At 63.7% G+C, this 54,026-nt stretch carries 61 protein-coding genes (1 of these 61 running past the window's edge); 23 read left to right on the forward strand and 38 right to left on the reverse strand.

What is annotated here, in order from left to right:
* Window positions 1-132: integrase core domain-containing protein (locus EN852_RS30475; protein WP_135879538.1), on the forward strand; the 132-nt coding region annotated here is incomplete at its 5' end.
* On the opposite strand, the gene EN852_RS30480 is transcribed toward EN852_RS30475, so the two are convergent.
* From EN852_RS30480 to EN852_RS30510, 7 genes are all read right to left on the reverse strand, one after another.
* Window positions 129-740: a LysE family translocator gene (locus EN852_RS30480; protein ID WP_127879603.1), complete on the reverse strand. Its 612-nt coding sequence runs from the start codon at window positions 738-740 to the stop codon at window positions 129-131. The two genes, EN852_RS30475 and EN852_RS30480, sit on opposite strands and share 4 nt — an antisense overlap.
* Before the next feature lie 270 nt (window positions 741-1,010).
* Window positions 1,011-1,391: a YkgJ family cysteine cluster protein gene (locus EN852_RS30485; RefSeq protein WP_127879729.1), complete on the reverse strand. Its 381-nt coding sequence runs from the start codon at window positions 1,389-1,391 to the stop codon at window positions 1,011-1,013.
* A gap of 208 nt (window positions 1,392-1,599) precedes the next feature.
* Entirely contained in the window at window positions 1,600-2,355 is a 756-nt protein-coding gene (locus EN852_RS30490; protein ID WP_127879605.1) for an SDR family NAD(P)-dependent oxidoreductase, read from the reverse strand.
* Window positions 2,356-2,564: 209 nt separating this feature from the next.
* Window positions 2,565-2,894, reverse strand: coding sequence for a YciI family protein (locus EN852_RS42605; RefSeq protein WP_246694458.1), 330 nt, complete (start codon window positions 2,892-2,894; stop codon window positions 2,565-2,567).
* Between the two features lie 94 nt (window positions 2,895-2,988).
* Window positions 2,989-3,642, reverse strand: coding sequence for a glutathione S-transferase family protein (locus EN852_RS30500; protein WP_127879609.1), 654 nt, complete (start codon window positions 3,640-3,642; stop codon window positions 2,989-2,991).
* Window positions 3,643-3,660: 18 nt separating this feature from the next.
* On the reverse strand, window positions 3,661-5,064 hold the full coding sequence (locus EN852_RS30505; protein ID WP_127865500.1) for a patatin-like phospholipase family protein: 1,404 nt from the start codon (window positions 5,062-5,064) through the stop codon (window positions 3,661-3,663).
* 162 nt (window positions 5,065-5,226) lie between these two features.
* Window positions 5,227-6,375, reverse strand: coding sequence for a metallophosphoesterase (locus EN852_RS30510; protein WP_127879611.1), 1,149 nt, complete (start codon window positions 6,373-6,375; stop codon window positions 5,227-5,229).
* Window positions 6,376-6,511: 136 nt separating this feature from the next.
* On the opposite strand from EN852_RS30510, the gene EN852_RS30515 reads away from it, so the two are divergent.
* A complete protein-coding gene (locus tag EN852_RS30515; RefSeq protein ID WP_127879613.1) occupies window positions 6,512-7,105 on the forward strand; it encodes a hypothetical protein in 594 nt (197 codons plus the stop codon).
* Between the two features lie 67 nt (window positions 7,106-7,172).
* Here the strand turns inward: EN852_RS30515 and EN852_RS30520 are convergent, their stop codons facing one another.
* The 3 genes from EN852_RS30520 to choX all read right to left on the reverse strand — a co-directional run bounded on the left by EN852_RS30520 (window position 7,173) and on the right by choX (window position 9,617).
* A complete protein-coding gene (locus tag EN852_RS30520) occupies window positions 7,173-7,661 on the reverse strand; it encodes a sulfocyanin-like copper-binding protein (protein WP_245519610.1) in 489 nt (162 codons plus the stop codon).
* Between the two features lie 175 nt (window positions 7,662-7,836).
* Window positions 7,837-8,682 (reverse strand): alpha/beta hydrolase, encoded by an 846-nt coding sequence (locus EN852_RS30525; RefSeq protein ID WP_189401227.1) that lies wholly within the window; start codon window positions 8,680-8,682, stop codon window positions 7,837-7,839.
* Window positions 8,679-9,617 carry a choline ABC transporter substrate-binding protein gene (choX, locus tag EN852_RS30530; protein ID WP_127865401.1) on the reverse strand — a complete coding sequence of 313 codons (939 nt, stop codon included), beginning with the start codon at window positions 9,615-9,617 and terminating at the stop codon, window positions 8,679-8,681. Before choX ends, EN852_RS30525 begins: the two co-directional genes overlap by 4 nt.
* Window positions 9,618-9,700: 83 nt before the next feature.
* Between choX and betI the strand changes: the two genes are divergently transcribed.
* Window positions 9,701-10,351 (forward strand): transcriptional regulator BetI, encoded by a 651-nt coding sequence (gene betI / locus EN852_RS30535; protein WP_127879615.1) that lies wholly within the window; start codon window positions 9,701-9,703, stop codon window positions 10,349-10,351.
* A 39-nt stretch (window positions 10,352-10,390) separates the two neighbouring features.
* Here betI and EN852_RS30540 read toward each other — a convergent pair whose 3' ends face one another.
* Window positions 10,391-11,368, reverse strand: coding sequence for a LysR family transcriptional regulator (locus tag EN852_RS30540; protein ID WP_127879617.1), 978 nt, complete (start codon window positions 11,366-11,368; stop codon window positions 10,391-10,393).
* 89 nt (window positions 11,369-11,457) lie between these two features.
* Between EN852_RS30540 and EN852_RS30545 the strand changes: the two genes are divergently transcribed.
* From EN852_RS30545 to EN852_RS30560, 4 genes are all read left to right on the forward strand, one after another.
* Complete coding sequence (locus EN852_RS30545; protein ID WP_348632078.1) at window positions 11,458-11,931, forward strand: cupin domain-containing protein; 474 nt, start codon at window positions 11,458-11,460, stop codon at window positions 11,929-11,931.
* A gap of 106 nt (window positions 11,932-12,037) precedes the next feature.
* Window positions 12,038-13,435: a class II fumarate hydratase gene (gene fumC, locus EN852_RS30550; RefSeq protein WP_127879619.1), complete on the forward strand. Its 1,398-nt coding sequence runs from the start codon at window positions 12,038-12,040 to the stop codon at window positions 13,433-13,435.
* Window positions 13,436-13,847: 412 nt separating this feature from the next.
* Window positions 13,848-14,270, forward strand: a complete 423-nt coding sequence (locus tag EN852_RS30555) for a DoxX family protein (protein WP_127865396.1) — start codon at window positions 13,848-13,850, stop codon at window positions 14,268-14,270.
* A gap of 125 nt (window positions 14,271-14,395) precedes the next feature.
* A complete protein-coding gene (locus EN852_RS30560) occupies window positions 14,396-14,815 on the forward strand; it encodes a DoxX family protein (RefSeq protein WP_127879621.1) in 420 nt (139 codons plus the stop codon).
* Between the two features lie 11 nt (window positions 14,816-14,826).
* On the opposite strand, the gene EN852_RS30565 is transcribed toward EN852_RS30560, so the two are convergent.
* From EN852_RS30565 to EN852_RS30575, 3 genes are all read right to left on the reverse strand, one after another.
* The gene (locus EN852_RS30565; RefSeq protein WP_127879623.1) at window positions 14,827-15,891 is read right to left on the reverse strand and encodes a serine hydrolase; all 1,065 of its coding nucleotides are present in this window, start codon (window positions 15,889-15,891) and stop codon (window positions 14,827-14,829) included.
* Window positions 15,892-15,954: 63 nt separating this feature from the next.
* Window positions 15,955-17,490 (reverse strand): exopolyphosphatase, encoded by a 1,536-nt coding sequence (ppx, locus tag EN852_RS30570; RefSeq protein WP_127879625.1) that lies wholly within the window; start codon window positions 17,488-17,490, stop codon window positions 15,955-15,957.
* Complete coding sequence (locus tag EN852_RS30575) at window positions 17,487-19,682, reverse strand: RNA degradosome polyphosphate kinase (RefSeq protein ID WP_127879627.1); 2,196 nt, start codon at window positions 19,680-19,682, stop codon at window positions 17,487-17,489. The genes ppx and EN852_RS30575 overlap by 4 nt, the downstream gene beginning before the upstream one ends.
* A 250-nt stretch (window positions 19,683-19,932) precedes the next feature.
* Between EN852_RS30575 and EN852_RS30580 the strand changes: the two genes are divergently transcribed.
* Complete coding sequence (locus EN852_RS30580; RefSeq protein WP_027169907.1) at window positions 19,933-20,178, forward strand: zinc-finger domain-containing protein; 246 nt, start codon at window positions 19,933-19,935, stop codon at window positions 20,176-20,178.
* A gap of 15 nt (window positions 20,179-20,193) precedes the next feature.
* The gene (locus tag EN852_RS30585; protein WP_127879629.1) at window positions 20,194-21,438 is read left to right on the forward strand and encodes an FAD-dependent monooxygenase; all 1,245 of its coding nucleotides are present in this window, start codon (window positions 20,194-20,196) and stop codon (window positions 21,436-21,438) included.
* Window positions 21,439-21,502: 64 nt separating this feature from the next.
* On the opposite strand, the gene EN852_RS30590 is transcribed toward EN852_RS30585, so the two are convergent.
* The 5 genes from EN852_RS30590 to EN852_RS30610 all read right to left on the reverse strand — a co-directional run bounded on the left by EN852_RS30590 (window position 21,503) and on the right by EN852_RS30610 (window position 26,692).
* The gene (locus tag EN852_RS30590; protein ID WP_127879631.1) at window positions 21,503-22,168 is read right to left on the reverse strand and encodes a TIGR02117 family protein; all 666 of its coding nucleotides are present in this window, start codon (window positions 22,166-22,168) and stop codon (window positions 21,503-21,505) included.
* A gap of 205 nt (window positions 22,169-22,373) precedes the next feature.
* Entirely contained in the window at window positions 22,374-23,177 is an 804-nt protein-coding gene (locus tag EN852_RS30595; RefSeq protein WP_095819976.1) for an amino acid ABC transporter ATP-binding protein, read from the reverse strand.
* A 74-nt stretch (window positions 23,178-23,251) separates the two neighbouring features.
* Window positions 23,252-24,409, reverse strand: coding sequence for an amino acid ABC transporter permease (locus EN852_RS30600; RefSeq protein WP_127879633.1), 1,158 nt, complete (start codon window positions 24,407-24,409; stop codon window positions 23,252-23,254).
* A 4-nt stretch (window positions 24,410-24,413) separates the two neighbouring features.
* The gene (locus tag EN852_RS30605) at window positions 24,414-25,601 is read right to left on the reverse strand and encodes an amino acid ABC transporter permease (protein WP_127879635.1); all 1,188 of its coding nucleotides are present in this window, start codon (window positions 25,599-25,601) and stop codon (window positions 24,414-24,416) included.
* Between the two features lie 62 nt (window positions 25,602-25,663).
* Window positions 25,664-26,692 carry an amino acid ABC transporter substrate-binding protein gene (locus EN852_RS30610; RefSeq protein ID WP_112130339.1) on the reverse strand — a complete coding sequence of 343 codons (1,029 nt, stop codon included), beginning with the start codon at window positions 26,690-26,692 and terminating at the stop codon, window positions 25,664-25,666.
* 465 nt (window positions 26,693-27,157) lie between these two features.
* On the opposite strand from EN852_RS30610, the gene EN852_RS30615 reads away from it, so the two are divergent.
* The 4 genes from EN852_RS30615 to EN852_RS30630 all read left to right on the forward strand — a co-directional run bounded on the left by EN852_RS30615 (window position 27,158) and on the right by EN852_RS30630 (window position 30,085).
* Window positions 27,158-28,330 (forward strand): cystathionine beta-lyase, encoded by a 1,173-nt coding sequence (locus tag EN852_RS30615; RefSeq protein WP_127879637.1) that lies wholly within the window; start codon window positions 27,158-27,160, stop codon window positions 28,328-28,330.
* Window positions 28,331-28,479: 149 nt separating this feature from the next.
* The gene (locus EN852_RS30620; RefSeq protein ID WP_127879639.1) at window positions 28,480-29,163 is read left to right on the forward strand and encodes an RNA polymerase sigma factor; all 684 of its coding nucleotides are present in this window, start codon (window positions 28,480-28,482) and stop codon (window positions 29,161-29,163) included.
* 92 nt (window positions 29,164-29,255) lie between these two features.
* Window positions 29,256-29,780: a DUF4142 domain-containing protein gene (locus EN852_RS30625; protein WP_127879641.1), complete on the forward strand. Its 525-nt coding sequence runs from the start codon at window positions 29,256-29,258 to the stop codon at window positions 29,778-29,780.
* The gene (locus EN852_RS30630; protein ID WP_127879643.1) at window positions 29,777-30,085 is read left to right on the forward strand and encodes a cupredoxin family copper-binding protein; all 309 of its coding nucleotides are present in this window, start codon (window positions 29,777-29,779) and stop codon (window positions 30,083-30,085) included. Before EN852_RS30625 ends, EN852_RS30630 begins: the two co-directional genes overlap by 4 nt.
* 145 nt (window positions 30,086-30,230) lie before the next feature.
* Here EN852_RS30630 and EN852_RS30635 read toward each other — a convergent pair whose 3' ends face one another.
* The gene (locus EN852_RS30635) at window positions 30,231-30,848 is read right to left on the reverse strand and encodes an ABATE domain-containing protein (RefSeq protein ID WP_127879645.1); all 618 of its coding nucleotides are present in this window, start codon (window positions 30,846-30,848) and stop codon (window positions 30,231-30,233) included.
* A 159-nt stretch (window positions 30,849-31,007) separates the two neighbouring features.
* On the opposite strand from EN852_RS30635, the gene EN852_RS30640 reads away from it, so the two are divergent.
* The 4 genes from EN852_RS30640 to EN852_RS30655 all read left to right on the forward strand — a co-directional run bounded on the left by EN852_RS30640 (window position 31,008) and on the right by EN852_RS30655 (window position 34,273).
* Window positions 31,008-31,691 (forward strand): alpha/beta hydrolase, encoded by a 684-nt coding sequence (locus EN852_RS30640; RefSeq protein ID WP_127879647.1) that lies wholly within the window; start codon window positions 31,008-31,010, stop codon window positions 31,689-31,691.
* 57 nt (window positions 31,692-31,748) lie between these two features.
* The gene (locus EN852_RS30645) at window positions 31,749-32,591 is read left to right on the forward strand and encodes an alpha/beta hydrolase (protein WP_127879649.1); all 843 of its coding nucleotides are present in this window, start codon (window positions 31,749-31,751) and stop codon (window positions 32,589-32,591) included.
* Between the two features lie 104 nt (window positions 32,592-32,695).
* Window positions 32,696-32,974 carry a hypothetical protein gene (locus tag EN852_RS30650; protein WP_127879660.1) on the forward strand — a complete coding sequence of 93 codons (279 nt, stop codon included), beginning with the start codon at window positions 32,696-32,698 and terminating at the stop codon, window positions 32,972-32,974.
* Window positions 32,975-33,187: 213 nt separating this feature from the next.
* Window positions 33,188-34,273 carry an HPP family protein gene (locus EN852_RS30655; RefSeq protein WP_127879662.1) on the forward strand — a complete coding sequence of 362 codons (1,086 nt, stop codon included), beginning with the start codon at window positions 33,188-33,190 and terminating at the stop codon, window positions 34,271-34,273.
* 22 nt (window positions 34,274-34,295) lie between these two features.
* On the opposite strand, the gene EN852_RS30660 is transcribed toward EN852_RS30655, so the two are convergent.
* Window positions 34,296-35,153, reverse strand: a complete 858-nt coding sequence (locus EN852_RS30660; RefSeq protein ID WP_127879663.1) for a crotonase/enoyl-CoA hydratase family protein — start codon at window positions 35,151-35,153, stop codon at window positions 34,296-34,298.
* Window positions 35,154-35,235: 82 nt separating this feature from the next.
* On the opposite strand from EN852_RS30660, the gene EN852_RS30665 reads away from it, so the two are divergent.
* Window positions 35,236-35,826 carry a TetR/AcrR family transcriptional regulator gene (locus EN852_RS30665; RefSeq protein WP_127879665.1) on the forward strand — a complete coding sequence of 197 codons (591 nt, stop codon included), beginning with the start codon at window positions 35,236-35,238 and terminating at the stop codon, window positions 35,824-35,826.
* 293 nt (window positions 35,827-36,119) lie between these two features.
* On the opposite strand, the gene EN852_RS30670 is transcribed toward EN852_RS30665, so the two are convergent.
* From EN852_RS30670 to EN852_RS30690, 5 genes are all read right to left on the reverse strand, one after another.
* Window positions 36,120-37,106: a substrate-binding domain-containing protein gene (locus tag EN852_RS30670; protein WP_127227287.1), complete on the reverse strand. Its 987-nt coding sequence runs from the start codon at window positions 37,104-37,106 to the stop codon at window positions 36,120-36,122.
* Between the two features lie 73 nt (window positions 37,107-37,179).
* Window positions 37,180-38,241, reverse strand: a complete 1,062-nt coding sequence (locus EN852_RS30675) for an ABC transporter permease (protein WP_127865379.1) — start codon at window positions 38,239-38,241, stop codon at window positions 37,180-37,182.
* The gene (locus tag EN852_RS30680) at window positions 38,241-39,758 is read right to left on the reverse strand and encodes a sugar ABC transporter ATP-binding protein (RefSeq protein ID WP_127879667.1); all 1,518 of its coding nucleotides are present in this window, start codon (window positions 39,756-39,758) and stop codon (window positions 38,241-38,243) included. The genes EN852_RS30675 and EN852_RS30680 overlap by 1 nt, the downstream gene beginning before the upstream one ends.
* Window positions 39,755-40,768, reverse strand: coding sequence for a LacI family DNA-binding transcriptional regulator (locus tag EN852_RS30685; RefSeq protein WP_112130349.1), 1,014 nt, complete (start codon window positions 40,766-40,768; stop codon window positions 39,755-39,757). Before EN852_RS30685 ends, EN852_RS30680 begins: the two co-directional genes overlap by 4 nt.
* Before the next feature lie 160 nt (window positions 40,769-40,928).
* A complete protein-coding gene (locus tag EN852_RS30690; protein WP_127877130.1) occupies window positions 40,929-42,155 on the reverse strand; it encodes an anion transporter in 1,227 nt (408 codons plus the stop codon).
* Window positions 42,156-42,790: 635 nt separating this feature from the next.
* Between EN852_RS30690 and EN852_RS30695 the strand changes: the two genes are divergently transcribed.
* Window positions 42,791-44,650 carry a CHASE3 domain-containing protein gene (locus EN852_RS30695; protein ID WP_246694459.1) on the forward strand — a complete coding sequence of 620 codons (1,860 nt, stop codon included), beginning with the start codon at window positions 42,791-42,793 and terminating at the stop codon, window positions 44,648-44,650.
* Window positions 44,651-44,679: 29 nt separating this feature from the next.
* Here EN852_RS30695 and EN852_RS30700 read toward each other — a convergent pair whose 3' ends face one another.
* Complete coding sequence (locus EN852_RS30700; protein WP_082048942.1) at window positions 44,680-44,844, reverse strand: DUF3309 family protein; 165 nt, start codon at window positions 44,842-44,844, stop codon at window positions 44,680-44,682.
* Between the two features lie 219 nt (window positions 44,845-45,063).
* Between EN852_RS30700 and EN852_RS30705 the strand changes: the two genes are divergently transcribed.
* The 3 genes from EN852_RS30705 to EN852_RS30715 all read left to right on the forward strand — a co-directional run bounded on the left by EN852_RS30705 (window position 45,064) and on the right by EN852_RS30715 (window position 47,010).
* Window positions 45,064-45,372 (forward strand): hypothetical protein, encoded by a 309-nt coding sequence (locus tag EN852_RS30705; protein WP_127879733.1) that lies wholly within the window; start codon window positions 45,064-45,066, stop codon window positions 45,370-45,372.
* Between the two features lie 114 nt (window positions 45,373-45,486).
* Window positions 45,487-45,966, forward strand: a complete 480-nt coding sequence (locus EN852_RS30710) for a GFA family protein (RefSeq protein WP_127879669.1) — start codon at window positions 45,487-45,489, stop codon at window positions 45,964-45,966.
* Between the two features lie 534 nt (window positions 45,967-46,500).
* Window positions 46,501-47,010, forward strand: a complete 510-nt coding sequence (locus tag EN852_RS30715) for a PAS domain-containing protein (protein WP_127879671.1) — start codon at window positions 46,501-46,503, stop codon at window positions 47,008-47,010.
* Window positions 47,011-47,036: 26 nt separating this feature from the next.
* Here the strand turns inward: EN852_RS30715 and EN852_RS30720 are convergent, their stop codons facing one another.
* A complete protein-coding gene (locus tag EN852_RS30720) occupies window positions 47,037-47,297 on the reverse strand; it encodes a hypothetical protein (RefSeq protein ID WP_127865373.1) in 261 nt (86 codons plus the stop codon).
* 169 nt (window positions 47,298-47,466) lie between these two features.
* On the opposite strand from EN852_RS30720, the gene EN852_RS30725 reads away from it, so the two are divergent.
* Window positions 47,467-47,661, forward strand: a complete 195-nt coding sequence (locus tag EN852_RS30725) for a hypothetical protein (RefSeq protein ID WP_127865372.1) — start codon at window positions 47,467-47,469, stop codon at window positions 47,659-47,661.
* A 214-nt stretch (window positions 47,662-47,875) separates the two neighbouring features.
* On the opposite strand, the gene msrA is transcribed toward EN852_RS30725, so the two are convergent.
* From msrA to EN852_RS30775, 10 genes are all read right to left on the reverse strand, one after another.
* Window positions 47,876-48,400 carry a peptide-methionine (S)-S-oxide reductase MsrA gene (gene msrA, locus EN852_RS30730; protein WP_127865371.1) on the reverse strand — a complete coding sequence of 175 codons (525 nt, stop codon included), beginning with the start codon at window positions 48,398-48,400 and terminating at the stop codon, window positions 47,876-47,878.
* A gap of 97 nt (window positions 48,401-48,497) precedes the next feature.
* The gene (locus tag EN852_RS30735; RefSeq protein ID WP_127879673.1) at window positions 48,498-48,821 is read right to left on the reverse strand and encodes a hypothetical protein; all 324 of its coding nucleotides are present in this window, start codon (window positions 48,819-48,821) and stop codon (window positions 48,498-48,500) included.
* Window positions 48,821-49,015: a hypothetical protein gene (locus EN852_RS30740; protein WP_127879675.1), complete on the reverse strand. Its 195-nt coding sequence runs from the start codon at window positions 49,013-49,015 to the stop codon at window positions 48,821-48,823. Before EN852_RS30740 ends, EN852_RS30735 begins: the two co-directional genes overlap by 1 nt.
* Window positions 49,000-49,239 (reverse strand): ABC transporter permease, encoded by a 240-nt coding sequence (locus tag EN852_RS30745; protein WP_127865368.1) that lies wholly within the window; start codon window positions 49,237-49,239, stop codon window positions 49,000-49,002. The genes EN852_RS30740 and EN852_RS30745 overlap by 16 nt, the downstream gene beginning before the upstream one ends.
* A gap of 109 nt (window positions 49,240-49,348) precedes the next feature.
* Window positions 49,349-49,552, reverse strand: a complete 204-nt coding sequence (locus EN852_RS30750) for a hypothetical protein (protein WP_127877128.1) — start codon at window positions 49,550-49,552, stop codon at window positions 49,349-49,351.
* A complete protein-coding gene (locus tag EN852_RS30755) occupies window positions 49,549-50,301 on the reverse strand; it encodes a glycosyl hydrolase 108 family protein (RefSeq protein ID WP_127879677.1) in 753 nt (250 codons plus the stop codon). Before EN852_RS30755 ends, EN852_RS30750 begins: the two co-directional genes overlap by 4 nt.
* Window positions 50,302-50,532: 231 nt before the next feature.
* Window positions 50,533-51,045, reverse strand: a complete 513-nt coding sequence (locus EN852_RS30760; protein ID WP_135879557.1) for a GNAT family N-acetyltransferase — start codon at window positions 51,043-51,045, stop codon at window positions 50,533-50,535.
* Window positions 51,046-51,063: 18 nt separating this feature from the next.
* Window positions 51,064-51,888 carry a hypothetical protein gene (locus tag EN852_RS30765; protein WP_127865365.1) on the reverse strand — a complete coding sequence of 275 codons (825 nt, stop codon included), beginning with the start codon at window positions 51,886-51,888 and terminating at the stop codon, window positions 51,064-51,066.
* Window positions 51,885-53,789, reverse strand: coding sequence for a hypothetical protein (locus EN852_RS30770; RefSeq protein WP_127879681.1), 1,905 nt, complete (start codon window positions 53,787-53,789; stop codon window positions 51,885-51,887). The genes EN852_RS30765 and EN852_RS30770 overlap by 4 nt, the downstream gene beginning before the upstream one ends.
* Window positions 53,726-54,026, reverse strand: the 3' portion of a protein-coding gene (locus tag EN852_RS30775; RefSeq protein WP_246694460.1) for a terminase family protein. Its footprint extends 68 nt past the window's final position; only the last 301 of its 369 coding nucleotides appear in the window; its start codon lies beyond the right edge, outside the window — the gene reads right to left on this strand; its stop codon occupies window positions 53,726-53,728. Before EN852_RS30775 ends, EN852_RS30770 begins: the two co-directional genes overlap by 64 nt.

The following is a 54,026-nucleotide window of genomic DNA, read 5'->3' on the forward strand; positions in this document are numbered from 1 at the left end:
GAGCGCACTGCGGAGCTGCCGCGATGGCTTCACCGCTACAATTGGCATAGGCCACACGGCAGCTTAAAATCAAAACCACCTATCAGCCGCCTCGGACTGACCAAGGACAACCTATTGAGGCTCCACAGCTAGCGATCGGCGAGCGCCAGCTTGGCGCCAAGCATGACGAAGGCGGCGGCAAAGCTGCGGCGCATCCAGGTCAGCACCTTAGGCCGCGTCACGATATGGCTGCGCACCGAGGCCGCGAACACGCCGTAGACGGCAAAGACGACCAAGGTCATCAGCATGAAGACGCCGGAGAGCTCCAGCATCCTGGCGAAAGCATGCGGCTCGGTGGCGCTGACGAATTGCGGCAGGAAGGCGAAGAAGAAGATCGACAGTTTCGGGTTCAGCACGTTGATCAGGATGCCGGTGGTGATGGTCCTGGCGGTCGATCGCGGCGCGGCGTCCTCGTCGATGCTCAACCCACCCTTCTCCTTCAGCGTGTTCCAGGCCATGTAGAGAAGGTAGGCGACGCCGAGATATTTCAGCGTCTCGAAGGCAACGGCGCTGGTGTGCAGCACCGCGGCGAGGCCGGTGATGGCGGCCGCCATATGCGGGATGATGCCCAGCGTGCAGGCGAAGGCGGCGATGACCGAGGCACGCGCGCCGCGCGAGAGGCCGGCGCTCAGCGTGTAGAGGACGCCGGTGCCGGGCGAAGCCACGATGATCAGCGACGTCAACAAGAATTCGATGCTCATGGATTTCCTCCGCGGCCCTGCCTGGCGGGGGAAGGTACCGGGAGGCGTGGGGTGAGGCAAGCGGATGGAGAGCGTGATCTCCCCCCTTGTGGGGGAGATGGCCAGCAGGCCAGAGGGGGGGGCGCGAAGGAATGCGACCTCTCAGTTTCTTCTTTGAAATCTACTTGGACGTCCGACCGAAGCTCGCCTGAGGCGCCGGCGGGACAGCGCCCCCCTCTGCCCTGCCGGGCTTTCGTCCTTCGCAAAGCCAAGCAATTGGCTTCGCGTCCGCTACGCGGACCAGTCCTCAACCCCCACAAGGGGAGAGATTGGCAGTTCGAACCCATGCGCCGCCCTTGCCATCAGGCAGTCGTCGCCGCCGGGCATGCAGGCGCGGCAGACATCCGGGCGGAGATCGTAGATGCCGCAGGCCGTATGTTTGCCCACCTCACCGGTGAGCGCAGAGCACCGCGCACCCTCGCAGCGCATGCCGGACAGGTCGGCCGACACAAATTTCTCCGGGATGCGATCGAGCTGCGCGTCCTCCTCGGTCGAGAAGCGCGGCCAGTCGGCCGAATAGGCGCAGCAGGCGCCGCAGCTTTGGCAGTCGAAGGCGACGCTTTGCGAAAGCGATACGGTGATGGCGGGGTCGGGCGGCAAGGCAAACCTCATGCGTGCCTCGTCTTGTCGCAGGATTGCGGCGTTCGTCCATCCTTCAACGCAATTTTTTCCGACATCATGATTTTTTTCGTTTTGCCGGCAACTCTTTCGCCGGCTGCCGGTTTTAACCTTGCTGTCAGCAATTCGAGAGCAATCGAGAAAGGTTGACGGCAAAAAGACGCCTCCCGCGTGTAAAAGCGCGAGAGGCGTTTTTCGCTGTTCAGCGTTCCTGATCGGTTGGACGGATGAGTATCTCGTTGACATTGACCCTTGGCGGCTGGCTGACGGCATAGAAAATGGCGTTCGCAATATCGTCGGCGGTCAGCGCTTCCATCGTGGCGAGACGGTGTTCGAGCCCGGCCTTGAATTCCGCGTTGGTGATGTGATCGCCGAGTTCGGTTCGCACCAGGCCCGGCTCGATGACGGTGACGCGCACTTTGTCGGCATAGACCTCCCGGCGCAGCGATTCCGAAAAAGCCACCACCCCGAACTTGGTCGCCGCGTAACCGGTAGCGCCCGGGTTAGCCACGCGGCCGGCCACCGAGGAGACGTTGACGATATGGCCCTTCGAAGCCTTGAGATGCGGCAGCGCCGCCTTGGTGGTCGCCATCAGTCCGATCAGGTTGAGCTCGATCATCTGCCGCCAGTCGTCGAGATCGGCTTCAGCCGCGGGGGCGAGCAGCATGACGCCGGCATTGTTGACGAGGATGTCGAGCCGCCCCCATTGGGAGACGACCTTGTCGACCATCGCGACAATGTCGCTGGCCTTGGCAATATCGGCTTCAATGGCGAGAGCGACGTCGCCCGCCTTCTCGATGCGGGCAACCAGTGCTTCGAGGCGATCGGCGCGACGGGCGGCGACCGCAACTTTCGCCCCGGCCGCGGCAAGAGCTGCGGCAGTCGCCTCGCCGATGCCCGACGAGGCGCCGGTGACAAGCGCGACCTTGCCCGTGAGTATTGAGTTTGCGGATGTCATGGGAAATCTCCAGATGCCCGGCCCGCTCCTTCACATAGGCCGCTCGGCCAAAGCGTGAAGGCCCGCCATCGGACAAGTTGACGCGATTTGGGGGCCGTCCCGGCTTCAGTCCAGTCCGCAGGCCAGGACTCCTTGGCGGCTTCGATTGCGATGAAATGCCGAACAGGAAAGGCTGACGTAGAAATGCGAGAGCGGCGCTCCCGCGAGCCCTACATGATCACGCTCAACATCGGCAGGATTTCATAGCGGAAGCCGCGGCCCGAACGCGCGACCGGATCGCCGTCGGTCACCGCCCTCGCCTCCTCTTCGCTGCCGGCACGCAGGATAAGCAGCCCCCAAGGGCCGGCCGGATCGGCGACCGGGCCTGCCATGATCATGCTGCCTTCGCGCAGCTTCTCGCGCAGATAGTCGGCATGCTGGCCCATCAACGCCCTTTCCTCTTCCGTCATGGTGAAGGCAAAATCCGGCCTCGGCGGGATCAAACGGCAATGAAAGATCTTCGACGCCATGGCTTCACGCGGGGCTTCACTGCTGGCCATCGCTCCTTCTCCGAAAGCTATTGCCGCCGGCCGCCCACCGGGCGGATCCGCTGCACAAATCCCACGAAACGTTACACCTTCTTCCGGAATAGCTCTATTCGTCCGGCCCTGGCTCAGGCCAGGGCTCCTTGGCGGCTTCGGCATACCAGTGGAGCATCGCTGGCGTTGCCAGCACCGCGTCGACATAGGCGCGAGTGACGGGCGCCAGCTCGCCGCCATAGGTGTCGAAGCGCGTGACCACCGGCGCATACATGGCGTCGGCCGCGGTGAAATGGCCGAACAGGAACGGGCCGCCTTGGCCACACAGTTCGCGGCACTGGCGCCAGATCGCCTCGATCCTCGCCCGCTGCGCCTCGCCCTCGGCATCGAGCGGCTTGTGCGATTTCGGCCGGCGCAGGTTCATCGGCCAGCCGTAGCGAACCTCGCGGAAGCCTGAATGCATCTCGGTCGCCACCGAGCGCGCAAGAGCGCGGGCGCCGATATCCTGCGGCCACAGTTTCTTCTCAGGGTAGAGGTCAGCAAGATATTCAAGGATGGCAAGCGTTTCCCAGACGATCCTGCCATTATGATTCAACACCGGCACAAGCCCGGTCGGCGACACCTTGGCAAGGTTGGCCGCGGTCTCCGGCGTGCGCAGGCGCACGAAGCCCTCCTCGAAGGGAATCTCCAAGTGCCGCATGGCCACCCAGGGCCGCAGCGACCATGAGGAAAAGCATTTGTTGCCGATATAGAGGGTGAATTCCGCCAAGACTGTCTCCTGATGATGTCAATTCGCTGCGGCCATCGTGATCGCCGGCGGCCTGATGCCGGCGCGAGCCTGGATCGCGGCGACCGCCGCGCTTATGTCGGGATTGGCCTCGAGCGCCTTGCGGCCAGCTCCGATCAGGAGGTCGACCTGATCCACCGGCAGGTGAAGCCTGGTCGGAATGTCGTTCAGCTTCGCCTCCGTCGCAGGATCGGCATCGGCGAAAGAGAGGTGCTGGACGACGAGGTGGACATCGCGGCAGTTCCAGCCGCCCGCCGAACCGCGATAGGCGGAAACGGTGGAGCCTGGAAGGCCGCAGCGAAAGCGTACCAGCTCGCCTTTCCATTGCGAGACGGCGAGCCTCAACGCATCGAATTCATCGCGCACCGAAGCGGCGAGCGTGGTGCTTGTGGTAAGGTCAAACAGTTCGCTCGCCTTCGGTCCGTGCAGCTCCTTTACCCAGGCCTTGTTTGAGCCGCTGCCGGCATCGACGACGATGAAGATCAGCGTGTTCAGGCGCACGGCTTCGGACGGCGACAGCGGTCCGTAAGGAGTGCCCGCGGCCGAGCGTTCGAGCGTGAAGCCGGTGACGCCGATATTGTCGGTCAGGCCGCCGTCGAGCAGCTTCACATAGTCGTGCGGGCCGGCGTTCTGGTAGGCGTCGAGCGCCCCGGCATAGGCCTTGAGCCGCAGCGAGGCGTTGCGGTCGGCGAGCGCGTGGCTCAGCCACCCGGGCCGGTGGTAGCCGCAATCGGGGCTGGTCGCCGCGACCACGATTGGCGCGAAGACGACTGGAAAGGCGGCCGACGCCGCAACCCCATCGGCCAGTCTCACCTTGTCGAGATCACTGCACAGCGCCGCAAAGGTGTCGTAGGTGAAAAGGAAGGGCGTGCGGTTGTAGATGTCGGAAGCGTTGATCCAGACGATCGGGCCGTTTGGCCTGTGCAGCGCCTTGAAGGTCGCGCCGTCGAAGAGATGGTCGTTCAGCCATTTGGCGAAGCCGCTGCGATCGTTGACGCCGCCATAATAGGCGCGCACGAGATTGACCGGCGAGACCGCTTCCCTGAGGTCGGCTTCCGCGTTCTGGATCAGGAAGCGCTCGCGAAAATCCTGGTAACCGCCCCTGCCCTTGTAACCGAAATAGGCGGCGGCAATGGCGCCGCCTGAGGCGCCGGAAATCATTCGGATGTCGTCGACCAATGTGCGACGTTTCGGCCGCTCGTCGATGACGACATCGTCCAGCGCTCGCAGCACGCCATAGGAAAAGGCCGCGGCCCTGGCGCCGCCACCGGAGAACGCCAGTCCAACGACAGTCGACCCATCATCGGCAGGATCGGGAATGTAGGTGGGCGACGAGTGGCCGGCTTCCTTGGTCAGCGTGTTGATCGGCCCGACATCGTCGGCGACGCAGCCGGCAACGGCCATCAAAACTGCGACAAAGGCCACACGAAGACGCAAACCCGGCTCCCCAGGGCTGCCCTCTCCCGCAGCCGCGGCGAACCCTAACCGGATTGCCTTGCCCGATGCAACCTCGCCGCGAAAGCACCTTGATGACAGGACCACCAAGACCGCCGCGAGGCAGCCATTTCATGTCTGGAATTGCCTGGCCAAGGCGTTGGTGAAGACGATCTCGCCATGGTCGCCGGCCGCCTCGCCCAGCACCACGTCCATGTTGTCGGCCGTGACCCTGGCCAGCGCGAAGCCGCCCAAATAGGCGGCCTTCGGCTTGACGAGGTCGAGCCCGTCGCGCTGGTAGATCATCGGCACTTCATGCTGATGGCCATGGAACACGGCAATCACATTGTAGCCCTTGATCGCGGCCAGCAACGCCTGGCGGTCGGCCTCGCCCCACCAGTGCGGGCGGCCTGAACCATCGTCATCATAGGTGCGCTTCACCGGATCCCAGCGCTCGGTCGAGAAGGTGTCCCAACCATAATGCTGGAAGATGACCACAGGTCGGCCATCGCCGGAATAGGTGGCAAGGTCCTGTTTCAGCCAGGGCAGGCTGCTCGGCACACCGTGGCCGGTGTCCCCGGCGAAGCGGTGCGTCTGGACGAGATGCAGGCCGCCCCAGTCCCAGGAATAGCAATCGGTATCGACGTCGTATTCGGTTGCCGGCACCGGCGGCTTGAAGAACACACCCGGGCGATGGTTGACCTCGACATAATCTCGCAATTCGCGGCGATACCAATCGACATGCGGCGGCGAGCCGTTCTGGTCGAGATCGTGATTGCCGAGCCCGACATAAACCGGGATGTGGACGCGGTCCGGCCCAACGCCTTCCTGGTAGCGCTGGGAGAACTGCAGAAGCTGCGTGCCCTCGCTGGGCTCGGTGACCTGGCCGCCGCCATCGTCGGTGATGTCGCCGCCGGTGGCGAGTCCAAGCGGCGTGCCGATGCGGGTACCGGCCGAATGCAGGCCGGTCGCAACGCCGTTGATCTCGGCCGGCCACTTCTTGTCGGCAATCGCGTTCAGGGCCGCGACATTGCGCAGAAGGGCTGCATCGGTCTTGCCCTCCTGAAGGCAGTTCGGGCTGAGGCCGCTCGCCATGCGGCAGGCATGGATATCGGCGATGAAGAGGAACGTGGCGTCGATCGGCTGGATGCGCTTTCCGGTCTGGCCGAAGGCCACGCGAGGAAGAGCGCAGGCGGCGGCGAGGACTCCCGTCCGGGTGATGAGGAGACGGCGTGAGATGGTTGCTGGCGAGGGACGTTTCATCGTCACCCGATTAAACATTCTCGCCCCGCCTCGTCCAGTTCAATACCCGGCCCGCGCCTGGAGACTTTTCACGCCAAGGCATGAAAAGCTCCTGGGTCGACAGCGCGGCGGCGGTCTGTCATTGCTTCGGTACATGCACCCAGGGGAGGAAGGCATGAAGATCCTTACAACCGGCATGGTGTTCGCCATGCTCACCTTCGCCGGCGCCGCGCAGGCCTCGGACTGCGTCGACGCAAAGTCCGCCAAGGCCGGCTTCATGCTCGAAAAGGCCGGCATAAGCAGCGAGTTCCGGCCGGCACCCGGCGGCATGGTCGCGGTCGCCAACAAGTATCAATCGGATTCGCCGCAGACACAGTATCTTTATGCCGGGCTGATCGAGGTGTTCCGCGACAGCGACACCGGGCGGCTGTCGATGATCCCGCTCGGCGACTTGAAGAAGCTGTTCCCGCTGAAGGCGGGCGCGAAGAGCAAAACCGAATTCGTGCGGCTGTCTCCGAAAAAGGCGCCGCAGGGCACCGAGACGCTGGCGCTCACCGTCAAAGGCAAGGACACCTACAGGCTCGGCGACTGCAAATACAATGTGCTTGTGGTCGGCGAAACGATCACCGGCGACACGGGCAACGTCATCGATACCTTCACCGCGCTCTATTCGCCGGACCTGCAGGCGGTGCTGGCGCGGCGGTATGATGAAGGGACGAGCGCGCAGAGCGAGGTGGGTTTCGAGAGGATCAAGCCGCTGGCGCAGTGAGGCGCTTTCGGCCGACTGCAAACTGCCAGCCGGCCGGGCATCAGCCGCGTCGCGACGCCGACCGCTGCTATGGCTGAACGGTGAACTCCGTCCACATGCCGGTCGCGAAATGACCGGGGACGTTGCAGATGAGCACGTATTTGCCGGGTTTCAGGTTCACGGTAAGCGTGCCCGAAGCGCCAGGGTCGAGTTCGGAAACCTCTCCCTTGTCACCTGACTTGTCTTCGTCAACCCTGTTCTCGTCGGAAATATAGGGAAGCGGGTCCTTGGGATTTGCCAGATACATCACGATCATTTCGTGGATGGTATCCTTGGAACTGTTCTTCACCTTGAAGGTGACGTTGCCGGCCTTCACCGTCGCGGGCTTGGCCGTTATCCCCATGGTTGCCTTCGACATATCCGCGCCCGACATTCCGTAGGCGAAACCTGTGGTCATGGGCACGTTCGCCCCTTTGTCCCACAGCGAAACCTGAACCGTGGCGGCGGCTTGAGCGGCACCAGCCGTCGCAACAGTCGCGGCAAGCCCTACCAACGCATTCCTGACAAGCTTTTTCACAGCAAAACTCCTCCGGCAGACACCGGTGGAACCGACACCGGCAACCGACCGCTCCCTGCCATGGACCTAGCCGAACGGTGCCTGCATGGTTGCACCGCCGGCCGCACCCGACCTTGCGCTGGATCAAACCGATATGCTGAATAACATGGACAGTCGGCGAATGACTTGGACCCGACTACCGGATGTGGTCGTTCCCGAAGGCTTGGCCGATGATTGCAGCCACGAATGCCGGGTCTTCCCAGTGCGGATTGTGGCCGCAATCCCGCGCCCAGACCAGACGCGATCCGATGATTGCCTGGGCCAGCGCCTGCTGGTGCGCTTCGCCGAAGAGCGGATCACGTCCGCCGGCGATGATCAGCGTCGGGACACGCAGGGCCCGCGCCGCCGCGGTCAGATCGGTGCGACGGACTTCTTCGAGAATGGCGCGCCAGCGCGCCGCCGGAATCGCGGAGGCGTCTTTCGCAAGACCGGCGAGAAAAGCCCGCGGCACGTCCGGCTGGCAGGCATGCCACCAGTCATAGAACGGATCCGACGGCGAGATCGGGTCGCGCAACGCCGCCACGCCGTCGATCAGTTGGTGATGCGATCCGAACTCGGGCTTCAGTGTGCTGGCCAGGATCACCAGCCCACCGATCAATTCCGGATATTGCGCGGCCAGCACGATCGACACCATGCCGCCCAGCGAGTGCCCGACGACGACCGGCCGGTCGAGCCGCAGGCGCCGGATCAGGCCGGCAATGTCCTCGGCGAAATCGACGACACTGCACCCCTCGCCCGCATTCGAGGCGCCGTGGCCGCGCAGATCCGGTATGATCAGCCGGCGCCCGGAAAGATGCGGCGCAAGCAGCGAAAAACTGCGGCTGGTGTCGGTGAAGCCATGCACCAGGACAAGTGGCGGCTCCGAACCGGCGACCTCGACATAGGCGAGGTCAAGGCCGCCGACATCGACGATCCGCTTGCGCCCAGACCATTCGGCCTGCTCGATCCCTTGCTCCTCTGGCTCCGACAGCGCCTGCCTCACAGTCCGAGCTTTTCCTTGACCGCGGCGAGGCCGGGCTTGCCGTCGAAAGTGGTGACGCCGGCGAGCCAGGCGTCGAGGCGATCCTTGTGCAAGGTGATCGACTTCAGTGCGCCCTCCTCCGGCTTCATACCGTCATTGATGAGATAGCCCATGCCGACATTTTCCATGTCGATGTCGAAGGCGAGGTTCTTCAGGAATTGCGCCACGTTCGGACATTCCTGCAGGAAACCCTTGCGCACCTGCGTCGTGACGGTGGCGGCGCCGAAATTCGGACCGAAGAACTTATCGCCGCCGGTCAGGTACTTGAAGTCGTACATCGTATTCATCGGATGCGGCGCCCAGCCCTGGAAGACGATGAACTGCTTCTCCTTGATCTCGTAGCCGACCTCCGAGAGCATGCCGGCTTCGCTCGATTCCACCACCTGCCAGCCGTTGAGGCCGAATTGCGGATCGGCGATGGCGTCCATCATCAGCTGGTTGGAGCCCGGCTCGATGCCGTACATCTTCTTGCCGAACTTGTCGGCGAATTTGTGCAGGTCGGACAGGTCCTTGACGCCGGCGTCCCAGACATAGGTCGGCACGGCGAAAGTGTATTTGGCACCGACCAGATTGACCCGCACATTCTCGATCGAGCCGTCCTTCTTGTAGGGCTCGTAATAGGTGACCATGGCCGGATCCCAGTAGCCGAGGAACAGGTCGAGATCCTTGTTCTTCATGCCTTCGTAGATGACGTTGATGCCGAGCACCTCGCTCTGCGGCTCGTAGCCGAGGGCCTGGAGCAGGACCTTGGCCACGCCCGTGGTGAAGGCCAGATCGTTCCAGCCGGGCTCGGCCATGCGGACCGTTTTGCAGCTCTCGGCCTCTGCGGCCCGGGCCGCCTGGGAAGCCATCATTAGGGCCGCGAGACAGACTCCATTCGCAAGCACGCGCAACATTCCGGTTCTCCTCATTTTCGATTGTTTGACCTACTGGTCATTTTATTGTCCCATTGGTCAATCATTGATCTGAACGGGCGAAGATGTCAACATGGATTCGCCATGCATGGATCGGTCCAGTGAAACTGACGCGTCTCAGCGACATACGCCGCAAGGAGTTGCGGCAGGCGGCGTTCGCCGTTCTGGAACGCGAAGGCATCGCCGGCGCGACGCTGGAAAAGGTCGCGGCCCAGGCCGGGGCTTCGAAGGGCATCGTGCTGCATTATTTCCGCAACAAGCAGGAGTTGTTCGAGCATGCCATGCGCGAGGCGAACGCCGTGCTCTGTCACGCCGTCGTCGCCCGGCTTCAGCGGGCGCGGACGCCCATGGAACGGCTCGACGCCGTGGTCGAGGGCAATTTCGAGGAGCACCTGTTCCTGCCGCCGCTCTGCCATGCCTGGCTGTCGCTCTGCGCCGAGGTGCCGCGCGACGAGAAGCTGGCGCGCATCCAGAAGGTCATCCACGCGCGTATGCGCTCGAACCTGTTGTCCGGCCTGCGCGGCCTGACGTCGCCCGAACTGGCCGACGAGATCGTGCTTGGCGTCACCGCCTTGATCGACGGGCTGTGGCTCAGGCTTGGCCTGCGGCCGGGCAGCGTCACGCGCGAGCAGGCAGTGCGCCAGGTCAAGGACTTCGTCGCGGGGCGGCTGGCGCTACGCCAGCCCGCGCCCGTTGGGCTGGCCTCGGCGGGATAAAGTTCGTACCGAGCGACAGGCCGCCGGGTGGATGTCGGGCTATATGGCGGGGTGAGATTGACCGCTCAATGGGCCGTCCCAGTCCCTGAACCCGAGCTTTGCCACCTCGTCGAGGATTTGCCCGCGGATCCAGCGATGCGGCGGCTCGTCATCGCGGCGGGCGTGCCAGTACATCCTGACCGCCGGCGACGGTATCGGGATCGGCGCCCGATAGATGCGGAGCGGCAAGGATTTTGCCGTCGCGACCGCGAACTGCGTCGGAACGGCGGCCAGATAGGGACCGCCCGCCACAGCCAGGGCGACGGCCTGGCAATGCGGCAAGGCGAGCGTGGCGCGGCGTGCCCTTCCCATCCTGGCCAGCGCGTCATCGGTGAAGCCCGACATCGAACCGTCGATCGAGCGCAATGCGTGCGGCAGCGCGCAAAAGAGGTCGAGCGGCACCTCTTCGCCCTCGCCGATGCCCGCTTGCCTGAGCGCCTCATTGTCCTTCGCCGCGATGATGGCGAAGGGCGAGCCGAACAGCGCCACGTTTGAAACCCATTCCGCGACCTCCAGCGGACGCTCGAGCGCCACGTCAATCTGATCCTCCTGAAGCAATTTCGAGACGTCACCGATGGCGCTGTCAAGAAAGCGGAACGACACGCCCGGCGCGATCGCCGCGATGCGCGCGGCAAAAGGCGGCATCAGCAGCATGGAAAAGAAATCCGCGCCCATGAAGGTGAAGGTCCGCTCCAGCCTGGCGGGATCAAAATCGGTCGCCGGCTGAAAGGCGCGCTCGATCTCACGCAGTGCCGCGCGCACCGGCTCGGCCAGGCTTTCGGCTCGCGGCGTCGGCACCATGTCGTTGCCGCGACGGACAAACAGCTGGTCGTTGAGCGCGTGGCGCAAGCGGTTGAGCGCGGCGCTCACGGCCGGCTGGCTGAGGCCGATCTGCTCGCCGGCGCGCGTCACGCTCTTCTCGCGCAGAAGCGCGTCGAGCACCCGCACCAGATTGAGGTCGAGCGCGTTCAAATTCATCGCATCAATCCGCCCCATCCGATCATTCGATTTCCATCGCAGGCTCGTCCTTGCTTAGGTCACCGTCGAAAAGGAGAGCAATGATGACAATGATCAACACCACCATCGCAGGCAAGGAACTCCTCTGGTTCAACAACACGCTCGTCGCCATCCAGGTTTCGTCGGCCGACGGCGAGGATGGCATCTGTGTCATCGAACACCGCCAGCCCTACGGTGATTCCGCGCCGCTGCACGTGCACCGTAATGAGGACGAGGTGTTTCATATCCTTGAAGGGCGGATACGTTTCGTCGTCGACGGCCGCGAGCGGATCGCCGGCGCGGGCGAGACGGTGCTCGCGCCGAAAGGCCTGCCGCACACCTACAGGGTCGAGTCTCCAGAAGGCGCGCATACGCTCACGGTCACCTGCGGCTCTGATTTCGAGACGATGGTGCGCAAGGCCAGCCGCCCCGCCGAACGGCCGGACCTGCCGCCGTTGGCGGCGCCGACGCCGCAGATGATCGAGATGCTGACCAGGCTGTGCGCGGAGAACGGTATCGACATTGTCGGGCCGCCGCTGGGGTGAGCCTTCCCTTCAACCGATTTGCATCTTCCTCGCCCGCAATCTCCGCTTGATGCCGTTTGTGCAACGCGATACGCCCTTGCCCAAATCGACAGACCGGAGACTTGCCGTGAGCGCTGAAAAGACCAGAACCGAAACCGATACGTTCGGTCCCATCGAGGTGGCGGCCGACCGCTATTGGGGCGCGCAAGCGCAGCGCTCTCTGGGCAATTTCAAGATCGGCTGGGAAAAGCAGCCAGCTTCGATCGTGCGCGCGCTCGGCATCGTCAAGCGCGCCGCGGCCGAGGTGAACATGGAGATGAAGCGGCTCGATCCGGCAATCGGCAAGGCGATCGTCGAGGCCGCGCAGGAAGTCATCGACGGCAAGCTCAACGAGCATTTCCCGCTGGTGGTGTGGCAGACCGGCTCCGGCACGCAGTCCAACATGAACGCCAACGAGGTGATCTCCAACCGGGCGATCGAGATGCTCGGCGGGGTGATGGGTTCGAAGAAGCCGGTTCATCCCAATGACCATGTCAACATGAGCCAGTCGTCCAACGACACCTATCCGACGGCCATGCACATCGCCTGCGCCGAGCGGGTCGTGCATCATCTCATCCCCGCCCTGCACCATCTGCACAAGGCGCTCGACGCCAAGGCGCGGGCCTTCAACCACATCATCAAGATCGGCCGCACGCACACGCAGGACGCCACGCCGCTGACGCTTGGCCAGGAATTCTCCGGCTATGCCGCGCAGGTCGTCTCGTCGATCAAGCGCATCCAGCAGACGCTGCCCGGCCTGCAGGAGCTGGCGCAGGGCGGCACCGCCGTCGGCACAGGCCTCAACGCGCCGATCGGCTTCGCGGAGAAAGTCGCGGACCGCATCGCTTCAATCACCGGCATTGCCTTCGTCACCGCGCCGAACAAGTTCGAGGCGCTGGCGGCGCATGATTCGATGGTGTTCTCGCATGGGGCGATCAACGCGGCCGCCGCGGCGCTGTTCAAGATCGCCAACGACATCCGCCTGCTCGGCTCCGGCCCGCGTTCGGGCCTTGGCGAGCTGTCGCTGCCGGAAAACGAGCCCGGCTCCTCGATCATGCCGGGCAAGGTCAACCCGACCCAGTGCGAGGCGCTGACGCAGGTCTGCGTGCAGGTGTTCGGCAACAATGCGGCGCTCACCTTCGCCGGCAGCCAGGGGCATTTCGAGCTCAATGTCTACAATCCGCTGATGGCCTATAACTTCCTGCAGTCGGTGCAGTTGCTGGCAGACGCCTCCGTCTCCTTCACCGACAATTGCGTGGTGGGCGTCGAGGCGCGCGAAGACAACATCAAGGCCGCGCTCGAGCGTTCGCTGATGCTGGTGACGGCGTTGGCGCCGACCATCGGCTACGACAACGCCGCGAAGATCGCCAAGACGGCGCATAAGAACGGCACGACCTTGCGCGAGGAGGCCTTGGCCACCGGGCTGGTCAGCGAAGCTGACTATGATCGGCTGGTGCGGCCGGAGGACATGACGCATCCGGGGTAAAAGGGCCCGACTCTCGCGAGGTCGTCATTCCAGGGCGAAGCAGGAGCGAAGCTCCGTCGCGGAGACCCTGGAATCCATGCCGTTACTTCGGGCGTGGAGCACAGCGGAGCAAAACCTGCACCGCAGCGGCTGTTTTGACGTCGCGGCATGGATCCTCGGGTCTGCGCCGCGTCGCTTCGCTCCTTGCTTCGCCCGTGGATGACGAAGGGACGAGCGTTTCGACAACTTTCCGAGGCGTTTTGCGGCAGCAGAATTTACCGGGATAGCCCAATCCCACGACACGATTTTCGCGCGCGACCGCCAATCCCGAAAACATATATCCTGTGAACAATGTGTCGCCATATAGGCGTCTTTTGGTGAACAGTCTCCATCGTCTATCTGACTGGGCATCCAACCCATTCGGAGAACCGCCATGTCCATCAACTCTTCCGTCGCCGGCAACGGCACCGCATCCAACAGCTCCACCACGATCCTGCTCGGCCGCATCCTGCTTGCGGTCATCTTCCTGCTTTCCGGCTTCGGCAAGCTTACCGCCATTTCCGGCACCGCCGCCTATTTCGGCGCGCTTGGCCTGCCGGTGCCGACCGTGACCGCCGTTGTCGTCGGTCTGATCGAACTGCTCGGCGGCCTTGCCATCCTCCTCGGCTTCCAGACCCGAATCGCCGCCTGGGCGCTCGCTATCTTCACGATCGCCACCGGGCTCGTCGCGCACACCGGCTGGGCCGATCAGATGCAGATGATCCAGTTCCTCAAGAACCTCGCGATCACCGGCGGCTTCATTCTGCTCGCCTCCTCGGGCGCCGGCGCTTATTCGATCGACGCCAAGCGCGGCTGATCCTTCTTTCCTCCCAAGCCCAAACTCAAAAGCGGCGCGGAATTTTTCGCGCCGCTTTTTCGTTGCAGGCGTAGACTGCGTCGCAGCCGGCATCAGCCGGACCGGGCCGGCAAGGGAGGTGGCCAATGTTTCGCAACGCGTTGCTTCTGGTCTCGCGGCTGCTTCTCGCAGCGCTGTTCGTACCGTCGGGCTTCCAGGCGCTGACCAATATCGGCGGCACGATCAATTATTTCGCCGGGCTCGGCCTGCCTCTGCCGACTTTGGCAGCTTGGGGTACCGGCCTGTTCGAATTGATTGCCGGGCTCTTGATCCTCGTCGGTTTCCAGACCCGGATCGTGGCGCTGCTGCTTGCCGCCTTCTGTATCGTCGCGGGCTTCATCGGCCATTACGGCCAGGGCGACGACGCGACCTTCGCCTTCCTGCACCGGCAGATGCTGATGAAGGACATCGCCCTTGCCGGCGGCTTCCTGGCGCTCGCCATGGCGGGCGCCGGCACATGGTCCGCCGACGGGCGCGGCTTTGGGATCAGCGCCGAGGTGACCTGAAGCGCGCCTCTTCAGGCGCGCAGGAAGTTGGCCAGAATGATCTCGCGCCAGATGCGGGTCGGCGTCACCCAGGCGTCCCAGGCGTTGTATTTGCCGGAATAGATCACCGCCGCAATGTCCGCCTCGGGCATCAGCCAGAGCCGCTGGCCGCCATTGCCGAAGCCGCCATGCCAGGGTTTCGGCGTGGAGAAGGCCGGCGCCGGCGCGTCGCCGATGAACCACAGCCGGCCGTAGCCGAGGCCGTCCGGCGTCGACGTCGCTGGCGCGAACGAGGCTTCGATCCAGTCCTCCGAGACGATCCGCCGGCCGTTCCATAAACCCCGGCGGAGAAGCAGCTGACCGATCTCCAGAAGATCGGGCGCCGTCAGCCGGAGGCCTGAGGCGGCGGAGGCAACGCCATCATTGCCAGCCGACCAGTGGAAGCGCTCGATGCCAAGCGGGGCAAAAAGCACGTCTCGGGCGAAATCGGGCAGCGATTGGCCGGTGGCTCTCGCGATGATGGCGCCGACCAGCGCCACACTGCCGCCGGAATAGATCCAGCGGCTGCCGGGCTCGGCGACGATCGGCCGATCGAGAATAAAGCGGTAGCGATCGGGCGCGTTCTCCATCGCGATCTCGCTGTTTTGCGGATCGGTGTAAGGGCGGTTCTCGTCCCACTCCATGCCGAGCGTCATCGTCAGCGCCTGGCCAATAGTGATCCCGGCGCGGGCGGTATCGGCTGCGAGATCGGGATATTCGGGAAACTGGGCAAGAAGCCGCGCGTCGGGCGGCGGCACCAGCCCCTTGTCGAGCGCGATGCCGTAAAGCACGCTGACGACGCTCTTCGTTACGGAACGAAGATCGTGCAGCGTCTCTGCATCGAACGCGACATTGCCGAGCGGGCGACCCCATTCCTCGTCGAGGCCTTCCGCGTAGTATTTGAGGAAGACGTCCCCCGAGCGGGCGGCAAGCACGACATGCAGGTCGCGCAGCAGGCCTGACTCGATGCCGGCAAGGAGCTTGTGGTGGATCGCCGGGTCGAAGCCCAGCGCTTCGATCGCTGGTTCCAACGGGGACGACGACTTTGCGATGGTCATGGCTTTTTCGCTCCGCGTTGCCCCACCCCTCACAAACCGGCTTATCGCATATCTCGGCGACTCTTATTTGACCGAAACGCTCGGCCCCCCCTCCACCGCCAGCACCAGGCGGCGGTTGGTGATGCGCGCCAGTTGCGCCAGCCGTCCGGCAGGGCGCTCGCCGTAGAGATCGGAGAGCGAGGTTGGCAGCACCAGCGCCAGTGCGCCGTTGCCGCGGCTTTCCCATTTCAGCCGCGGCATGACGCCCGGCATCGCCGCGGTGAGCAGGTAGACCACGCGCATCATGGCCGCCAGAACGCGGGCGCGCTCGAGCAGGCGCGGCGGCGCCAGCGCCTTGATCTCGGGCGCGATACCGTCGTTGAAGATGCCGTCATGGCGGTAAGCGCTGGCCAATGCCAGATAGGCGCGTCCAGGATGGTCGACGCCGATGAAGGAGGCATGCGCGATGATGTTGAGCGACTGCCTGCCGCGATATTCGGGATGCGCGCGCCAGCCGATATCGGCAAGCAGGCAAGCGGCATGGCGGTAGCGCGTTTCGTCTTCCGTCTCGTCAATGTCGAAGGCCTTGAATGCCTTGCCTGTCCATTCGACCAGGTCATGCGCGTGGTGCACCGAGCGCGAGCGCAACAGCGCCAATTCCTCGGCTGCCGAGATCAGCGGGTCGGCCTTCTGCTCCTCGGCGTCGAGCAGCGAATAGAGAAAGCCTTCGCGCACGCCCTGCGCCGAGACGACGATCTTCGAGGGTTGCATCGCCGCCATGATCTCCTGCAGCACGACGGCGCCGTAAGGCAGCAGCGAGCGGCGGTTCTTGGAAACGCCCTCGATGCCCCTCACCTTCTCGACCTCGCCCTTGGCCACCTGCCTGAGGAAGGTCTGCGCGCTGTCGGCCGAAATCTCGTAGTGATGCATGATGCCGAGCGGGTAATTGGTCATCTCCATGTGCAGCCTGGCGAGGTTTCGCCAGGTGCCGCCGACGGCGTAGAAGGTCCTGCCCTGCCCGCCCTTGAGCAGCTTTGCCCGCGCCAGTTCCTGGCGCGCGATCTTCTGCGCCTGGACGAGCGAGTTCTTGGCCATATCCTGCAGGCGCAGGCCGCCGAGCGGCAGCGTGATGCCTTCGCCGATCGACTCGCGATTGATATCGATCAGCTCAAGGCTGCCGCCGCCAAGGTCACCGGCGATGCCATTGGCGGGATGGAAGCCGGAAATGACGCCGAGCGCCGAATAATAGGCTTCCTCGCGGCCGGTGAGCACGCGGATCTCGGTCTTCAGCACCTCTTCGGCGCGGTGGATGAAATCGGGACCGTTGCCCGCCTCGCGCGCGGCGGCTGTGGCCAGCACATACATGTGCTCGGCGCCCGCCTGATCCGACAGCGCGCTGAAGCGGCGGAACTCCTCCATCGAGCGCGTCACGGCTTCGGGGTCGAGCTTGCCCGTCGAAACAATGCCGCGGCCAAGGCCGGCCAGCATCTTTTCGTTGAACAGCAGCGAGGGCGAGCGCGCCAGCCCCTCATAAACGACAAGGCGGATCGAGTTCGACCCTATGTCGATGATCGACAGCGGTCGCCGGTCCTGAAGCCGGCCCTGGGAAACTGCAATCACGCGGCGCTGTTCTTCTTGCGGCGTTTGAACTGGGCGATGCGCTTGGGCGCATGCGATTTCAGCGCGTCACCCCGTCCGGAGAGGCTCGGATTGGTCATGAAATATTCCTGCGCGTTGAACGGCTCCTCGCCCTCCTCCAGCACAACGCGCCGGGAGGTGCCGTCAGCCAATACGTCGAAACTTTGCTGGTTGTCCATGATGTTGCCCAGCATGATCTGGCCAAGCACCTGTTCATGCACAGTTGGATTGGTGATCGGCACCAGGGTCTCGACGCGGCGGTCGAGATTGCGCGGCATCATGTCGGCGGACGAGATGTAGATGATCGCCTCGTCCGAGGGCAGGCCGTAGCCATTGCCGAAACAGTAAATGCGGCTGTGCTCGAGGAAGCGGCCGACGATCGATTTCACCCTGATGTTCTCCGAGAGACCCGGCACCTGCGGCCTCAGGCAGCAGATGCCGCGCACGACGAGGTCGATCTCGACCCCGGCCCGGCTGGCGTCGTAGAGCGCGTCGATGACGGTCGGGTCGACCAGCGCGTTCATCTTCATCCATATGCGCGCCGGCCGTCCTTCGCGGGCATGGACGACTTCCTCGGCGATGTGCTTCAGGATGCGGTTGCGCAGCGTGAAGGGCGACACGGCAAGGCGCATCTCCTCGGCCGGTTCGGCATAGCCGGTGATGAAGTTGAAGATCTGCGCGACATCGCGCGCGATCGTCGGATCGGTGGTGAAGAAGGACAGATCGGTGTAGATGCGGGCAGTGACCGGGTGGTAGTTGCCGGTGCCGAGATGGACGTAATTGCGCAGCCGGCCGTCCTCGCGACGCACGACGAGCGACATCTTGGCGTGGGTCTTCAGCTCCAGGAAGCCGAACACGACCTGGACGCCGGCGCGTTCGAGGTCGCGCGCCCAGCGGATGTTGGCCTCCTCATCGAAGCGCGCCTTCAGCTCGACCAGCGCGGTCACCGACTTGCCGGCCTCGGCGGCGTCGATCAGCGCGCGCACGATCGGGCTGTCGTTCGAGGTGCGGTAGAGCGTCTGCTTGATCGCCACCACTTCCGGGTCGGCGGCGGCCTGGCGCAGGAACTGCACCACCACGTCGAAGGATTCGTACGGGTGGTGGACGATGATGTCCTTTTCGCGGATGGCGGCCAGGCAGTCGCCGCCATGCTCGCGGATTCGTTCGGGGAAGCGCGGATTGTAGGGGGTGAACTTCAGGTCGTCGCGCGGGATGGCGACGATCTCGGAAATCTGGTTGAGCGCCAGCGGACCGGTGAGCACGCTGATGCGGCTCGACGAGACGCCGAGCTCGCCGGCGACGAAATCGCGCAGCTCCGCCGGCATCAGCGTGTCGAACTCAATGCGGATCACCGAACCGCGGCGGCGCCGCTTCAGCGCCGTCTCGAACAGGCGCACGAGGTCTTCCGATTCTTCCTCGACCTCGATATCGCTGTCGCGGATGATGCGGAACGTGCCCGAGCCCTTGACCTCATAGCCGGGGAAAAGCTTGCCGATATAGATACCGACCGCTTCTTCCAGGGGTATGAAGCGCACATGGCGCTTGCGGTCCGGCAGGCGGATGAAGCGCCTGAGCGCCACCGGCAGGCGCAAGAGCGCGCTCATCTCCTCGCCGTTCTTGCGATGGCGCAATTGCAGGGCGATGGAAAAGCCGAGATTGGGGATGAAGGGAAACGGGTGGGCCGGATCGATCGACAGCGGCGTCAGCACCGGGAAGACCTGTTCCTGGAAATGCTCCTCCAGCCAGGTCTTCTCATCCTTGGTCAGCGCGTCGCGGGTGATGCTTTCGATGCCTTCCTTGTTGAGCAGGGCCATCAGCGCCGAGAGGCTCTTCTGCTGGTCCTCCTGCAGGCGCTCGACCTCGCGCAGCAATTGCTCGAGCTGCTGCTCGGGGGTTCGGCCGTCCGGGCTTTTCAGCGCGATACCCTCTCGCACCTGACCGGCAAGGCCGGCAACGCGGACCATGAAGAACTCGTCGAGATTGGCGGCCGAGATCGACAGGAAGCGGACGCGTTCGAGCAGCGGGTGATGCTCGTTGAGCGACTCTTCCAGCACGCGGCGGTTGAATTGCAGCCAGGAAAACTCGCGGTTGACGAAACGGTCGGGATTGCCGCCGTCGGGGCTCGCCGCCTCGACGGTAATGAACTCGCTCTGCACCGGCTTCAGTTCGTTCATGGTTTCCCGCTCTGCCTGCAACCGTCCCTGGGAGCGCCGCATATTGCCGTCCGGCGACGCCCTAACATCTTTTTGTGACGCATGATCGTCACGGAATCGCTCCGTGCCCGGCCTCACGCGCTTAACCGGCTCAACTTATCCTCTGCCAGCCTTTTGCGACAGTTTGATTTCATCGATCTTGCAAACTGGCATGTTATGCTCCAGATGCAGGCGGGTCACACCCACTGGCCGAACCCGATTGGAGACGACGATGGCAGGCGGTAGCATTCCCCATTTCCAGAACGACGCCGGCCATCCGGTCATCGAGATCGGCGTCAAGGAATTCATGTGCACCGGCGCCAACCCGCCCTTCGATCATCCGCATGTGTTCCTCGACATGGGCGACGACAATGAAAAAGTCTGCCCCTACTGCTCGACGCTTTACCGCTATTCGCCGTCGCTGAAGGCGACGGAAACGCAGCCGGCCGGCTGCCTCTATGTCGATCAGGCTGCCTGAGCCCTTTCCCCGACCATGACTGAAACACGGTCCCGGCAAATCGTCATAGCCGGGGCAGGTATAGCCGGGCTGATGGCGGCACTTGCCTTCGCCGAGCGCGGTTTGCCGGTGAGACTGTTCGAGCAAGCCAAGCAGCTCCAGGCGGCCGGCTCCGGCCTCCAGCTGTCTCCGAACGCGACCCGCATCCTGCGCCGGCTTGGCGCACTGGACCGCCTGTTGCCCAACGCGGTCCGGCCCGAAGCGGTGGTGCTGAAGGATGCCAAAAGCCTGCGCGAGTTGGCGCGCGTGCCGCTTGGACAGGCGGCCGAGCAGCGCTGGGGCGCGCCCTATCTGGTGGCGCACCGCGCCGACCTGCAGGCGGCCCTGACGGAGGAAGTGGCGGATCGGCCCGATATCGAGCTCGTTACCGGCGCACGGGTGACAGGCATCGCCGCCGACGCGCGAAGCGTGACCGCGACGGTCGAGACCGAAGGCAAAACCATGTCGGTTGCAGCCGGTCTGCTGGTCGGAGCCGACGGCGTGTGGTCGACGGTTCGCGCACAGCTTGCGGCCCAGGATGCCGCCTTCGCGAAAAGCCGCTTCTCGGGCCGACTGGCCTGGCGCGCCACGGTGGCGGTCGACAGCCCTGCCGGGCAGGCTTTTGCCGAGATCGGAGCGGCGGCCTGCGTCACAACCTTCCTGCATCCCGGCTTCCATTTGGTCGCCTATCCGGTGAGCAAGGGCCGCACCGTCAACCTCGCCGCCTTCACCAGAGGCGAACGTATCGCGGAAGGCTGGTCGGGCCATGCCGACCCGGCCATCCTGTCCAATGCCATGCACGGCACCGCAGCGATGCTCGCAAGGCTCGTCGCGCTGGCGGGGCCGTGGACGGCGTTTCCAATGCACACTGTGCAGCAACAGCGCTGGGCGGTCCCGCAAGGCATCGCGCTGATCGGCGACGCCGCGCATGCCATGACGCCGTTCGCGGCGCAGGGCGCGGCCATGGGGATCGAGGACGCCTCGATGCTCGCCAATCTGGTTGCCGATTTTCCCGGCGATCCGGCCCACAGCCTCGCCGTCTGGGAAAATCTCAGGCGGCCGCGCGTCGAAAGGGTGCTCAAGCGCGGCGCGCTCAATCGGCTGACCTGGCACGCCTGGGGACCGGTCGCGGTCGCCCGCAATCTGGTGCTGGCGGCGCGGCCGGCGGAAAAGCTCGCGGCGGATCTGGACTGGCTTTATGGCTGGGAGGAACGGAAGGTGGCGCGGCGGTGGGAGGGCTGAGGGCTGGGTAGGCTGGCGGAAGACGGGCGCGAAGGGATTCGCAAATTTCTGGAAGAAGCGACTGCTAATTGTACAGCCCCATCGACCACCAAAGCGATACCGGCAGCGGGTTCCACCAACCCGTCCGCAGGCCGGCAATCCTCAGTCCCGCCGCCGTCCAGGTGTTGCAGCCGACCAGCGCGTTGAAATGGCCATTGGCCTCGTAGAAACGGTCATAGGTTGAATAGCCGGCGTTCTCGATGGCAACCGGCCCATCCGACCCCTGCTGAAAACTCGCCGCTATGTAGTCGAGCAGCGCCGAAAAATGCTGTTCATCCACGACGAAGCCTGCAACGTCCGGATGCGGGTCCTTGATCGCACCGGCGACATCGACATGCATCACCGAAGCGTCAAGCGTCAGCGCTTTCAGCACCGGCATGGCCTTCAACTCAGACCAGGTCGGGGTCTCCAGATAGAAGGCGCGGCCGCCCCAGCCGAAGACGATATAGCGCGCCTCCGGCGCCTCGATCGGCAGACCGGCACCGGCCAGGAAGGCGAAGCGCCGGCGCACGCCATCGTCAAGGGGCACGGCGATATCGGTGTGGATAGGGTTCTTGAGCACCAGGATGTGGCGCGTGCCCTCGCCTGCCGCGGCGGCAGGCCAGAGCGGCCGCGGCACCAGCGTGCCGAGTGTGGCCGCAAGCACCACCGCTGCGAGCAGCATTGCAAGGTATCGCAGCGCTCTTCTCATCGGACGCAGTAAGTCGGCCGCCTCGGGATTTCGTCATCCTCTGGCTTGACCCGAGGATCCATGCCGTGACGTCCGCCATCAGGTGCGGCGGAGTAGAATTCTGAGCCGTTGCAACGCCTTGGCGTAACAGCATGGATCCTAGGCTCTGCGCGCGTCGCTTCGCTCCTTGCTTCGCCCTGGGATGACGACCGAGTGGGCGTGCGCTTTAGTGCAGGATCTGGCTGAGGAACAGCTTCGTGCGCTCATGGCGGGGGTGGTCGAAGAACTCGGCCGGCGTGTTCTGCTCGACGATCTGGCCCTGATCCATGAAGATCACGCGGTTGGCGACCTTGCGGGCAAAGCCCATCTCGTGGGTGACGCACAGCATCGTCATGCCTTCTTCCGCCAGGCCAACCATCGTCTCCAGCACTTCCTTGATCATCTCGGGATCGAGCGCCGAGGTCGGCTCGTCGAACAGCATGATGCGCGGGTTCATGCACAGCGAACGGGCGATCGCCACGCGCTGCTGCTGACCGCCGGAGAGCTGGCCCGGATATTTGTTGGCCTGCTCCGGGATCTTGACGCGCTTGAGGAAATGCATGGCGATTTCCTCGGCCTGCTTCTTCGGCATCTTGCGCACCCAGATCGGCGCCAGCGTGCAGTTCTCCAGGATCGTCAGATGCGGGAACAGGTTGAAATGCTGGAACACCATGCCGACCTCGCGGCGCACCTCGTCGATCTTCTTCAGATCGTTGGTGAGTTCCTTGCCGTCGACGATGATCTTGCCCTTCTGGTGCTCCTCCAGCCGGTTGATGCAGCGGATCATGGTCGACTTGCCGGAGCCGGAAGGACCGCAAATGACGATGCGCTCGCCGCGCATCACCTTGAGGTTGATGTCCTTCAGGACATGGAACTCGCCATACCATTTGTGCATGCCGACAATGTCGATGGCGACATCCGTGGTCGAGATGTGCATCTTCTTGGCATCGACCTTCAGGTCTTCCGCGCTGACGGCGTTTTCGGTGGTCATCGCCAATTCCCCTTATCGTTGTTCTTGATGCATGTCGTTACTCCAAACCGCGCCACAGTTTTGGGCGACAGGCATCAGCGTTTGTAGCCGGTGTCGAGCCGGCGTTCGGTGTACATTGAATAGCGCGACATGCCGAAGCACAACAGCCAGAAAACGAAGGCGGCAAAGATCAGACCGGACTTCGGGGTCTGCGGCGTCGCCCAGTTGGGGTCGGCGAAGTTCTGCTTCACCACACCGAGCAGATCGAACATCGAGATGATCAGGACCAGGCTGGTGTCCTTGAGCATGCCGATGAAGGTGTTGACGATGCCGGGGATGACCAGCTTCAGCGCCTGCGGCAGCACGATCAGGCCCATCTTCTGCCAGTAGCCAAGGCCGAGCGAGTCGGCGCCTTCATACTGGCCCTTCGGGATCGCCTGCAGCCCGCCGCGCACCACTTCCGCCATATAGGCGGCGGCAAACAGCGAAACACCGATCAGGGCCCGCAGATATTTGTCGAAGCTGACGCCTTCCGGCAGGAACAGCGGCAGCATGACGCTGGCGAAGAACAGCACCGTGATCAGCGGAATGCCGCGCACCGTTTCGATGAAGACGACGCATAGCCATTTGATGATCGGCATCTTCGAACGCCGGCCGAGCGCCAGCACGATGCCCATCGGCAGCGACACGGCAATGCCGACGAAAGACAGGCTGAGCGTGACGAGGAGCCCGCCCCAGCGCGGAGTCTCGACATGCGGCAGGCCGAACACGCCGCCGACCAGCAGGAAGAAGGCGACGATCGGCAGCGCCACGAAGAGCAGCAGGGCGTTCAGCCCCTTGCGCGGCACGCGCGGGATCAGCATCGGCACCAGCAGCGCCACAAACAGGATGGCGACCAGAATCGGCCGCCAGCGCTCCTCGACCGGATAGGTGCCGAACATGAACTGGCCGAACTTGGCGTTGACGAAGGCCCAACAGGCGCCGGTCCAACCGTCGGGCTGGATGCCGCCTTGCGAGGCGGTGGTGCATACCGTGCGGTCCGGGCCGGTCCAAACGGCGTTGATGAAGGCCCAGTTGATGATTTGCGGCAGGACCCACACCACGATGGCGATGCCCAGCACCGTGAGGACGGTATCGCCCACCGAACCGATCAGGTTCTTGCGCACCCAGGCATAGGCGCCGCGTTCGGTAGGCGGCGCCGGCTGCGCCAGCGCCATCTCGGTGCGCACCCAGGACATGTCGTGTTCCTGCATGGCCTTACCTCTCCACCAGCGCCATTCTGGCGTTGACGATGTTCATGACAAAGGACGTCACGAGACTCAGCACCAGATAGGCAATCATCATGATGAACACGCCTTCCACCGCCTGCCCGGTCTGGTTCAGCACGGTGCCGGCGGTGGCTGTCAGATCGGGATAGCCGATCGCAATGGCCAGCGAGGAGTTCTTGGTCAGGTTGAGATACTGGCTGGTGAGCGGCGGGATGACGATGCGCATCGCCTGCGGGATGACCACCAGCCGCAGGATCGGACCGGAGCGCAGGCCAAGTGCTGCTGCCGCCTCGGTCTGGCCCTTGCTGACGCCCCTGATGCCGGCGCGCACGATCTCGGCGATGAAGGCCGCGGTGTAGAAGGAGAGCGCCAGCAGAAGCGACAGGAACTCAGGCTTGATCCAGAAGCCGCCGGTCAGGTTGAAGGTCGACTGCTTCGGGAAATCGAAGGTGAGCGGCATGCCGCTGAGCAGGAAGGCAAGCACCGGCAGGCCGATGATGAGAGCGACCGACGTCCAGAACACCGGGAATTGCTGGCCGGTTGCCCGCTGCCGCTGCCGCGCCCTGTGGGCGACGAACCAGGCCATCGCGATGGCGAGCAGAAATGCGACGCCGATCAGCCAGGAACCATCTCCCCAGACGGCGCGCGGCAGATAGAAACCGCGCTGGTTGAGGAAGGAGCCGAGGGGCAGATGGATGCTCTCGCGCGGCGGCGGCAGCACGGCGAGCACACCGGAATACCAGAAGAAGATGACCAGCAGCGGCGGAATGTTGCGGAAGACCTCGACATAGACCGTGCAGATCTTGCGGATCAGCCAGTTCTGCGACAGGCGGCCTATGCCGATGAGGAAGCCGACGACAGTGGCAAGCACGATGCCGGCGACGGCAATGATGATCGTATTGAGCAAACCGACGACCAGCGCGCGGAAATAGGTTGAGTCGGACGTGTAGGCGATTGGCGTGTCGGAGATGTCGAAGCCGGCCCTGCTCTTCAGGAAGCCGAAGCCCGAGGCAATGTGCAGGCGCTGGAGGTTTTCGATGACGTTGTGAACGATCCACCAGATCGAGCTGAACAGAAGGATCACGACCAGCGTCTGAAAGAACAGGCTGCGTATTCTCGGGTCATTGATAAAGGAGCCGCGGCTCGGCTCCTCGCGAAGGATTTCCTGCGAAGCCATGGACCGTCCCCTGGAAAGAGAAACCGGGAGGCAGACAACCTGCCTCCCGGATCACGTTTCGATCAGCGGATCGGCGGGCCGTATTGCAGGCCGCCCTTGGTCCACAGCGCGTTGATCCCTCGCGCGATCTTGAGCGGGCTGCCGGAGCCGACATTGCGCTCGAACATTTCGCCGTAGTTGCCGACAGCCTTGACGATGTTCACGACCCAGTCGTTGGAAAGGCCGAGATCGGCGCCGTACTTGCCGTCCGGCTCGGTGCCGAGAAGGCGCTGGATGTTCGGATCGGTCGAGGTCTTCATCTCCTCGACATTCGCCTGGGTGATGCCGGCTTCCTCGGCGTTGAGCAACGCGAAATAGGTCCAGCGCGCGATATGCGCCCACTGATCGTCGCCCTGGCGCACGGCCGGGCCGAGCGGCTCCTTGGAGATGATCTCGGGCAGCACGACGTGATCGGCCGGCGAGGACAGCGTCAGGCGGATGCCATAGAGGCCGGACTGGTCGGTGGTGTAGGCATCGCAGCGGCCGGCATCGTAAGCGGCGTTGACCTCTTCCAGCTTCTCGAACACGACGGGATTGTATTCCATCTTGTTCTTCTTGAAGTAGTCGGCGAGGTTCAGCTCGGTCGTGGTGCCGCTCTGCACGCAGACGGCGGCGCCCGAAAGCTGCAGCGCCGAGTTCACGCCCGGCAGCTTCTTGGCGTTGATCATGAAGCCCTGGCCGTCATAATAGGTGACGCCGACGAAATCGAGGCCGAGCGCGCTGTCGCGGTTGCTGGTCCAGGTGGTGTTGCGCGAGAGGAGGTCGATCTCGCCCGACTGCAGCGCGGTGAAACGCTCCTTGGCGCTGAGCGGCGTGAACTTGACCTTGGAGGCGTCACCGAAAACGGCTGCCGCAACGGCGCGGCAGAAGTCCGCGTCGATGCCTTTCCAGTCACCCTTGTCGTCCGGCGCCGAAAAGCCGGCGAGACCGGTCGAGACGCCGCACTGAAGAAAGCCCTTCTGCTTCACGGTATCGAGCGTGCCTGCCGAAGCGGCGGACGCCATGAACCCGAGCGCGGCGGCGCCAAGAATGCCGATTGCAATGTGTTTCATGACCCACATACCCTTTTCTGTTACAGGCGCCCCTGCTGTCAGGCGACGCTTGATCTTTTTCGTTTGTGAATGCAGCTCCCACTTCAAGGCCCACTCCCGGACCCGCATCGGTTGCCGATGCGCTGCCTCCCATTCACGAAACGCATCGAAGGCGATTATTCCTGTGAGGTCAAGGGAAATGACCGAAACCCCAAAGGTTTGAAAAGCAATTGCCGCAAATGCCTGAATTGCGGACAAGAGCCCATGAAACCGGCAGGCGATGCGAACAAATCAGTCAAGTCGCGGCGGCGCGAATCCATGATCCGGCGGCCGAATCCGCTTCGGCAGTAGCGGTGCTTTGTTGGGCGTGGACGGGGTTGGATTGGCCCAGCCGAAGACGGGCTTTTGGCGGGCCCGGCGCGGTTGCGCGGGCTTGGCCGCCGCTTTATGGCTGGTCCCCTGACATCATTCGATAGGCGACGAACCATGGCTAAAGACAGCATCGGAATGGGCACCAACACGCTGCTTGCCCATTCCGGCAACAACCCGCGCGACTATTTCGGCTTCGTCAACCCGCCGGTCGTGCACGCCTCTACGGTGCTTTACCCCGATGCCGCCTCGATGGCCGGACGCAGCCAGAAATACACTTACGGCACGCGCGGCACGCCGACGATGGATGCGCTCACGCTGGCCGTCGACGCGCTGGAAGGCTCGGCCGGCACCATCGCGGTGCCTTCGGGACTGGCTGCGGTGACGGTGCCGCTGCTCGCCTTCCTAGCCGCCGGCGACCATGTGCTGATCGTCGACAGCGTCTACCACCCGACGCGCCACTTCGCCGACACGATGCTGAAGCGACTCGGGGTGGAGGTCGAGTATTACGAGCCGCGCATCGGCGCCGGCATTTCTTCGCTGATCAGGCCCAACACCAGGGTGGTGTTCACCGAATCGCCGGGATCGAACACCTACGAGGTCCAGGACATACCGGCGATCACCAAGGCGGCGCATGAAGCCAGCGCCATCGTGATGATGGACAACACCTGGGCGACGCCGCTCTATTTCAAGCCGCTCGACCATGGTGTCGACATCTCGATCCAGGCGGCGACGAAATATCCGGCCGGCCATTCCGACGTGCTGCTCGGCCTGGTTTCGGCCAACGAGACATATTGGAAGCAGCTCTATGATGGCTTCTGCACGCTCGGCTGCTGTTCGGGACCCGACGACATCTACCAGGTGCTGCGCGGCCTGCGCACGATGGGGGTGCGGCTCGAGCACCACCGCAAGTCCGCGCTCGATATCGCGCGCTGGCTGGAGGAGCAGGCGGGGGTCGCGCAGGTGCTGCACCCGGCACTCGAAAGCCACCCCGACCACGCACTCTGGAAGCGCGATTTCTGTGGCTCGAGCGGCGTCTTCTCGATCGTGCTCGACGGTGGCGGCCAGAAGGCGCAGCACGCCTTCCTCGACGCGCTCAAGATCTTCGGCCTCGGCTATTCCTGGGGCGGCTATGAGAGCCTCGCTGTGCCGGTCCACCTCGGCGACCGCACCATCGCCAAGGGTTCGTACGCCGGCTCGCTGATCCGCCTGCAGATCGGGCTGGAGGATGTCGAGGATCTCAAGGCCGACATCGCGCGAGGGCTGACCGCGGCGGCTGCTGCCGGCTGAGAGGCGACCGGCAGGCGCCACTGCTACACTTGCAGCGGCAGACACGCCTCCGCCGAACCGATAACATACACCCGCGATCAACTCGGGAACCTTTTGCCGGCAGGCGCATCCAATCGTGGATGCAAAAACCGCCGGGAGATCGGAGCGAGATGAGAAGGCCCGCTATTGAAGCCACCGGGATCGGCTCGGCAGAGGCCAGCGACATGACGCTAGTGCGGCGGGCGCTGGCGCGCGATCCGGATGCGTGCCGCGCCATCATCAAAATCCACAACCAGCGGCTCTACCGCATCGCGCGCGGCGTGGTGCGCAACGATGCCGAGGCCGAGGACATCGTGCAGGAGGCCTATATGCGCGCCTTCGCCAGTCTCGGCGCCTTTCGTGGCGAGGCCTCTTTGTCCACATGGCTGTCGCGCATCGTCATCAACGAGGCGCTCGGCCGGCTGCGCAAGCGCAAGCGCATCGCGGCAGTGTCCGAGAACCCGGAGGCGCGGATCATTCCGTTTCCCCTGAATCCAAGCGACGATCCGGAGCGGACGATGGCGCAGCGGCAGATTCTCGGTCTCGTCGAACGGGCGACCGACAGCCTTCCCGATGTCTACCGCAGCGTTTTCGTCGCCCGCGTCGTCGAAGGGCTAAGCATAGAGGAAACCGCCGACCTGCTCGGGGTGCGGCCCGAAACCGTGAAGACGCGGCTGCACCGGGCGCGCGCCCTGGTGCGCAAGGCGCTGGACGACGAGATCGGACCAGTGCTGCTCGACGCCTTCCCCTTCGCCGGCCGGCGCTGCGAGCGGCTGACCCAAGCGGTGATGAAGCGCCTGGGTTTCGAAGACTGATTTTCCCGGGAACGTTTCTCGCTTCCCTGCATCCAATGGCCGTCAACCCTCAGATGAAGCCCGAAGCCGATGTGCCGGGCGAAGGAGATGCCATGTTCATGCGACCGACCGCCGCTCTCGCCGCCGTTTTCCTAATGACCACCGCGCCGCTGGCGCTGGCCGCCGAAAAGCCGACCGACCCGCAGATCGCCCACATCGCTTATACGGCGGGCACGATCGACATCGAGGCTGCCAAGCTGGCGATCGAGAAATCGAAAAACAAGGAAATCGTCGACTTCGCCAAGGACATGGAGCGCGACCACGAGGCGGTGAACAAGCAGGCGCTCGACCTGGTGAAGAAGCTGAAGGTCACGCCCGAGGACAACGACACCAGCAAGGCGCTGGCCAAAGCCGCGAAGGAAGAGCGCACCAAGCTGGCGAAGCTCAAAGGCGCCGACTTCGACAAGGCTTATATCGAGAACGAAGTGGCCTATCATAAGCAGGTCAACGGCGCGCTCGAAACGCTGCTCATCCCGTCGGCCAGCAATGCCGAGCTAAAGAGCCTGCTGGAGACCGGCCTCAAGATCTTCCAGGGGCATGAACAGCATGCCGAACATGTCGCCGGCATGCTGAAATGAGGCCGCAGCTTCTCGGCTCGGCATTGGCGCTGGCGCTCGGCGTATCGCCGGCCTGCGCGGCGACCATCGAGGTGACGATCGACAAGCTGGTGTTCTCGCCGGCCACCGTTCAGGCCAAGGTCGGCGATACGATCGAATGGACGAACAAGGATATCCTCGCCCACACCGCCACGGTCAAAGGCGGCTGGGACGTGATGATCCCGGCAAAATCTAAGGGCAAGATCACGCTGAACGCGGCGGGAGCGGTCGACTATTTCTGCCGCTTCCATCCCAACATGAAGGGCCATATCGAGGTGGCCCCCTAATCGCCGTGACAAAGAGCGAGGCGCACGGCGCCTCGCTCGACCTAAAGCGCGTCGCAGCTGAACAACCTCATGCAACGCGCTTTAGGTTGTTGTTTTTATGCGTGTCATTGTCCCAAGACCGCTGCGCACTTTTGGGACACATGCATTAGTGGTGATCGTCCTTGTGGCGGTGCCGGTGCGCCGCCTGCTTTGCCCGGTTGCCGCAGGCCGCCATGCTGCACCAGCGGCGCCTGTGGCCGCGGGTATGATCGGCAAAAAGCAGCGTGCAGGCTGGTCCCTCGCAAGCCTTCACATGTGAAAAATCCTCGGTGCAGACGAGCTTGGCCAGCGCTTCCCCAATCGGCAGCAGGAGCGCCTCGGGCGAGCGCCATTTGCGGGCCGTCTGGAGCGCGAATGGTGCGCCGCCGGCGGCCGGCGCAATCCGGCTGAAGCTCTCGTCGCGTTCCAGCAGGCGGTTGAGCGGGTCGAGCTCCGCCAGATCCGCGCCCATCAGCGCCCGCCCCTTGTGTGCATACACAAAGCCCCTGAACCATTCGCGCAAATGCCGCGCCTGATCGGCGACCTTGTCGAGCTCGCCGGGCAGCGCCTGGGCGCGAATCGTCGCCAGCGCCTCCGCCGGCACCAGCCGCGCCTGCTGCAGCCAGTCCAGCAGGCCGTCGCCGTCCTCGATCCAATCAACGGGCGTATCGAGCGGGGTCGCGATCGAGTTCAGAAAATCGAGGCCAGGCGCGTCGCCGACAAAAAGCGCGGGTGAGCGAACCATCGAAACTTCCTTTCCACGCCAAGCGGCTTCCGCCGTGGCGTCCATCGGTGAACACGACTCCGTGATAACCGGTTCGGAGCTTCTTGACAAGTTATGCGTCTAGATCGTAACTGTTCTAACTCAATCAATATGGTTATCAATCCAACAAGAGGAAGCGACATGTCCGCGAAGCAAGTGAATGTCGTGCTGGTCCATGGCGCCTGGGCCGACGGATCGAGCTGGGCCAAGGTCATCGCGGTGCTGGCCGCGCAAGGCTTCAATGTCGTGGCTGCGCCGCTGCCGCTGACGTCGTTCCAGGACGACGTTGCCGCGCTCGACCGGGCGCTGGAGCGCGTCGACGGACCCGTCGTTCTCGTCGGCCACGCCTATGCCGGCGCGGTGATCGGCGCCACACGAAGCGAGAAGGTCAAGGCGTTGGTCTATGTCGCAGCGCTCGCGCCGGACGAAGGCGAGACGGTGGCGGACGTCTTCACGCGCGCCGAACCGCATGCAAAGGCTCCGAAACTGACGCCGGACGCGCATGGATTGATCCATTTGCCCGATGAAGCCTTTGCGGCGGCCTTTGCGCAAAACGCCTCGACACAGGATCTGTCTGTGCTGCGCGCGGTGCAGCGGCCCATCTCGCCGGCCTGCATCACGGTACCCGTGGCGCGGCCGCTGTGGCGCGATCGGCCGGCATGGTTCCTGGTCGCCGAGGCGGACCGCATGATCGCCGCCGAAACCCAGCGCTTCATGGCGGCACGCATGAAGGCGCATACGCGTCAGCAGCCGCTGGATCACACACCGATGGTCACCGCGCCCGACGCCGTCGTCGAGATCATTGTCGAGGCCGCGCGAGGCTGACACTTCGGCCTCAAAATAACCCTCTAACGCCAGATCAATTCAGTTATGGAGAGAAAAATGACCGCTTACAGGACAGCGAATGTCGACGGCTTCAATATCTTCTATCGCGAGGCCGGCCGACCCGGCGCGCCGAAACTGCTTCTGCTACATGGCTTTCCGAGCTCGGGCCATATGTTCCGCGATCTCATTCCGCTGCTCGCCGACCGTTTCCATATCGTCGCGCCCGATCTGCCGGGCTTCGGCCGTTCCGACATGCCGCAGGCCAGCGACTTCACCTACACCTTCGACCGCATCGCCGCGATCATCGACCGCTTCACCGAAGTTGTCGGCTTCGACCGCTACGCCATCTATGTCTTCGACTATGGCGCACCGACCGGGTTCCGGCTGGCGGTAAAGCATCCCGAGCGCATCGCCGCGATCATTTCGCAGAACGGCAACGCCTATGAGGAAGGTTTGAGCGACGGCTGGAACCCTATCCAGACCTATTGGCGGGATCCTTCGCCCGCCAACCGCGAAGCGTTGCGGGGCTTCCTCAAGCCGGAAGCGGTTGCCTGGCAATACACGCATGGCGCCCCGGCGGACATGGTCGCGCCCGACGGGCATTCGCTGGACAGCTTCTATCTCGCCCGCCCCGGCAATGAGGAGGTTCAGCTCGACCTCTTCGGCGACTACAAGAGCAACGTCGCGCTCTACCCGGCCTTCCAGGCCTATTTCCGCGCGCACAGACCGCCCCTCCTGGCGGTGTGGGGCAAGAACGACCCCTTCTTCCTGCCTCCGGGTGCCGAGGCATTCAAACGCGACATACCGGACGCGGTCGTGCGCTTCCTCGACACCGGCCATTTCGCCCTCGAAACCCACGCCGGGGACATCGCCGCCGCCATCCGCGACTTCCTCGGCTGATCAGGAAAGGACAATTCGCCATGTCGAAACCCGTCGCCCGCCCGTGAGGCAATTCCGGATGGAAACCTGAGAAGCACTTTTCCTGGAATGAAGTGGGATGAGAGATGATTACCTGGGACAGCTTGACAGCCGCGCATGTTCAGCGCGCGATGGAAGAATACGACCGGTTGGGCGCGACGCGCTTCTTTGCCGAACATGGCTTTGCGGCGACCACGACCTACGAACTGGTCCGGGAGGACCGCGTCTATCCACCGAAGGCGATCCTCGGCGCGGCCTATGAATTCGCCACTGGCAAGAGGCTCGCCTCGGGCGACTTCGAGGGCGGCAAGACCGGCGCGGTGAAGGTGCTGGGCAAGCTTGGGTTCACTGTCCGGCCGAAGTGAGCGGCGCCCAACCCGCGACCTGCCGAACCGATTGCGCAAACAACGTCTTGGCGCGATTGACATAGCGGAAGCCGCTGAAGGCATTCCACACACGCGGCGCTGCGCAATAATATTCTCCAAAGCCACGAAGTCGCGGATTGGTTTGGCTTTCAAATCCGCCGGTTCGGCGGCATTGCGGGCACCGCAAACTTTCTCACACTTTCAGGACCAGCCATGGCGTTCCGCCTCTTTGCTCCAATCCTTGCCGGCGCGACACTTCGCGAACGGCTGCTTGCCTGCATCGGCGCCGTGATCGGCATCGCGCTAACCGGCGTGATCAGCGGATTGGTGATGGGTAAAGGCGCGGATGTGGCGATGCTGGTGGCGCCGATGGGCGCGTCGGCGGTGCTGCTCTTTGCCGTGCCGTCGAGCCCTCTGGCGCAGCCCTGGCCGATCATTGGCGGCAATTCGATCTCAGCGTTTGTTGGCGTCACCGTCGCGCATTTCGTGCACGATCCGGTCGTCGCCTCCGGCCTTGCGGTGGCGCTGGCGATCGCCGCCATGTCGTTCACCCGCTCATTGCATCCGCCGGGCGGCGCGGCGGCGCTTACCGGCGTGCTTGGCGGACCAGCCGTCGCCGCGGCCGGTTTCCTGTTTCCCTTCGTGCCGGTAGCGCTGAACTCAACCATCCTGGTTGCGCTCGGCTTCCTCTTCCACAAGCTGTCGCGGCGCAACTATCCGCATGTGCATCAACCCGCCGCCAGCGGCCACGGCACCGCAGACCGGCCACCGGCCGAGCGCGTCGGCTTCCGGCCCGAGGATGTCGATGCCGCACTCTCCGCCCTCGACGAAACCTTCGACATCGACCGCGACGACCTGGAGCGTCTGCTGCGCCAGGTCGAGTTGCAGGCGATGGTGCGCTCGCAACGCACGCTGCTTTGCCGGGACATCATGTCCCGCGATGTGATCTCGCTGCCGGTGACGGCTTCAGCAGACGAGGCGCGCAATCTTTTGATCGACCACAACATCCGCACGTTGCCGGTCGTCGACGCGGAAGGACGGCTCACCGGCGCAATCGGCCTGCGCGAGCTGACGAAAGCGACCGACACGGTGGGAGGAGTGATGTCGAAAGCAAGCACCGCTTTGCCCGACATGCCGGCGATGAGCCTGCTGCCGGCGCTGACCGACGGGCGCAGTCATGCGGTGGTGATCGTCGATGGCGGCCGGCATATACTCGGGCTGATCACGCAGACCGACCTGCTGGCGGCAGCCGCTCGCATGCAGCAAGCAGGCGAGGCGCCGTTGAAAGCGGTGGCCTAGGAGCGCCGCTTCAGGCGAGGCGTCAGCCAGGCAAGCCGGCGGCCCGGTCGAGATGGCGCGTGGCCTTGTCCGGCCGGGCGACATGCGCCCATGAACCGTTATAGACCGCCTGCCTCCGCTCGATCCAGGCGCTCAAGCCTTCGCGCAGGTCTGCTGTCGGGGCCACGCGGGCGAATTGCTCCGCCTCCACCAGCAAGCCTTCCGCGATGCTCGAGTTGATGCCACGCGCCACTGCTGTGAGGATGCTGGCGACCGCTGTCTGCGAATGACTGACGATGCGGCGGGCAAGGTCAAAGGCCGCCCGCATCAGCTCTTCGTGCGGTACGACCCGGTTGACCAGGCCAAGCTCGGCGGCGCGTCCGGCCGAAAATGTCTCGCCGGTCAACAGCAGCTCCAGCGCGCGCTTGCGGCCGGCAAGCCGTGGCAGGCGCTGCGTGCCGCCGAAAGTCGGCGGCATGGCAAGCTTGATTTCCGGCTTGGCGAACAAGGCGCGGTCGCTGGCGACGGCCAGCGGCACCGCCTCCGTGATCTCGCAGCCGCCGCCAAAGGCGAGGCCATTGACGGCGGCGATCACCGGCTTGCGGAACGCTTCCAGCCGCGCCGTCAGACGCTGGCCGCGCATGACGAAATCGCGCAGCGCGGCATCGGTGCCCTCGGCCACGCTCAACGAGAATTCGTGGATATCGCCGCCGGCGGAAAAGGCGCGCTCCCCTGCCCCCGTGAGGATGACGGCGCGCACGTCATCGTCGGTCTCGATCAGGTCGAGGCGCGACAGCAGCCGGTCGATCAGCGCGTAATTCAGCGCGTTCAGCTTGTCGGGGCGGTTGAGGGTGAGGATCGCGACGCGGTCACGCATCTCGCTCAGCACAAGGTCGGTCATGGCTTTATCCTTTCCAGCGGTCCGGGGGATAAGGAGCAGGCTTTCGATTGCTTGTATATTCACTAGTCGGTATACTTGCAGGATGAGCGAAAAGCCCAATCCCACCCGAAAACGCCTTGTCGATGCGGCGACCAAGCTCTTCTATGCCGAAGGCATAGGCCGCGTCAGCGTCGACGCCGTGGCCGAAAAGGCCGGACTTACCAAGCGCACGCTATACTACCATTTCAAGAGCAAGGACGACCTGATCGCGGCCTATCTCGATGGGCGCGACCAACCCAATCTCGAGCAGATGGCGGGCTGGTTCGACGCGGCGGAGGGCGGCGCGGACAAAAAGGTCGAGGCGATCTTCACCAACCTGGCGCGGGTGGCACGCCATCCCAAATGGAAGGGCTGCGGCTTCCTGCGCACGGCGGCCGAGCTGGCGGCGATGCCGGGGCATCCGGCGGTAAAGGCTGGAGCGCGCCACAAGACCAATTTCGAGAAATGGCTGGCCGGCGCGCTTTCAAGCCACGATGTCGCCCAGGCGAAAATGCTGGCGCGTGAGATCGTGCTTTTGATGGACGGCGCCTTTTCCAGCATGCTGATCCATCACAATCCCGACTACGTCAACGCCGCCGGCCATGCCGCCGCGACGCTGATACGGGCGAGGATGGCAGGCAAACATGCAGCTTAGATCGTAGACGCGATTGAGGCGTCCGAGGGGGCAGCCTCGTCAGGACAGGGCCAGCCAGGCGGTGCCGGCGAGAAGCGTCACAAGTATCAGCGGCGAGCCAACCTTAAAGCGCGTCGCGTCTGAACGCCCTAACGCGACGCGCTTTTAGGTTGTTGTTTTTATGCATGTCGTTGTCCCAAAACCGCTGCGCACTTTTTGGCGACATGCATTAGCCGCGAGGCGACTTGATCGCCCGGCAGCAAACAAGGCCCCGGAGGGCCTTGTCGCAACACTTCGATTGCAGGACCCCGCGGTTACTTTCCCGCCAACTGCTTGGCATTCTCCGAAGTAATGGCGGTGGTATCGACAGTCACCGTCGCATCCACCGATGTCGCGCAGTCGAGCAGGATCTTCTTCGACATCTCGATCGCTTCCTTGGCGCCGGTCGGGTAAGTGAAGGTCGCCGCCCAATCGCCTTTGGCCACCGCCTCGATGCCGCCGGCCGGCCCAGGCAGGCCGTCGGTGCCGATGATCTTGACGTCCTTGCCGGCACCCTTGGCGGCCAGCAGCGCGCCCGCCGCCATCATGTCGTTCGAGGCATAGAGGACCTTGATGTCGGGATGCGCCTGCAGCATCGCGGCAAAGGCGGTCTGGGCTTTATCCGGAACCCAGTCGGCGGCCTGCTCGGCGACTATCTGGATCTTTGAGTTCGCCTTCACGCCTTCCTTGAAGCCGTTGAGACGCTCCACCGCCGGCGTCGAGCTCGGCAGGCCTTCCAGCACCGCCGCCTCGCCGCCGTCGGGCAACAGCTTCGTCGCCGTGAACTTGCCGGCTTCCTCGGCGATCTTGAAATTATCGCCGCCGATGAAGGCGGTGTAGTCTTTGCCGGGATCGCCTACCGTCTTGCGGTCGAGCTCGATCACCGGAATGCCGGCATCCATGGCGCGCTTGACGGCTGGCGTCAGCGGAGCGGCCTCGAAGGGCGAGATCAGCAGGACATCGACCTTCTGGGTGATGAAATTATCGACCTGGGAGGTCTGCGTGTTGACGTTGCCGGCACCGTCGGCGATCTGCAGCGTGAAGCCCGGCACTTCCTTGGCCGCCGCCGTCAGCTCGTCGTTGACGTGCTGGCGATAGGGCTCGGCATTGTTGGCCTGTGAAAAGCCGATGACGAACTGGCCGTCCTTGGCGCAGGCCTTCACCAGCGGCTCGGCCGCCTGGGCCGCGCCGGCGATGCAAAGGCCGGCACCGGCCAGCAACGCGGCCCGAAGGACGCGCGATCCTCTCAGTGTGGTTCTCATGTTCAGTCTCCTCCTTGTCCGGCTCGGGTGCCAGACCTTTGGTTGCTCTCTCGGGACGCTGCCGTCGACTCTCCTATCGACCCAATCCCTCGCGGCGGCGAACGAGGGATTGAAGCACTGCCGCCAGCACGATGATCGCGGCGGTCGCGAGCAGTTGCGTGGCGGGGGTGATGTTGTTGAGCTGAAGGATGTTGGCCAAAGCGCCGAGCATGATGGTGCCGGCTACGGTGCCGACCATGGAACCGGCGCCGCCGAACAGACTTGTGCCGCCGATGACGACGGCCGCGATGGCCGTCAGTTCATAGCCCATGCCATCGTTGGCACTGCCGAAATTGAACTGGCCGGCATGGACGATGCCCGCAAGTGCCGAGGCAAAGCCGGTGATGGCGTAGACCGATATCTTCACCATGGACACAGGCACGCCGGAAATGCGGGCGGCGCGCTCGTTGCCGCCGACGGCATAAACATAGCGGCCGAAGCGCGTGGTGTTGAGCACCAGCGTGGCAATCGCGGCGAAGATGATGAAGACGATGGTCGCCACCGGCACGGTGTTGTCGAACAGCCGCTCGCCCAGCACCGCGAAAACCGGCGGCGCCAGGCCCGGGCCGTCGCCATAGGAAATGTTGATATACTGGTTGCCGGACACGATCAGCGCCAGGCCGCGTGCCGCCTGCAGGCCGGCCAGCGTGACGATGAATGGCTCCAGACGGAAACGGGTGGAGATCGTGCCCTGTACGACGCCGAAGACGATGCCCATGACGAGCACGGCAAGGATGGTCGGGATCAGCCCGAAGCCGCCGGAGATCATCATGGTGGCGGTGACGACGGCGGAGAGGCCTAGCACCGCGCCGACTGAGAGATCGATGCCGGCGGTGATGATGACGAAGGTCATGCCGATGGCAATGATGCCGGTCTCCGACACGGCGCGCACGATGTTGGCGATGTTGTCGGGGTTGAGAAACAATATCTCGCCGTGGCGCCGGGGCGAGAAGATGACGCCGCCGATCGCCACCAGCACCAGGCCTATCAGGCTCTGAAAACGCACGACGATGGCCAGTGGGTCGACGCGATGTCTGGGCGCTGCCGTGCCTGACGGTACAGAGTTGGCCGTCCCCTCAATCCTCTGATCCGACATCAGGCCTCCCTGCCGTTAGCCGCGGCAAGCACGGTGTGCTCGTCGACGCCGCCGTTGAATTCCGCCACATTGCGCCCCTGGCGCAGCACCACGATGCGGTCGCAGAGCCCGATCAGCTCCGGCATCTCGCTCGATGCGACCAGAATACCCAGCCCTTGCGCGGCAAGTGCTCTGAGCCTCGCGTAGATCTCGCCCTTGGCGCCGACATCGACGCCGCGGGTCGGCTCGTCGAGCAGGAGCAGGCGCGGATTGCCGAGGATTTCCTTGGCCAGCACGACCTTCTGCTGGTTGCCGCCCGACAGCGCGCCGACAGCGATGTCCGGGTTTTTCGGGCGGATATCGAACTGGCCGAAGGATCGCGTCACCGCCTCGGCCTGGCGGCGCGGCGACATCAGTCCGGCCGGCGATATGCGACGGATCACTGACATCACCAGATTAAGGCCGACCGCCATGCGTAACATCAGGCCGCTGCCGCGCCGGTCGTCGGTGACGAAGGCAATGCCGGCCTTGCGCGCGGCGTTTATGGAATCGAGCCTCACCGGCTTGCCGTCGACCGCCACCTCGCCCTGCCAGCGGCCGGCAAGGCCCGTGCCGTAAAGCGCGGAGAGCAGTTCAGTGCGCCCTGCCCCCATGATGCCGGCCAGGCCGACGATCTCGCCCTCCCTTACCTCGAGCGAGACGCCCGTCGGGGGCTGCCAGCCGGCGCTTTCACGGACGAGCCGGAAGCTGGCATCCCTGAGGCTGAGCAGTGCCTTGCCGGCGCTCCTGGCGCGTTCGGGATAGAGCTCGTCCAGCGGCCGCCCGACCAGCAGGCGCACCAGCTCGGCCTGGGGGGCGTGCGGCTCGGTAATGCCGGCGACACGGCCGTCGCGCATGACCGTCACGCGATCTGCGATCTCAGGTACTTCCTCCAGCCGGTGCGATATGTAGATGATGCCGACGCCCGAGGAGGCGAGCTTCCTCATGATCTCGAACAGACGTTCGACCTCGCCGACGGTAAGCGCGGCCGTCGGTTCGTCCATGATCAACACGCGGGACGCATAAGACAGCGCCTTGACGATCGCCACCACCTGTCGCTGACCGATCGATAGGTCAGCGACAAGACGCGCCGGGTCAATGGCGAGCTCGATCGCCTCAAGCCGCCGCTTGGCCTCACGACGCATCGCCGGCACATCCAGCATGCCGCCGGGCCGCATCAGCTCGCGACCGAGGAAGAGGTTCGCCGCGACATCGAGCGAGGGCACGAGATCGAGTTCCTGGAAGATGGTGGCGATGCCGGCGGCTTGCGCCTCGCGTGGGTTGTTGAAGGTGACCGGCTTGCCGTCGATGTTGATTTCGCCCTCGTCCGGAGTGTAGACACCGGACAAGAGGTTCATCAGCGTCGACTTGCCGGCACCGTTCTCGCCGAGCAACGCGTGGATCTCGCCAGCCTTCAGATCGAAGTCGACGCCGCGCAACGCCTGCACGCCGCCGAAACGCTTTACGGCGCCGGTGACGGAAAGCAGCGGCGCGCTCATATCGACCTCCTGTTGACCGGCCTCGCGCAGGATTCGCGGGCCTGCAGCGTCGCTTTAAGCCGCACAGCGCGTGGCGGGGCATGGCTGGATGCGATGCGCTCGCTGAGCAGCGTTGCCGCCTGGCGGCCGATCTCGGTGCAAGGCTGTTCGACCAGCGTCAGCCTAGGCTCGAAGCAGTCGGCCCATTCGAAATCGTCGAAGCCGACGAGCGAGAGGTCGCGCGGGATCGAAAGACCTTTCTCGCGGATAGCGCGGACTGCCCCGATCGTCGTCATGTTGTTGCCGGTGACCAATGCGGTGGGCGGCGCGGGCAGCGACAGGATCGCATGCGTCGATGCCGTGGCGCTCGCCGTGTCGACATTCTCCGGCGAGACATAGTGCGGCAGGCATTCAAGTCCATTGGCGGCGAGCGAGGCGTGGAACGCGTCGACGCGCTCGCGCGTGGTGGCGAGGCCCGGCTGGCCGGCGATGTAGCCGATGCGCCGGTGGCCGAAGGATGCGACATGGTCGATCAATGCCCGCATCGCCGTCTCGTTCTCGACACCGATCTGGTCGAAGCGGTCGTCGGCGAAGCGGTCGATCAAGACGCAAGGCAGCTTCTTGTCGGCGAGATAGGCGATCGCACGCTCGGGCGAGCCGGACGGCGCCAGGATGACGCCGTCGACGCGGCGCTGGTGGAAGGCGCGCACGACCTGAAGCTCGCGGTCCGGGTCTTCCTGCGTATCCGACAGGAACACCATCAGGCCAAGGCGCGCGCATTCTGCCTCGACCGCGCAGATGATATCGGTGAAGTAGGGATTGGAGATGGCCGAAATGGCGAGCCCGACGCTGTTGGTTGAGGCGACTTTCAGCGAGCGCGCCAGCTCATTGGGCTGATAGCCCATGGCGGCAATGGCATCGTTGATGAGCTGCGCCTTTTCGGGCGAGACGAAACGCGTGCGGTTGACAACATGCGAGACGGTCGAAACCGAGACGCCGGCGCGGCGCGCGACCTCAGCCATGGTCGGCATGGCGGCTCGTGCGGAGTGCTCGCAAGCGCTCCCTCCCTAATCTCGCGTTTCCCGTCCGCTCTCCGGCGGATCTGAACGAACCATAGAGAGATCGAAACGTTTGCGCAATCGTTTCGATGACTTTGCGCAGAATATCTTCGAGCTTGAGGAAGCTCGGCGGCTAGAAGGTGAACGCCAGCCAGGCGGTGCCGGCGAGAAGCGTCACCAGCGTCAGCGGCAGGCCAACCTTGAAGAAGGCGGAGAAGGAAAGCTCCTTGCCGGCAGCCTTCGCCTGCTCGGCGACGATCAGGTTGGCGACCGAGCCGAGCAGCGTGAAATTGCCGGCCAGTGTCGAGCTCATCGCCACGACCAGCCAGGCGCGCTCCGGGTTCTCCAGCCCGGGAATGAAGGGGCGCAACGCCAGCACCGCCGGCACATTGCTCATGACATTGGAAAGCACCGCGGTGAAGCCGGAAAGCCGCCAGACATCGTCGAGGCCGATGTTCTTCGCCCAGGCGATCATGTCGGGCGTGAGCAGCGTGCGCTCGGCTCCCGCCACCACCACGAACAGGCCGGCGAACATGAAGAGCAGCGGCCCATCGATCTCGCGATAGATGCGCCGAGGCTTGATTGCCCGGGTGACCAGCAGGAAAGCGCCGGCAATCAGCGCCGCCTTGGCGACGGGAACGCCGGCGAAGAAAGCGAGCGCCAGCAGCACGCAGACGATGGTGGCCTTCAGCACCTGTCCGGGCAGCATGCGGCCTCGATACACTTCCGGGCTGAGTTCGGCGGGGCGGGAGAATTCGGCGCGGTAGACGATGCGTATGATTACGATGACGCAGAGCAGACCGAACAGGGCCACCGGCGCCAGCGCCAGCGTGAAAGCCGGATAGGAAATGCCGGACAGCGCGCCGATCACCATGTTCTGCGGATTGCCGGTGATGGTGGCGACGCTGCCGCAGTTCGAGGCCGTGCAGGTGGCAATGAGGTAAGGCACCGGATTGCGGTTGATGACGCGGGTGACATGGACGACGATCGGCGCCATCACCAGGCAGATCGCGTCATTGACCAGGAAGGCCGAGAGCACGCCGGTCAACAGCGTCACCATGACCAGAAGCATGAAGGGCGCATGGGCGTGTTCGATAGCAAAGCCGCCAAGTGCACGAAACGCGCCCGAAACCTTCAGATGCGCGACCACGATCATCATGCCGAGCAGCAGCGTGATGGTGTCGAAATTGATGGCCTTGTAGGCATCCTCGATGCCGATCGCGCCGATGGCGATCATGGCGGCACCGCCGAGCAGCGCGATCCCGGCGCGGTCGAGGCGCAGCCCGGGAATGCGGCCGACCGCGACACCGGCATAGGTAAGCACGAGGATTAAAAGCGCGCCCGCGCCGGTCCATGTCATCGCAAGAAGGTTTCCCGTTGCCTGCCCTGTCCGCCGGAATCAGCCGGAGGACGGGCGGCCTCACATTTAGCAACGGCGTCGGAAAGGGAAAGTGTGCAAGCGCACCAAAGCGTGATGACGCTTTCATGGCTTTCACATTCATAAACCCTAATGTAAAGAACAGTGAATTAACATATCTGACCGATAATCCAGGCGTTGGGGACTAAACGGATGAACACGGTCGTTGAAGCGGAACGTCGCGTCCCATCGCGGGAGGAACTGATGCGTCCGCAGGAATGCCCCCGCTGTCACGGGGCCAAAAAAGTTTTCGTTTGCGCGCGCTGGCTGAGCTCGAACGGCCATTGCTGCCCGGAGGGCACGCACCGGCTTAACTGCCCAGGACATAGCATCGCCTGTCTCGAATGCAGCGGGCGCGGCAGCTAACGGTACCCGACGGCCGCCAATAGATCACAGCGTCGCCAAAGCGGAATCCTTTACTCTGGCATTCGCTCAAGGCGGCCGTCATTAAAGTTTGACATAGCCAGGTCCGCCGGGCTGTTGCGATCCATGTCCCTTGGAGTTGGCTATTGCCTTGCGCTTCACCGGCGCCTACCACTTGGCGAATTACACGATTTTCCGCAGGCCACTGCAAAGCAATGATCGTCCGACTGCGACGCGCCCTGCGATGGCAAGCGCTTCCGCTTCTTGCCGGCTTTGCCGTTGTCGCGCTGATCATAACCGCTCGCGCCATTCTCGCCGAAGCGCAGATCGCCGACCGCAACGCCAGCCGCGAAGCGATCGAAACCCAGCAATTGCTGTCGAGCCTGCTTTCGCTGGCTCAAGACGCCGAAACCGGCCAGCGGGGCTATCTACTTACAGGCGAGAAGAGTTGTCTCCTGCCGTATCAGCATGCGGTCGAGGCGCTGCCGGCACTGCTCAAGCGCGTCGATGAGAAGTTTCCGGTCGGCAGCGATCGGGCGCAACAGGTGGTCGGCATCAAGGACGCGCTTGCCCACGAGCAAGCGGAGCTCGCTGAGACGATCAGGCTCTACGACACGGGCAACACGGCGAAAGCGCTGGACATCGTGCGCGGCGGCAGGGGCAAGCTGGACATGGACCAGATCCGCGCCAACATCGATGCAATCCGGCGCATCGACGGCGCGAGCCTCGCTGCCCGTGCCGAGCGGATGGAACAGATCGAAGGCTGGCTGCGCGTCGGCTCGTTCGCGGCGCTGCTGGGCATCTTGCTGCTCGGCATCTACACGATTCGCCAATCCAGCCGCCGCTTCCGGGAGGTGGCCGCCGCGCAGGACGCATTGAGCGCCAAGAATACGGCGCTGCGCAACGAGATCGAAACGCGTGAGAAGGCGGAGTCGCAGCTTCGCCAGGCGCAAAAGATGGAGGCGGTGGGTCAGCTCACGGGCGGCATCGCGCATGATTTCAACAATATGCTGGCCGTCATCACTAGTGCCATGAACCTCGCGCAGCGCAAGCTCGCTCGCGGCGAGCACGACGTGCTGAGCTTCGTCGAGGCGGCGGCAGATGCCGCGGCACGCGCCGCCAACCTCACCGCCAGGCTGCTTGCCTTTTCCAGGCAGCAGCCGCTAGCGCCGCAGATCATCGATGCCAATCGCCTTGTCACCGGCATGTCGGACCTTTTGCGGCGCACGCTCGGCCATGCGATCGAGATCGAAACGGTGCTGGCGGGCGGGCTTTGGAAGACGCATGCCGACCCGACCCAGCTCGAGAACGCGATCATCAACCTGGCGGTCAACGCGCGCGACGCCATGGATGAAGAGGGCAAGCTCACCATCGAGACCGCCAACTGCCATCTCGACGAGGCCTATGCGGCGGCGCATCCCCAAGTGAAGGCCGGTCAGTATGTCATGATCGCGGTGACGGATACCGGCACGGGCATGCCGGCGGACATCATGGCCAAGGCTTTCGAGCCATTCTTCACCACCAAGCCCGCAGCCAAGGGAACAGGGCTCGGACTCAGCCAGGTGTTCGGTTTCGTCAAGCAATCCGGCGGACACGTCAAAATCTATTCGGAGCCCGGCGAAGGCACGACAATCAAGATCTATCTTCCGCGCTTCACCGGGCCGGAGGAAGCGGCGCAGCCGGTGAAGGCCGGCAGTAGGAGCGATGTTCCGGCAACCGAAACCGTGCTGCTCGTCGAGGACGATGCCCGCGTGCGCGCTTCGACGGCCGCTGCCTTGCTGGAGCTCGGCTATACCGTCATCGAAGCCGCGGGCGGTGATGAAGCCTTACAAAAACTCGGTGAGAACGCCGCTATCGCGCTGATGCTGACGGATATCGTGATGCCGGGCATGAATGGCCGGCAACTCGCCGAACAGGCGCGCAGGCAATCCCTCTCCCTGAAAGTGGTGTTCATGACCGGCTTCACGCGCAACGCCGTCGTGCACAATGGCGTGCTCGACCACGATGTGCATTTCATCGCCAAGCCGTTCACGCTGGAACAATTGGCGGCGAAACTCAGGGACGCGCTGGCTTGATTTGTCCGGCCTGACTGCTCTGGCCGTTCTCAGATCCGTCCGAGCACGACCAGAATAATGACGATGACAAGAACCAACCCGAGACCGCCGCCGCCATAATAGCCCGTGCCGTAGAACGGCCCGCCGCCCAAGCCGCTGAAACCGCCAAGCAAGGCCAGAATGAGAATGATGATAAGAATTGTGCCGAGACCCATGTTCTCTTCCTCTCTCTGAAGCGCAACCCGGCGCTTTTCATCACGAAATCAACTCGCAAGGGGCGCGCATGTTCCACTCGGCTCCGGGCGATGCTATTGGGCCCTGACCGAGTGCCGCGCGCGGCGGATCGCGCGGATCAACGTCATCACGCTCAAATATCTTGCGGTCTTTTAGCCGCGGTCCATATTCGGCACGGAAAACCCCAAAGCCTGGTGTCCATGAGAACCCTGTCGATCGCATTCCTCGCCGGCAACTTGTTGAGCGCGTCCACGCTGCTCTGCGCCGCAAACGCCGCCCACGCCCGGCCGGATACGCGCGCCATGACTTGCGCGCAGACGCAGGCGCTGATCAAAAGCGACCATGCGGTGGTTTTGACCACCGGTCCGGACACTTATGACCGCTTCGTGCGGCAATTCGGCAATGAGTGCGACTGGCCGGAAGTGCCAATATCGACGACCGTTCCCGCCAAGGACGGCGAGTGCCGCGTCTATCGGTGCGAGGAGCCGGTCGACCTTCCCGACCGATAGCCGCCTCTTGCGATCCCGTGCGGAACCATAGCAACCTCATGCGGGTTGTAGGAGCCAGCAGCAGGACTGGCCGGCCGCGACTTGATTCTGCGTGTAACAGCGGGAGGAACGGCAATGCCTGAAATCGCGCGCACCGGCAGTTGCCTGTGCGGCGGCGTGCAGTTCAGCGTGGCCGGCGAGCCACGCCGGGTCGGCCTCTGCCACTGCAAGGATTGCCGCAAGACAAGCGGATCGGCTTTCCATGCCTATGCCGTATGGCCGCTTCAAGCGTTCGAAACCAACGGGATCACCAGCACCTATGGCGCTCGAAGTTTTTGCCCTACCTGCGGAAGCCGCGTTCCGTTCGTCGGCGAAGACGAAGTCGAGGTCACGATCGGCAGTCTTGACGTCGCGCCGACTGAAGGGCTGGTGCCGGACTACGAGCTCTGGATCGGACGGCGCGAATCCTGGCTGCAGCCCCTCCCCGCGGCGCATCAGTTCGAGCATGACCGGGTCGCCGTTGATTCGGTTGCCGGCGATGAAATCGACCCCGGGGCCGCAGCAAAGGTCGGCCTAGGTGGTGCTGCCGGCGGACTTAAGTCTGAACGGCAATGACCTGCAGTCCAGGGACCCCTCCAGCGCCACTTGGAAATGGCCGGCTGCCGATTGAGATGCCAAGCGTTTCTCCAAAACTCCGTCTCTTTTCAACCACCGGTAGGTTTGCCGGTTAGTCGACCGCCGATAGCATTTCGCTATGAGTCGTGACCTGCGCGTTTCAGGCAGCAGCATACATGGAGCTTTACCGGCTTGGCGGAACGCGAGAATTTTTAGCCACGCCTTTTCCTAATACAACCTTTTGGTTTGCTTCTCCTCTCGGCCCCTGTGTTCATCACATCAATTGTCAGGCTGCAATTGCAATATCGGCGTGAAAATTCTTTAAGCTTAAGAAATTTTTTAGACAATTTCCCTTCTGGTTGTATCAAAATACGATGCCGGAATTGCCATAGACAGTAAGCCTTATGATTTCAGACCTTGTACAAAAGGCCACCTTTGTTTCTTTCATTTTTTGCTACATAGTGCGGTCGAATCTTGAAACCGGACGGGGCGGTTTTCATGACGTCGGCGCCTGAGCACGGCCGAAACATGCATATGCGGTATCCACCGATTGACGGGTTCTGGACCTGGGACGTCAAGCGTGACCGCGTCTATGGCGACGCCAACCTTTCAGATTATTTCGGGCTGACACTCGACGAATTCTCGCATGGCGCATCACTGGAACGGTGCATGCAAAGCATCGATGTGGATGACCGGCCCAGGGTCCGATTGGCGATCCGCAGGGCAATAGAACGCAAATCGGGCTTCAGGGAAGTCTACAGGGTCCGGTCGGAAAAGATGGGGCTGCGCAAGATCCTGGCCGTCGGCCAATGTTACGTAGATGGCGTAGGCGAGGCAGCACTCTATCCTGGGTGGTTCGTCGATCTGACGAAGGATGCCATCTGCGAGGAACAGTCGCTGCGCGAGATCCACAATCACGTCGAACAGGCCAAGGACATCGCGCGATCGATCGGACACGACATATTGTCCTATCTTCTGGACAACGTCGAGGAAGAGGTCGAGCAACGGCTTGACGGAAGGCTGAGGAGGCGAAGATCGTCCTGAGGCAGCTTTCGCCGATCGTTCGCGGGTCAGCTTCGCTTGCCGCGTCTGCCGACCTCAGCCGTGACCATGCGCGCGAAATGCGATTGGGGCGATCGGTGCTCGATGAGCCTGGCGCGCTCAAGCGCCGCATCGCCGTAAAATTCGATCAGCACCCCGGCTGCCCGGACCGCATCGGCTTTCAACCGGCCGAAATCGACTTGCCCGTTCTCGACCGAGGGCTCGCTCCTGGCAATCACGTCAAGCATGGCTTGCAACTTGTCAGGAGTGCTGCCCTCGTCTTCGTTCATGGTCGCTATCCGATTGGGCGCGTAAAATATCGACATTTCCGCACAATGTCCAACAGGTTCGTTGGCCCGGCGTCAGTGCAACCGAGTGCAGCTACACCGCGCACGACGCCACAACTTTCATGCAAGCATAGTGATCCAGACTTATCGCGCAGACATTTGGGGGGCACCCATGGACCAGCCTAGCAAAATGGAAAACCTGCAGTTTGCGCAGGGGATATTGCGAGAACTTCGCCAGAAGGCCGAAGCCGACGGCGAAAAACTCCTGACCTATCTCATCGACATGGCTTATCTCGAGGCCAGCGACCGCATCCGTGCCCACTGGATCGGCAGCCACGAACATGAAAGCCGCCGCGCCAAGGGCTGAGCCGCCCAAGGCAATTCGGGGGAAGCGCGCCGCGGTTTTCCGCGCGGAATTTGCCTGGATCGATACCTGGAGCGGTTCAGCGTTTCCATCAGAGGTCTGAACCGCCCTGGCTCCGTGAAGCATCCTGAACGCAAAAAAGCCCGCCATGCCTCTTCGGCATGGCGGGCTTTTTGCTCGGATGAGCAAGGCTAAATGCTATAGCCTCGCTGCCGATCTATGATGCGGCGGCAGCCTTTTGGCGGACCGGAAGCTTCCACCCCGGCCGCGCGAAATGGCAGGTGTAGCCGTTGGGATAGCGTTCCAGATAGTCCTGATGCTCGGGCTCGGCTTCCCAGAAGGGGCCTACCGGAGCAAGCTCGGTGACGACCTTGCCGGGCCACAGGCCGGACGCGTCGACGTCGGCGATCGTGTCCTCGGCGATCCGCTTCTGCTCGTCGCTGGTGTAGTAGATCGCCGAACGATAGCTCATGCCGATGTCGTTGCCCTGGCGGTTCTTCGTTGTCGGATCGTGGATCTGGAAGAAGAATTCGAGCAGCGTGCGGAAACTTGTCCTGGCCGGGTCGAAGATGATTTCGATTGCCTCGGCGTGAGTGCCGTGATTGCGATAGGTCGCGTTGGCGACATCGCCGCCGCTGTAGCCGACCCGGGTTGAAACCACGCCGGGCAAGCGCCGGATCAGATCCTGCATGCCCCAGAAACAGCCGCCGGCAAGGACTGCGCGCTCGGTGGAAGAAGCCATGTCAAACCTCCTTTGGATTGCTCCATAGATAGGCGTTGTGGTCGGGTTCTTCCAGCGGCTCGGAAAACATGCCGGCCGCGACTTCGAACCTGCACGATCAGGTATCCGAAGTCGGCTTGAACCGTCGGATCACCACCTCGAAGACGATGTCCGAGATCCACATGGCCGAGACGCCGATCAGAAAGGCGGCGGCAAGCGTGGTGGTGTCGTCGGCGGCGTCCGGCATCGGCAGGCCGCTTGCCTGGACCCAGGCGACGGCGGGCAATGTCAGATAGGCGGCGGCCAAGGCGCCGCAGATGGGCGAGGCAATCATCTCGCGCAACTTGTAGCGATGGCGCGACAGTGCCCTGAGCACACCGCCGGCGAGCCCCGCCGCCACGACCTGGTCCTTGATGCCCAGAAGATCGAAAATGTCATGCATCACGGCCTCCAGCCACAGAGCCTTTCGCCCTTGCGGTTGTGCGCGAGCAGCGCCCTCGCCTCCTGATCCGACAGCGTTTCGACGGCCCTGGCGGAGAGGCGCATCGGCGCGGCGGCGGCGCAGAAACCGCCCCTGGCCGTCGTGCAGCCGACAAGCGCGGCGACAGTGGTTGCGAGGACTAATCCCTTGCCCATGACTTCAGCTCCTTCCTGACCGCTTCAGCCGGCAAGGCGCCGATGTCGTTGTCGACCTGGTCGGCGATATTGCGGGCCGCGGCCTCTGCTTCTGCCTGCTTGCCGCGCTCGGCCCTTGCGCCCGCGAGGCGCTGGTGAAAGCCCCAGCCGAGCGCGCCTATGAGGCCGGCGCCGATGGCCAGGATCGTCGGATTGGTGAGAAGCCATGCCAGCAGCGCGCTCATAGCAGCACCCCGATGACAAGGCCGGCGACGAAACAGGCGGCGCCCACGATCAGATATGGCCTGACAGCATCAATGCTGGCGGCGAGCAGACTTTGCAGATTTTCCACGGTCAGTGCTCCCAACCGAACCGGCGCGCGAGCAGATGCCACCACTCGGCCACGCCGGCGATGACAAGGCCGAGACCGGTTTCCAGCGCCATCTGGATGTCGGGATCGGCGGAGAACGCCGAGGCGTCGTCGGCGCCCAGAAGGCCCCGGGCGACAAGCATGCCCGCGCTGTAGCGCAGGGCGATACGGATGAAGACGGCGATCATTGGCAGAACACTCCGAAGAGATTGCAGGGAAGATGCGCGGCCCAGGCGATGAGCGAGCCGAGCGCCAGCGCGATCAAGGCGAGGATGCCGGCTGCCTTGGTGGGCAATGCGGATTTGGGCGGCTCGGCCGGCGCCTCAGCGCTGGCATGCTGCCCTGGGTCGGCCGGTGGTGCGGTCGGCGCCATCTGATCGGCGGATGCTGGCGCCAGCGGCACGGATACCGTCGTCGTCAGCGGTGCGGCCGATATCAGCAGCGCCTGCCGGCGCACCGAGGCGACACGCGCGCTCCAGCCCCGGCCGAAGCTCGGCCAGGTCGGCAGCTTTTCGAGGAAGGCAAGCCGCGCATCGCAGAGCGCGTCGATGACGACGCCGGCGGGTCTTGCCCCCGCCGCGGTGAGCGTGGCCGGGCCGATGCGGCCGTCCTGGACAACGCCGAGCACGGCTTGAAGATATTTCACTGCCCTGCCCGGCCCACTGTTCACGGCGAAATCGAAGACGGCGTAGTCGACGCCATCGGGGAGCAGAGCGCCCGCCACGGCATCCCAGTAGAAACGGCGGTATACCACAGCGACCTGGTCATCTGAGATCCTGCGCAGTTCAGCCTTGGTGGCATCGGCTTTCACGTAGCGGCGGAAATTGGCGAGCGTGACACCTTTCATGGTGGCGCCGCCGGGGTCCGCGGGGTTGTCCGACCAACCGCCTTCGGATTTGAGCACGAGCGAAAGGGCACGCGCGAAATTGCGGTCCATGGGGGGCTCCTCGGGATCGGTTGCGGTGGGGTGGCTTTGCCGACGAATTGTGCTCGCCGAGAATTTAGAGCCTTAGGAAAACCTTAATTGCCGTAAGGCAATGCTGGCGATCGCGGTTGGGTCTGCCGGCCTGTAGGTAGAGACGTTACTGGGCTGCGGGCTGGACGAACTTCCGTCGAAAGCCGCTCAGTCCGCCGGAGAAAGCCAATTTCAAAAGCCTGAACTGCGTCTTCAACGTGGCCGATGAAGCGTCCTGGCGATGGCGAAGGTTATCCATTCCAATATTCGGCCAGGCAACCAATCCCATCCAGCAATGCGTTTGTGCATGCGGATCGCCGCAATCCCATCGGCATAATAGTTCGGTTTGAAACCAGTGCGGCGGAACCCGGCCCTCAGGTAGAACCTGATAGCCCGGTGATTGTCGGCACGCACTTCGAGGCGTAGCAGCCGATACCCACGAAGAAAGACTTCTTTCTCCGCTGCGTTAAGCAGCGCGGTTCCGAAACCTCGCCCCGCCACTGAAGGCGAGACGGCGATCGTCTTAAGGCTCGCTGTTGACTTCCCCTGACGACACAAGATGACGCAGAATCCAACAACTCTATCGTCCACCTCTGCGACCAAAACGTCGCCATTGGAGATACTGCTCTCCAGCCCTGCGTACCCCGTCCAGTCCGTCTCGAAGGCGACCGCTTCGATGTCCGTGACAGCTTGGGCATCTCTTTCCTGGGCGCTGCGGATGTTCATAGCGTTCAAGCGTCACGTCTAAATGGTTGGCCAGCGTCGCTGGAAGGATGCCCTGAGAGCATCGAACTCTACTTGCGACAGCATCTTGTTGAACATTAGAAAACCATGAACACGCCGTCCACTGCCCATGAACAGGCTATTGTCCGAAGTCAACCCGAACTTCGCCTGTGTGCTACCGTCGGACGCAGTGGGAACGAAACTATCTGTGAAGTTCTGGATCTGGAACGTGCCGTTAACATAGGCACTAAAGTCCCGATTGGTGTTGGAATTGTATTTGCCGCCGACGCCAATCATCAGCATCAAATTTGACGCAATTGGAGTGCTCGCAGTGAAGAGAGCGGTCGAGATAGAGGCGCTTCCATTGCTCATTCGAAACCATGGCTGACCGGCAGCGGTATAAGTTGAAAGACCTGTGTCGTGGTTAGCATTAACGGCCCTCGATCTTGTAGTAAAAGCGGCTCCATAACTCGCCGAAAAGAATTCGATTGAGATGATTGTCCAGTTAAAACCGACCTTATGAAGGCTATTCATGAACGTATCGTTGGCGGTGGCCTTTTGAAAGCCATCACCGCCGTCGGACGAGAAGTATTCGCTCGAACTCTCGCTGCCGGCAATACCATTAAACGTAGGATCGTCGACCCCCACCGACGTGCTGGTGCCCAACGTAAAGTTTCGGCCGTTGCTGCTGACATCGAAGACAGTTTGCCCAGAACCAGGCCAGCTATTCTTATCTCCGGGGTCGAGACACACAGCAAGGTTGCCGAGCAAACCGGCATCCGTCACCATCTCTTTGATGGTGCGCATTGGCCTGTAAATGCGCTGTGGATTGAGGAATGGGATCATTGCAGTGCCTCAATGCTGCCCGAGACGGCACCGTTCAATTTCGTGATGTAGAGGTTGAACTTGCTGCCGCTTGTGGTTGTCAGCGCGTTCCCGCCAGGAGTCACCACAAACCCGGTGAAGGTTATCGCGCCAGCGGTAGGGCTGTTGATGATCTGAACGACCATCGAGAAGTCGCCTGCCTGCGTTGGTGCGGCGAGTGTGAAGGCGCCGCCGTTGGTCAGGTATCGCAGATTACCGCCGATTGGGGATGGCGCGTAGGTGCCAGAGGCTTTGGTGCCGTCATTCACTGAGGTTGAGGTAAAGCCGGCGGTGATCCCGAGGTTGTCAGCTGCTTTCTGCAGCATCGCCGTAGCAATCTCCGATAGCGTATCGAACGCTGCCGAGACACCCCCCAGCACCAGATCGATGGCCGCCTTCACAAATCCTGTGGTGGCGATCTGCGCGGTGTTGGTGCCTGGCGTCGCGGTCGGTGCTGTCGGCGTGCCGGTAAACGTCGGGCTGGCCTTCGGCGCAAAGGTCACATCCACATAGGCCGTCGTGGCGATCTGGGTCGAGTTGGTGCCCGCAGCCGCCGTCGGCGCTGTGGGCGTGCCTGTAAGCGCAGGGTTCGCCTTCGGCGCAAGGCTCCCCGCCGCCACACCGCTGTCCTTCACCACCTTCCCTGTCGTCCCGTTGAACGTGGCGATGTTGTCGGTCGCGGCTGAGGCTGGCCCTGCGACCAGGCTTCCCACCGCCACGCCACTGTCCTTGCCAGCCTTCCCCGTCGTGCCGGCGAAGGTCACGATGTTGTCCGCCGCCGACGAGGCCGGGCCAGTGAAGTCGCCCGCGCCGGTGCCATCCGCGCCCCTGTCGCCGGCTCGGGTGAAGATCAGCCAGATGCCGTCGGCTGTGGTGGGCAAGGTGCCGGCGCCGCTGACATAGGCCAGCGTCAGTTTGCGATAGCCCGTTCCGTCCACCACCGAGCCGGTGACATTGTAGGCATAGGCGATCGCGGCTGACGCCTTGGAGCGCAGCGTGAGCTGGCCTCTTATGGTGTTGGTACTATCGTCGAACGTATCCAGAATGCCGCTCACCGTGGCGCCGCTGGAATCGAGGTTGTCGATATAGACGGCTGTGGCCGAAGCGGCGCTGGCATTGTTTATCCGCAGCGTGCCGTTGCCGGGGTCGGCGTCGGCGGTGCTGGTGGAAAAGGTATAGCCGAGTGCCGCCACCGCGTTGGCGCCAGCGACGGCGCTCGCCGCCGCGTTGGTGGCCGAGGTCGCGGCATTGGCGGCGGAGCCGGAGGCGGCGGTGGCCGAGGTCGAAGCGGCGGAGGCCGATCCGGCGGCAGCACTTGCCGATGCGCCGGCGCTGGTTGCCGAACCGGCTGCCGTGGAAGCGGAACCGGCCGCCGCCGTCGCCGAATTGCCGGCATTGGTGGCGCTGGTCGCGGCATTGGTGGCGGAAGTGGACGCGGCGGTGGCCGAGCCGGCCGCCCCTGTCGCCGAACCCGCCGCGTTGGTGGCGCTGGCGGCGGCGGTGTTCTTGGAGGTCAGCGCGGCTGCCGCGCTCGCTGCAGCGGCATTGGCGGCATTCACGGCGTCGCCGAGCGTGTCCTGCGAGAGATAGAAGCTGAGCGTGATCGGGTCGGCCCCGACCACCGGATCCAGCGTCTCGAAAGCATAGACGCGATCGGCCGAGACGGCGCCCTCCTGCACATGCACGGTCGTGCCCTTTTGCATCGTGCGCGCGGTGCGGGCGTCCGCGGCGCGAAACCACTGGCCCTCGCTCGCGGTGTAGATGCCGTTCTGGGTCTGGTCGGCCTGGTCCTTGACCAGCACGCGGTCGCCGACTTCCGTCAGCACGCCGTCGACCGTCTGCAGGCCGTAAAGGGTGATGTTCGCTGTTGTCGCCAGGCGCACGGGTTCGCGCTGGTCACGTAGACCACATCGGCCTCGGTGTCCCAGGCGAGCTCGACGGCGGCGGAAGGATGGTCCCAGCCGAAATCGAGCGCGCCGATGCGCGGCCACCAGCGCGGCAGCCGGAACGGCTCGCAGGCGATCAACTCCTCCGCCACCGGGAAGATGCGGCCGGAGCCCAGCACCGGGATGCCTTTCGCACGGGCCTCGCGCTCATGCTCGGGATAGGCCGCGACGATC

This window comes from Mesorhizobium sp. M2E.F.Ca.ET.209.01.1.1 (assembly GCF_004010375.2).
Taxonomy (GTDB): domain Bacteria; phylum Pseudomonadota; class Alphaproteobacteria; order Rhizobiales; family Rhizobiaceae; genus Mesorhizobium.

Bases quoted from the DNA above. Each gene is read 5' to 3' on its own strand.
- EN852_RS30480 (WP_127879603.1), bottom strand. From the start codon at position 740: ATGAGCATCGAATTCTTGTTGACGTCGCTGATCATCGTGGCTTCGCCC.
- EN852_RS30485 (WP_127879729.1), bottom strand. From the start codon at position 1,391: ATGAGGTTTGCCTTGCCGCCCGACCCCGCCATCACCGTATCGCTTTCG.
- EN852_RS30490 (WP_127879605.1), bottom strand. From the start codon at position 2,355: ATGACATCCGCAAACTCAATACTCACGGGCAAGGTCGCGCTTGTCACC.
- EN852_RS42605 (WP_246694458.1), bottom strand. From the start codon at position 2,894: ATGGCCAGCAGTGAAGCCCCGCGTGAAGCCATGGCGTCGAAGATCTTT.
- EN852_RS30505 (WP_127865500.1), bottom strand. From the start codon at position 5,064: ATGGCCGTTGCCGGCTGCGTCGCCGACGATGTCGGGCCGATCAACACG.
- EN852_RS30510 (WP_127879611.1), bottom strand. From the start codon at position 6,375: ATGTTTAATCGGGTGACGATGAAACGTCCCTCGCCAGCAACCATCTCA.
- EN852_RS30515 (WP_127879613.1), top strand. From the start codon at position 6,512: ATGAAGATCCTTACAACCGGCATGGTGTTCGCCATGCTCACCTTCGCC.
- choX (WP_127865401.1), bottom strand. From the start codon at position 9,617: ATGTTGCGCGTGCTTGCGAATGGAGTCTGTCTCGCGGCCCTAATGATG.
- betI (WP_127879615.1), top strand. From the start codon at position 9,701: ATGTCAACATGGATTCGCCATGCATGGATCGGTCCAGTGAAACTGACG.
- EN852_RS30540 (WP_127879617.1), bottom strand. From the start codon at position 11,368: ATGAATTTGAACGCGCTCGACCTCAATCTGGTGCGGGTGCTCGACGCG.
- EN852_RS30545 (WP_348632078.1), top strand. From the start codon at position 11,458: ATGATCAACACCACCATCGCAGGCAAGGAACTCCTCTGGTTCAACAAC.
- EN852_RS30555 (WP_127865396.1), top strand. From the start codon at position 13,848: ATGTCCATCAACTCTTCCGTCGCCGGCAACGGCACCGCATCCAACAGC.
- EN852_RS30560 (WP_127879621.1), top strand. From the start codon at position 14,396: ATGTTTCGCAACGCGTTGCTTCTGGTCTCGCGGCTGCTTCTCGCAGCG.
- EN852_RS30565 (WP_127879623.1), bottom strand. From the start codon at position 15,891: ATGACCATCGCAAAGTCGTCGTCCCCGTTGGAACCAGCGATCGAAGCG.
- EN852_RS30575 (WP_127879627.1), bottom strand. From the start codon at position 19,682: ATGAACGAACTGAAGCCGGTGCAGAGCGAGTTCATTACCGTCGAGGCG.
- EN852_RS30580 (WP_027169907.1), top strand. From the start codon at position 19,933: ATGGCAGGCGGTAGCATTCCCCATTTCCAGAACGACGCCGGCCATCCG.
- EN852_RS30585 (WP_127879629.1), top strand. From the start codon at position 20,194: ATGACTGAAACACGGTCCCGGCAAATCGTCATAGCCGGGGCAGGTATA.
- EN852_RS30590 (WP_127879631.1), bottom strand. From the start codon at position 22,168: ATGAGAAGAGCGCTGCGATACCTTGCAATGCTGCTCGCAGCGGTGGTG.
- EN852_RS30595 (WP_095819976.1), bottom strand. From the start codon at position 23,177: ATGACCACCGAAAACGCCGTCAGCGCGGAAGACCTGAAGGTCGATGCC.
- EN852_RS30600 (WP_127879633.1), bottom strand. From the start codon at position 24,409: ATGCAGGAACACGACATGTCCTGGGTGCGCACCGAGATGGCGCTGGCG.
- EN852_RS30605 (WP_127879635.1), bottom strand. From the start codon at position 25,601: ATGGCTTCGCAGGAAATCCTTCGCGAGGAGCCGAGCCGCGGCTCCTTT.
- EN852_RS30610 (WP_112130339.1), bottom strand. From the start codon at position 26,692: ATGAAACACATTGCAATCGGCATTCTTGGCGCCGCCGCGCTCGGGTTC.
- EN852_RS30615 (WP_127879637.1), top strand. From the start codon at position 27,158: ATGGCTAAAGACAGCATCGGAATGGGCACCAACACGCTGCTTGCCCAT.
- EN852_RS30620 (WP_127879639.1), top strand. From the start codon at position 28,480: ATGAGAAGGCCCGCTATTGAAGCCACCGGGATCGGCTCGGCAGAGGCC.
- EN852_RS30625 (WP_127879641.1), top strand. From the start codon at position 29,256: ATGTTCATGCGACCGACCGCCGCTCTCGCCGCCGTTTTCCTAATGACC.
- EN852_RS30630 (WP_127879643.1), top strand. From the start codon at position 29,777: ATGAGGCCGCAGCTTCTCGGCTCGGCATTGGCGCTGGCGCTCGGCGTA.
- EN852_RS30635 (WP_127879645.1), bottom strand. From the start codon at position 30,848: ATGGTTCGCTCACCCGCGCTTTTTGTCGGCGACGCGCCTGGCCTCGAT.
- EN852_RS30640 (WP_127879647.1), top strand. From the start codon at position 31,008: ATGTCCGCGAAGCAAGTGAATGTCGTGCTGGTCCATGGCGCCTGGGCC.
- EN852_RS30645 (WP_127879649.1), top strand. From the start codon at position 31,749: ATGACCGCTTACAGGACAGCGAATGTCGACGGCTTCAATATCTTCTAT.
- EN852_RS30650 (WP_127879660.1), top strand. From the start codon at position 32,696: ATGATTACCTGGGACAGCTTGACAGCCGCGCATGTTCAGCGCGCGATG.
- EN852_RS30655 (WP_127879662.1), top strand. From the start codon at position 33,188: ATGGCGTTCCGCCTCTTTGCTCCAATCCTTGCCGGCGCGACACTTCGC.
- EN852_RS30660 (WP_127879663.1), bottom strand. From the start codon at position 35,153: ATGACCGACCTTGTGCTGAGCGAGATGCGTGACCGCGTCGCGATCCTC.
- EN852_RS30665 (WP_127879665.1), top strand. From the start codon at position 35,236: ATGAGCGAAAAGCCCAATCCCACCCGAAAACGCCTTGTCGATGCGGCG.
- EN852_RS30670 (WP_127227287.1), bottom strand. From the start codon at position 37,106: ATGAGAACCACACTGAGAGGATCGCGCGTCCTTCGGGCCGCGTTGCTG.
- EN852_RS30675 (WP_127865379.1), bottom strand. From the start codon at position 38,241: ATGTCGGATCAGAGGATTGAGGGGACGGCCAACTCTGTACCGTCAGGC.
- EN852_RS30680 (WP_127879667.1), bottom strand. From the start codon at position 39,758: ATGAGCGCGCCGCTGCTTTCCGTCACCGGCGCCGTAAAGCGTTTCGGC.
- EN852_RS30685 (WP_112130349.1), bottom strand. From the start codon at position 40,768: ATGCCGACCATGGCTGAGGTCGCGCGCCGCGCCGGCGTCTCGGTTTCG.
- EN852_RS30690 (WP_127877130.1), bottom strand. From the start codon at position 42,155: ATGACATGGACCGGCGCGGGCGCGCTTTTAATCCTCGTGCTTACCTAT.
- EN852_RS30695 (WP_246694459.1), top strand. From the start codon at position 42,791: ATGATCGTCCGACTGCGACGCGCCCTGCGATGGCAAGCGCTTCCGCTT.
- EN852_RS30700 (WP_082048942.1), bottom strand. From the start codon at position 44,844: ATGGGTCTCGGCACAATTCTTATCATCATTCTCATTCTGGCCTTGCTT.
- EN852_RS30705 (WP_127879733.1), top strand. From the start codon at position 45,064: ATGAGAACCCTGTCGATCGCATTCCTCGCCGGCAACTTGTTGAGCGCG.
- EN852_RS30710 (WP_127879669.1), top strand. From the start codon at position 45,487: ATGCCTGAAATCGCGCGCACCGGCAGTTGCCTGTGCGGCGGCGTGCAG.
- EN852_RS30715 (WP_127879671.1), top strand. From the start codon at position 46,501: ATGCGGTATCCACCGATTGACGGGTTCTGGACCTGGGACGTCAAGCGT.
- EN852_RS30720 (WP_127865373.1), bottom strand. From the start codon at position 47,297: ATGAACGAAGACGAGGGCAGCACTCCTGACAAGTTGCAAGCCATGCTT.
- EN852_RS30725 (WP_127865372.1), top strand. From the start codon at position 47,467: ATGGACCAGCCTAGCAAAATGGAAAACCTGCAGTTTGCGCAGGGGATA.
- msrA (WP_127865371.1), bottom strand. From the start codon at position 48,400: ATGGCTTCTTCCACCGAGCGCGCAGTCCTTGCCGGCGGCTGTTTCTGG.
- EN852_RS30735 (WP_127879673.1), bottom strand. From the start codon at position 48,821: ATGCATGACATTTTCGATCTTCTGGGCATCAAGGACCAGGTCGTGGCG.
- EN852_RS30740 (WP_127879675.1), bottom strand. From the start codon at position 49,015: ATGGGCAAGGGATTAGTCCTCGCAACCACTGTCGCCGCGCTTGTCGGC.
- EN852_RS30745 (WP_127865368.1), bottom strand. From the start codon at position 49,239: ATGAGCGCGCTGCTGGCATGGCTTCTCACCAATCCGACGATCCTGGCC.
- EN852_RS30750 (WP_127877128.1), bottom strand. From the start codon at position 49,552: ATGATCGCCGTCTTCATCCGTATCGCCCTGCGCTACAGCGCGGGCATG.
- EN852_RS30755 (WP_127879677.1), bottom strand. From the start codon at position 50,301: ATGGACCGCAATTTCGCGCGTGCCCTTTCGCTCGTGCTCAAATCCGAA.
- EN852_RS30760 (WP_135879557.1), bottom strand. From the start codon at position 51,045: ATGAACATCCGCAGCGCCCAGGAAAGAGATGCCCAAGCTGTCACGGAC.
- EN852_RS30765 (WP_127865365.1), bottom strand. From the start codon at position 51,888: ATGATCCCATTCCTCAATCCACAGCGCATTTACAGGCCAATGCGCACC.